General features: G+C 65.1%; 41 protein-coding genes and 1 riboswitch. Of the genes, 27 read left to right on the forward strand and 14 right to left on the reverse strand.

Annotated features, from left to right (window positions below):
- The first annotated feature begins 19 nt into the window (after positions 1-19).
- Positions 20-892, forward strand: a complete 873-nt coding sequence (gene gluQRS / locus Q0743_RS03240) for a tRNA glutamyl-Q(34) synthetase GluQRS (RefSeq protein WP_298240192.1) — start codon at positions 20-22, stop codon at positions 890-892.
- 103 nt (positions 893-995) lie between these two features.
- The gene (locus tag Q0743_RS03245; RefSeq protein WP_298240157.1) at positions 996-2,252 is read left to right on the forward strand and encodes an ATP-binding protein; all 1,257 of its coding nucleotides are present in this window, start codon (positions 996-998) and stop codon (positions 2,250-2,252) included.
- Here the strand turns inward: Q0743_RS03245 and Q0743_RS03250 are convergent.
- Positions 2,179-3,072: a YihY/virulence factor BrkB family protein gene (locus tag Q0743_RS03250; protein ID WP_298240158.1), complete on the reverse strand. Its 894-nt coding sequence runs from the start codon at positions 3,070-3,072 to the stop codon at positions 2,179-2,181. The two genes, Q0743_RS03245 and Q0743_RS03250, sit on opposite strands and share 74 nt — an antisense overlap.
- A 172-nt stretch (positions 3,073-3,244) precedes the next feature.
- Here Q0743_RS03250 and Q0743_RS03255 point away from each other — a divergent pair, with 172 nt between their 5' ends.
- From Q0743_RS03255 to Q0743_RS03280, 6 genes are all read left to right on the forward strand, one after another.
- On the forward strand, positions 3,245-3,439 hold the full coding sequence (locus tag Q0743_RS03255) for a twin transmembrane helix small protein (RefSeq protein ID WP_298240159.1): 195 nt from the start codon (positions 3,245-3,247) through the stop codon (positions 3,437-3,439).
- Positions 3,440-4,012 carry a cob(I)yrinic acid a,c-diamide adenosyltransferase gene (locus tag Q0743_RS03260; RefSeq protein ID WP_298240160.1) on the forward strand — a complete coding sequence of 191 codons (573 nt, stop codon included), beginning with the start codon at positions 3,440-3,442 and terminating at the stop codon, positions 4,010-4,012. It begins immediately after the preceding gene.
- Between the two features lie 140 nt (positions 4,013-4,152).
- A complete protein-coding gene (locus Q0743_RS03265) occupies positions 4,153-4,902 on the forward strand; it encodes an electron transfer flavoprotein subunit beta/FixA family protein (protein ID WP_018646529.1) in 750 nt (249 codons plus the stop codon).
- The gene (locus tag Q0743_RS03270; RefSeq protein WP_298240161.1) at positions 4,902-5,846 is read left to right on the forward strand and encodes an FAD-binding protein; all 945 of its coding nucleotides are present in this window, start codon (positions 4,902-4,904) and stop codon (positions 5,844-5,846) included. The genes Q0743_RS03265 and Q0743_RS03270 overlap by 1 nt, the downstream gene beginning before the upstream one ends.
- Positions 5,847-6,053: 207 nt before the next feature.
- The gene (locus Q0743_RS03275) at positions 6,054-6,935 is read left to right on the forward strand and encodes a 3-hydroxybutyryl-CoA dehydrogenase (protein WP_298240162.1); all 882 of its coding nucleotides are present in this window, start codon (positions 6,054-6,056) and stop codon (positions 6,933-6,935) included.
- Positions 6,936-7,125: 190 nt separating this feature from the next.
- Positions 7,126-7,320, forward strand: coding sequence for a hypothetical protein (locus Q0743_RS03280; RefSeq protein ID WP_008543352.1), 195 nt, complete (start codon positions 7,126-7,128; stop codon positions 7,318-7,320).
- Positions 7,321-7,328: 8 nt separating this feature from the next.
- Here Q0743_RS03280 and Q0743_RS03285 read toward each other — a convergent pair whose 3' ends face one another.
- Positions 7,329-7,994 (reverse strand): TlpA disulfide reductase family protein, encoded by a 666-nt coding sequence (locus Q0743_RS03285; RefSeq protein ID WP_298240193.1) that lies wholly within the window; start codon positions 7,992-7,994, stop codon positions 7,329-7,331.
- Between the two features lie 101 nt (positions 7,995-8,095).
- Between Q0743_RS03285 and argH the strand changes: the two genes are divergently transcribed.
- The 3 genes from argH (at position 8,096) to lysA (ending at position 11,172) form a co-directional block, all read left to right on the forward strand.
- Positions 8,096-9,487 (forward strand): argininosuccinate lyase, encoded by a 1,392-nt coding sequence (argH, locus tag Q0743_RS03290; protein ID WP_298240163.1) that lies wholly within the window; start codon positions 8,096-8,098, stop codon positions 9,485-9,487.
- A 99-nt stretch (positions 9,488-9,586) separates the two neighbouring features.
- A complete protein-coding gene (locus Q0743_RS03295; protein WP_298240164.1) occupies positions 9,587-9,883 on the forward strand; it encodes a lipoprotein in 297 nt (98 codons plus the stop codon).
- Positions 9,884-9,906: 23 nt separating this feature from the next.
- Entirely contained in the window at positions 9,907-11,172 is a 1,266-nt protein-coding gene (lysA, locus tag Q0743_RS03300) for a diaminopimelate decarboxylase (protein ID WP_298240165.1), read from the forward strand.
- A 179-nt stretch (positions 11,173-11,351) separates the two neighbouring features.
- Here the strand turns inward: lysA and Q0743_RS03305 are convergent, their stop codons facing one another.
- Both Q0743_RS03305 and Q0743_RS03310 read right to left on the reverse strand, forming a co-directional pair.
- Positions 11,352-12,260 carry an NAD(P)-dependent oxidoreductase gene (locus Q0743_RS03305; RefSeq protein WP_298240166.1) on the reverse strand — a complete coding sequence of 303 codons (909 nt, stop codon included), beginning with the start codon at positions 12,258-12,260 and terminating at the stop codon, positions 11,352-11,354.
- A 213-nt stretch (positions 12,261-12,473) separates the two neighbouring features.
- Positions 12,474-12,857, reverse strand: a complete 384-nt coding sequence (locus Q0743_RS03310; RefSeq protein ID WP_091891246.1) for a carboxymuconolactone decarboxylase family protein — start codon at positions 12,855-12,857, stop codon at positions 12,474-12,476.
- 178 nt (positions 12,858-13,035) lie between these two features.
- Here Q0743_RS03310 and Q0743_RS03315 point away from each other — a divergent pair, with 178 nt between their 5' ends.
- Entirely contained in the window at positions 13,036-14,988 is a 1,953-nt protein-coding gene (locus Q0743_RS03315; RefSeq protein ID WP_298240167.1) for a TIGR02302 family protein, read from the forward strand.
- Positions 14,976-16,118, forward strand: a complete 1,143-nt coding sequence (locus Q0743_RS03320) for a DUF4175 family protein (RefSeq protein ID WP_298240168.1) — start codon at positions 14,976-14,978, stop codon at positions 16,116-16,118. The genes Q0743_RS03315 and Q0743_RS03320 overlap by 13 nt, the downstream gene beginning before the upstream one ends.
- Positions 16,119-16,291: 173 nt before the next feature.
- On the opposite strand, the gene Q0743_RS03325 is transcribed toward Q0743_RS03320, so the two are convergent.
- The gene (locus Q0743_RS03325; protein ID WP_298240169.1) at positions 16,292-16,666 is read right to left on the reverse strand and encodes a response regulator; all 375 of its coding nucleotides are present in this window, start codon (positions 16,664-16,666) and stop codon (positions 16,292-16,294) included.
- 44 nt (positions 16,667-16,710) lie between these two features.
- Positions 16,711-17,589: an MJ0042-type zinc finger domain-containing protein gene (locus tag Q0743_RS03330; RefSeq protein WP_298240170.1), complete on the reverse strand. Its 879-nt coding sequence runs from the start codon at positions 17,587-17,589 to the stop codon at positions 16,711-16,713.
- A gap of 203 nt (positions 17,590-17,792) precedes the next feature.
- On the opposite strand from Q0743_RS03330, the gene ftsE reads away from it, so the two are divergent.
- The 4 genes from ftsE to Q0743_RS03350 all read left to right on the forward strand — a co-directional run bounded on the left by ftsE (position 17,793) and on the right by Q0743_RS03350 (position 20,999).
- Positions 17,793-18,452 (forward strand): cell division ATP-binding protein FtsE, encoded by a 660-nt coding sequence (gene ftsE / locus Q0743_RS03335; RefSeq protein WP_063694655.1) that lies wholly within the window; start codon positions 17,793-17,795, stop codon positions 18,450-18,452.
- A complete protein-coding gene (locus Q0743_RS03340; RefSeq protein ID WP_298240171.1) occupies positions 18,445-19,413 on the forward strand; it encodes an ABC transporter permease in 969 nt (322 codons plus the stop codon). Before ftsE ends, Q0743_RS03340 begins: the two co-directional genes overlap by 8 nt.
- Before the next feature lie 72 nt (positions 19,414-19,485).
- Positions 19,486-20,190, forward strand: a complete 705-nt coding sequence (locus Q0743_RS03345) for a YdcF family protein (RefSeq protein ID WP_298240172.1) — start codon at positions 19,486-19,488, stop codon at positions 20,188-20,190.
- Positions 20,191-20,225: 35 nt separating this feature from the next.
- Positions 20,226-20,999 carry a 1-acyl-sn-glycerol-3-phosphate acyltransferase gene (locus Q0743_RS03350; protein WP_298240173.1) on the forward strand — a complete coding sequence of 258 codons (774 nt, stop codon included), beginning with the start codon at positions 20,226-20,228 and terminating at the stop codon, positions 20,997-20,999.
- Here Q0743_RS03350 and Q0743_RS03355 read toward each other — a convergent pair.
- Positions 20,996-21,607 carry a gamma-glutamylcyclotransferase gene (locus Q0743_RS03355; protein WP_298240174.1) on the reverse strand — a complete coding sequence of 204 codons (612 nt, stop codon included), beginning with the start codon at positions 21,605-21,607 and terminating at the stop codon, positions 20,996-20,998. The genes Q0743_RS03350 and Q0743_RS03355 overlap by 4 nt on opposite strands.
- Positions 21,608-21,717: 110 nt before the next feature.
- Here Q0743_RS03355 and Q0743_RS03360 point away from each other — a divergent pair, with 110 nt between their 5' ends.
- The 3 genes from Q0743_RS03360 (at position 21,718) to Q0743_RS03370 (ending at position 25,189) form a co-directional block, all read left to right on the forward strand.
- Positions 21,718-22,902 (forward strand): DUF2125 domain-containing protein, encoded by a 1,185-nt coding sequence (locus Q0743_RS03360; RefSeq protein WP_298240175.1) that lies wholly within the window; start codon positions 21,718-21,720, stop codon positions 22,900-22,902.
- Between the two features lie 228 nt (positions 22,903-23,130).
- The gene (locus tag Q0743_RS03365; protein ID WP_298240176.1) at positions 23,131-23,358 is read left to right on the forward strand and encodes a hypothetical protein; all 228 of its coding nucleotides are present in this window, start codon (positions 23,131-23,133) and stop codon (positions 23,356-23,358) included.
- Between the two features lie 265 nt (positions 23,359-23,623).
- A complete protein-coding gene (locus Q0743_RS03370) occupies positions 23,624-25,189 on the forward strand; it encodes a hypothetical protein (protein WP_298240177.1) in 1,566 nt (521 codons plus the stop codon).
- Positions 25,190-25,207: 18 nt separating this feature from the next.
- On the opposite strand, the gene Q0743_RS03375 is transcribed toward Q0743_RS03370, so the two are convergent.
- From Q0743_RS03375 to Q0743_RS03385, 3 genes are read right to left on the reverse strand one after another with little or no spacing between them, the layout of a single operon-like run.
- Positions 25,208-26,146, reverse strand: coding sequence for a prephenate/arogenate dehydrogenase family protein (locus Q0743_RS03375; protein WP_298240178.1), 939 nt, complete (start codon positions 26,144-26,146; stop codon positions 25,208-25,210).
- Positions 26,143-27,240, reverse strand: coding sequence for a histidinol-phosphate transaminase (locus Q0743_RS03380; RefSeq protein WP_298240179.1), 1,098 nt, complete (start codon positions 27,238-27,240; stop codon positions 26,143-26,145). Before Q0743_RS03380 ends, Q0743_RS03375 begins: the two co-directional genes overlap by 4 nt.
- A gap of 36 nt (positions 27,241-27,276) precedes the next feature.
- Positions 27,277-28,125, reverse strand: a complete 849-nt coding sequence (locus Q0743_RS03385) for a chorismate mutase (RefSeq protein ID WP_298240180.1) — start codon at positions 28,123-28,125, stop codon at positions 27,277-27,279.
- Positions 28,126-28,284: 159 nt separating this feature from the next.
- Positions 28,285-28,364: riboswitch (SAM riboswitch) on the forward strand.
- 89 nt (positions 28,365-28,453) lie between these two features.
- Here Q0743_RS03385 and Q0743_RS03390 point away from each other — a divergent pair.
- Positions 28,454-29,659 (forward strand): homoserine O-acetyltransferase, encoded by a 1,206-nt coding sequence (locus tag Q0743_RS03390; protein ID WP_298240181.1) that lies wholly within the window; start codon positions 28,454-28,456, stop codon positions 29,657-29,659.
- Between the two features lie 2 nt (positions 29,660-29,661).
- Positions 29,662-30,324: a methionine biosynthesis protein MetW gene (gene metW, locus Q0743_RS03395; RefSeq protein WP_298240182.1), complete on the forward strand. Its 663-nt coding sequence runs from the start codon at positions 29,662-29,664 to the stop codon at positions 30,322-30,324.
- A 152-nt stretch (positions 30,325-30,476) separates the two neighbouring features.
- On the opposite strand, the gene Q0743_RS03400 is transcribed toward metW, so the two are convergent.
- Positions 30,477-31,340 (reverse strand): alpha/beta hydrolase, encoded by an 864-nt coding sequence (locus tag Q0743_RS03400; RefSeq protein ID WP_298240183.1) that lies wholly within the window; start codon positions 31,338-31,340, stop codon positions 30,477-30,479.
- A gap of 215 nt (positions 31,341-31,555) precedes the next feature.
- Between Q0743_RS03400 and Q0743_RS03405 the strand changes: the two genes are divergently transcribed.
- Positions 31,556-32,242 (forward strand): TIGR02594 family protein, encoded by a 687-nt coding sequence (locus tag Q0743_RS03405; protein ID WP_298240184.1) that lies wholly within the window; start codon positions 31,556-31,558, stop codon positions 32,240-32,242.
- Positions 32,243-32,357: 115 nt separating this feature from the next.
- On the opposite strand, the gene Q0743_RS03410 is transcribed toward Q0743_RS03405, so the two are convergent.
- On the reverse strand, positions 32,358-33,161 hold the full coding sequence (locus Q0743_RS03410) for an MOSC domain-containing protein (RefSeq protein WP_298240185.1): 804 nt from the start codon (positions 33,159-33,161) through the stop codon (positions 32,358-32,360).
- A gap of 239 nt (positions 33,162-33,400) precedes the next feature.
- Between Q0743_RS03410 and clpB the strand changes: the two genes are divergently transcribed.
- The 4 genes from clpB (at position 33,401) to Q0743_RS03430 (ending at position 37,702) form a co-directional block, all read left to right on the forward strand.
- Entirely contained in the window at positions 33,401-36,052 is a 2,652-nt protein-coding gene (gene clpB / locus Q0743_RS03415) for an ATP-dependent chaperone ClpB (RefSeq protein ID WP_298240186.1), read from the forward strand.
- Between the two features lie 338 nt (positions 36,053-36,390).
- A complete protein-coding gene (locus tag Q0743_RS03420; protein WP_298240187.1) occupies positions 36,391-37,245 on the forward strand; it encodes a hypothetical protein in 855 nt (284 codons plus the stop codon).
- Positions 37,246-37,276: 31 nt separating this feature from the next.
- Positions 37,277-37,474 carry a hypothetical protein gene (locus Q0743_RS03425; protein WP_298240188.1) on the forward strand — a complete coding sequence of 66 codons (198 nt, stop codon included), beginning with the start codon at positions 37,277-37,279 and terminating at the stop codon, positions 37,472-37,474.
- Positions 37,475-37,561: 87 nt separating this feature from the next.
- Positions 37,562-37,702: a hypothetical protein gene (locus tag Q0743_RS03430; RefSeq protein WP_298240189.1), complete on the forward strand. Its 141-nt coding sequence runs from the start codon at positions 37,562-37,564 to the stop codon at positions 37,700-37,702.
- A gap of 36 nt (positions 37,703-37,738) precedes the next feature.
- Here the strand turns inward: Q0743_RS03430 and Q0743_RS03435 are convergent, their stop codons facing one another.
- Positions 37,739-39,358, reverse strand: coding sequence for an SMP-30/gluconolactonase/LRE family protein (locus tag Q0743_RS03435; protein ID WP_298240190.1), 1,620 nt, complete (start codon positions 39,356-39,358; stop codon positions 37,739-37,741).
- Positions 39,359-39,510: 152 nt separating this feature from the next.
- A complete protein-coding gene (locus Q0743_RS03440; RefSeq protein WP_298240191.1) occupies positions 39,511-41,574 on the reverse strand; it encodes a M23 family metallopeptidase in 2,064 nt (687 codons plus the stop codon).
- Positions 41,575-42,500 lie beyond the last annotated feature (926 nt).

The following is a 42,500-nucleotide window of genomic DNA, read 5'->3' on the forward strand; positions in this document are numbered from 1 at the left end:
CCATGACGAGATTTGTCAGATGACGCCACCCGTTTTCCGATTCGCCCCCAGCCCGAACGGCCACCTGCATCTCGGCCACGCCTGCTCGGCGCTGCTGAACTTCCAGCGGGCGCGCGAGACCGGCGGGCGAATGCTGCTGCGGATCGAGGACATCGACGCGATGCGCTGCCGGCCGGAGTTCGAGGCGGCGATTTACGAGGATCTCGCCTGGCTCGGGATGAACTGGGAGATTCCGGTACGGCGGCAGTCGGAGCATCTCGCCGATTATCGCGCCGCGCTGGACAAGCTGTCGGCGCTTGGCCTCGTTTATCCCGCCTTTGAAAGCCGCGCCGAGATCGCAAAGCTCGTTGCCGCACGCGAGGCGGACGGCCCGTGGCCGCGCGATCCCGACGGCGCGCCGCTTTATCCCGGCGATGCCAGATCGCGGCCGGCCGACGAGCGTGCGCGCCTGATGGCTTCGGGCACGCCCTACGCGCTGCGGCTCGACATGGCGGCTGCCTGTCAGCAGGCCGCCTGTCTGACGTGGAACGAGCTCGGCGAGGGCCCGGGCGGCGAGTGCGGCATCGTTCCGGCGCGGCCGGAGCTCTGGGGCGACGTGATCCTTGCGCGCAAGGAGACGCCGACCAGCTACCATCTGTCCGTTGTCGTCGACGACGCGCTCCAGGGCGTCAGCGAAATCGTGCGCGGCCAGGATCTGTTTCATGCAACGTCCGTCCATCGGCTGCTCCAGGTCCTACTCGGCCTGCCGGAACCCGCCTATCGCCATCACCGGCTGATTTGCGACGACGAGGGGCGGAAGCTGTCGAAGTCGAGCCAATCGACCGGTCTGCGCGCCTTGCGCGCGGCCGGGATCACGCCGGACGGCATCTGCCAGCTGGTGGGATTAGGTTAAGTTTCTCTGGGGGTTAGCGAAACGTCGCCGTGACTCCGGGTGTTTGCCCGTGCCATGCTCGGCAAACAGCCCGGGGTTCGAAGGGACACTTCGAAGGGGATTCATGGCGGCGAAAAAGCGCCCAGCGCGCACCACGCGGACGTCCAGGCGACCGCCTCGGAAGCGGTCCGGGGCGGCTGGACAGGTGCGCAAGCGCAGCACGAGGACGGTCGCGCCTGACGTGGTCCAGGCGGCGCTCGCCGCCTTTGCCCACGAGGTCCGCACCCCTCTGACCGGCATTCTGGCGATCAGCGACCTGCTCGCGACCTCCGATCTCGGCGAACGGGAACGGCGCTGGGCCGACACCATCAAGGCCGGTGCCGAGCATCTGGCGAGCCTCGCCACGCTGTTCGTGGATGCCGCCAGAACCGGCGGGAAGGGCGGCAGCACGCTGCGGCAGGACCTGTTCGACCTCAGGGCGCTCGCCCGCAGCTCCGGCGATTCGCTTGCGGGGCGCGCTGCGGCCAAGGGGCTCCAGGCCCAGGTCGAGATCTCCGACAAGCTTCCCGGCCTCGTGGTTGGCGATCCCGTCCGCCTGCGCGCCGCGCTCGAGAACCTGATCGACAATGCCGTGAAGTTCACCGAGCAGGGCGGCGTGGCGCTCGTGATCGCACCTGCCAAGGACAAGGATAAGAGCAGAGCCAAGGGCCGGGTCAGCGTGGCCTTCGCGGTGTCCGACAGCGGCATCGGCCTGACCATGGCCGAGATCAAGCGTCTGTTCCGCCCGTTCACGCAGGCCAATGTCACCATCGCCTCGCGCTTCGGCGGCGCCGGCCTGGGGCTCTCCTCGGTCAAGCAACTGGCGCGTGCGATGGGCGGCGACATCACCGTCGCCCCGCGCCGCGGCGGCGGCGCCACCTTCACGCTGACGGTATCGCTGGACGCGGCGGGATCGGGCAAATCCCGCAAGAGAAAGGGTGAAGCCGGACCGGATGCGGTCGCGGCGCTGCGCGTTCTGAGCGTCGAGGACAATCCGTTCGGCCGCGTCGTGTTGAACACGATCCTGACCGAGCTCGGCCATCATGCCGAGTTCATCGGGCGTGGCGAGGACGCCGTCGGCCGGCTGGCGCAGGGCGCGTTCGACGCCGTGCTGATGGACATGGTGCTACCGGGCATTGACGGCGTCGAGGCCATCCGGCGGATCCGCACCATGGAGGCGCCGCTGGCTCGGATCCCGATCATCGGGGTGTCCGGTCGCGGCGAGGATGAGGCCGCCTCGCGCGAGGCCGGCGCCGATGCCTTCCTGGTCAAGCCTGTGTCTCCGCGGGCGCTAGCGACTGCGCTGCTTGAAGCGACACGCCGTGGGGAAGCCGCGACTTGATGATCGCGGCATTGAGCTCGCCGCCGTAAACGAAGATCGCGGCGATGAAATACAGGAACACCAGCGCGATGATCACCGAGGCGAGCCCCGCATACATGGTCACGTAGTTGTTGGCGAAGCGCGCCAGATATTGTCCGAACACGATGCCTGATATCAGCGACGCCACGATGGTGAAGACGATGCCGGGCAGGATCTGGAAGAAGTTGCGCCGTCCCGCCGGGAGCCAGGCGTGGAGGATGATCAGCGCCACCACGAGCGCGCCGATGGTGATGCCGTAGCGCAGCCAGGTGAGGATGCGCTCGTTGGATTCGACGAACAGCGGAATGTGGGCACGCGCGGCCTCGATGATTAGCGGACCGAGCACGATCAGGAACGCCATGGCGAGCGCGGTGAAGGCCGCGACCAGCGTGTAGCCGATCGATTCCAGCCGCAGCCAGTACCAGCGCCGCATCTCCACCACCGCATAGGCACGGTTGAGCGCAACCCGCAGCGCCTCGACGCCGTTGGAGGCGAAATAGACCGACAGCGCTGCGCCGATCGTCAGCACGCCGGTGCGGGTCGTGGTTAAGACGTCATGGACCTCGCCCGAGATCGAATCGGCGACCTGCTTGGGCCAGATCTGCAGCATCAGGCTGGCGGCCTGGTCGGCGAGTTCCTTGGACCCGAAGAAGCCGGCAAGCGAGGTCAGCACGATCAGGAACGGGAACAGCGCCATCAGCGTCGACAGCGCGATGTGGCTGGCGATCGCCCAGCCGTCATCGGCCAGGAACGTGTAGAACGCATCCATCACGACGCAGTAGATGTAGCGGATAGCTTTCACGTGGCACCTATACCGCTGCTGCCACTCCCTCTTCCCGCGCGCGGGGAGAGGTGAAGAGAACGGGTCGCTCTCGCAAATCTGAAATCATCCAACCAGCTTCTGACATTATGGGCTCAAAAGCCAGATCGCCAACGCCATGGCGGACCGGCGCGCACGGTGTTATCACCCTCCAATGGCATCTCTCCTGACGACTTTCATCCTGCCGGTGGCGGCAGGCGCCGTGGCCCTGGTGCTGCTGCTCGGGCTCATCAACATGATGCGCGGCGGCTCGCCCAACACATCGCAAAAGCTGATGCGCTGGCGCGTGCTGCTGCAGTTCGTGGCGATCATCATCGCCATGGTCGCGGTCTGGGCGATGGGGCGCTAGATGGTTACGCTAAATCGCATCTACACCAAGACCGGCGACGACGGCACGACGGCGCTCGGAACCGGCGAGCGCCGGCCGAAATACGATCTGCGCATCGAGGCCTATGGCACCGTCGACGAGACCAACGCCGCGATCGGCGTGGTCAGGCTCCACACCGCGGAGATGCCCGAGCTCGACGCGATGCTCGGCCGCATCCAGAACGATCTGTTCGATCTCGGCGCCGACCTCGCGGTGCCCGAGCGTGAAGGCAAGGCGGAGCGGCTGCGGGTGGTGGCGAGCCAGGTCGAGCGGCTCGAGCGCGACATCGACGCGCTCAACGACAAGCTCCAGCCGCTCACCTCCTTCGTGCTTCCCGGTGGCACGCCGGCCGCAGCCCATCTGCACGTCGCCCGCACGATATGCCGCAGGGCGGAACGGGTGATCGTGGAACTGGCAGCCCGGCCGGGCGAGCCGGTCAGCACCGCTGGCATTCAATATATGAACCGCCTGTCGGACTTCCTGTTCGTGGCCAGCCGAGCCGCCAACGGTAACGGCGTCGGCGACGTGCTCTGGGTTCCCGGCCAGAATCGCTGACCCATCGAGCCCACCCTCGGGGCCCTGCGCATTTCAGAAGGCCAAAATTAGGCCCGCTCGCGCGTTGACCGGGGCAGGTCGGGCCTTTAGGTTCCGCGCCAGTTGATAACCCCCCTCCCAAATTGAGTGAAAGAGGATCGATGAAGGTCTTAGTGCCGGTAAAGCGGGTGGTCGATTACAACGTCAAGGTCCGCGTCAAGGGCGATGGATCGGGCGTTGAACTCGCCAACGTCAAGATGTCGATGAACCCGTTCGACGAAATCGCGGTCGAGGAAGCGCTGCGTCTGAAGGAAGCCGGCAAGGCGACCGAGGTCGTGGTGGTCTCCATCGGACCTGCGCAGGCGTCGGAGACGATCCGCACGGGTCTTGCCATGGGCGCCGATCGCGGCATCCTGGTGAAGGCCGAGGGCACGGTCGAGCCGCTCGCGGTTGCCAAGATCCTGAAGAAGGTCGCCGACGAAGAGCAGCCGGGCCTGATCATTCTCGGCAAGCAGGCGATCGACGACGACAGCAACCAGACCGGCCAGATGCTGGCCGCGCTGCTCGGCTGGTCGCAGGCAACGTTCGCCTCGAAGCTCGAGGTCGAAGGAAGCGACTTCAAGGTGACCCGCGAAGTCGACGGCGGTCTGCAGACCGTCAAGCTGAAGGGACCGGCGATCGTCACCACCGATCTTCGTCTCAACGAGCCGCGCTACGCCTCGCTGCCGAACATCATGAAGGCCAAGAAGAAGCCGATCGCGGAGAAGACCGTCGCCGACTACGGCGTCGACGTCGCCGCGCGCCTCGAGGTTCTCAAGACGACTGAACCGGCGGGCCGCAAGGCCGGCGTCAAGGTCAAGGACGTCGCCGAGCTGGTGTCGAAACTCAAGAACGAAGCCGGGGTGCTCTGATGACGACGCTTCTGATTGCCGAACACGACAATGCGTCGCTCAAGGATGCGACCAACAAGGCCCTGACCGCAGCTAGCGCGCTCGGCGCGGATGTCGACGTGCTGGTCGCCGGCCAGAACGCCAAGGCCGCGGCGGACGCCGCTGCCAAGCTTGCCGGCGTGAAGAAGGTGCTGCTCGCCGACGGCGACCTCTATGCGCACGATCTTGCCGAGCCGCTGGCCGCGCTGATCGTCTCGCTGGCCGGCAGCTATGACGCGATCGTCGCGCCCGCGACCTCGCGCTTCAAGAACGTGATGCCGCGTGTCGCCGCCCTGCTCGACGTCATGCAGGTCTCGGAGATCATCAAGGTGGTCGCCCCCGACACCTATGAGCGCCCGATCTATGCCGGCAACGCGATCCAGACCGTGAAGTCGAAGGACGCCAAGAAGGTCATCACGGTGCGTACCTCCACGTTCGCCGCTGCGGGCGAGGGTGGCAGCGCGGCGGTCGAGACCGTTCAGGCCGCCGCCGATCCGGGCTTGTCGACCTTTGTCGGCGAGGAAGTTGCCAAGAGCGACCGTCCCGAGTTGACGTCGGCCAAGATCATCGTCTCCGGTGGCCGTGCCATGCAGAGCCGCGAGAACTTCGCCAAGTACATCGAGCCGCTCGCCGACAAGCTCGGCGCCGGCGTCGGTGCCTCGCGCGCGGCGGTGGACGCCGGCTATGCGCCCAACGACTGGCAGGTCGGCCAGACCGGCAAGGTCGTGGCGCCCGAGCTCTACGTCGCCGTCGGCATTTCCGGCGCGATCCAGCATCTGGCCGGCATGAAGGACTCCAAGGTGATCGTCGCGATCAACAAGGACGAGGACGCGCCGATCTTCCAGGTCGCCGATTACGGCCTGGTCGCCGACCTCTACCAGGCGGTTCCGGAGCTGACGACCGAACTCGGCAAGCTCGGCAAGTAAAAGACGTCAAAAACACCGGCCGGAGGTATAAACTCCGGCCGGTGTTGCGTTTCTGAGGCGTTTTCTTTGGCGTGGGGCACGCCTTCGAAGCGATCCAATCTAGGTTTCGAGCCAAGGTTCTGATTAAATCGGACTTCCGGTCAAATCAGACCTCCCGGCTCAGGGGATAGCAGGCGCGATATGCGCGCCGTTCCGGTGGATGACATTATGGCGGCAGTGATCAAGAAGGTCGGCGTGATCGGCGCGGGTCAGATGGGCAATGGCATCGCGCATGTCGCGGCCCTCGCCGGCTTCGACGTGGTGCTCAACGACGTCTCGGCCGAGCGCCTCAAGTCGGGCATGGCGACCATCAACGGCAATCTGGCGCGCCAGGTCTCCAAGAAGGCGGTCTCCGAAGACGACAAGGCCAAGGCGATGGCGCGCATCACGCCCGCCGAAAAGCTCGACGATCTCGCCGATTGCGACCTCGTGATCGAGACCGCGGTCGAGAAGGAAGAGGTCAAGCGCAAGATCTTCCACGAGCTCTGCGCGGTGCTGAAGCCGGAGGCGATCGTCGCCTCCGATACGTCCTCGATCTCGATCACGCGCCTTGCCGCCGCCACCGACCGGCCCGAGCGTTTCATCGGCATTCACTTCATGAATCCGGTGCCGCTGATGGAGCTGGTGGAGCTGATCCGCGGCATCGCCACCGACGATTCCACCTTCGAGGCGTCCAAGGAATTCGTCGGCAAGCTCGGCAAGCAGGTCGCGGTCTCCGAGGATTTCCCGGCCTTCATCGTCAACCGCATCCTGCTGCCGATGATCAACGAGGCGATCTACACGCTGTATGAAGGTGTCGGCAATGTCGAGGCGATCGACGCGGCGATGAAGCTCGGCGCCCACCATCCGATGGGCCCGCTGGAGCTTGCCGATTTCATCGGCCTCGATACCTGCCTCTCGATCATGCAGGTGCTGCATGAGGGCCTGGCCGACTCCAAGTACCGTCCGTGCCCGCTGCTGGTGAAATATGTCGAGGCCGGCTGGCTCGGCCGCAAGACCCAGCGCGGCTTCTACGACTATCGCGGCGCCAAGCCGGTTCCGACGCGCTGAGGCGACGGTGCCGTAGGGTGGGCAAAGGCGCACTTGCGCCGTGCCCACCACCTCATCATGGCCGGAAAAATGCGTGGGCACGCTACGCTTTGCCCACCCTACGGCAGTTCCGTCGTGGGTCGACTGTGTGACAATTCATGTCCTGTTAACCCCTCGCGCCTAGGCTGCGGCCAGTACGAGGGTTCGCGTAATGGACATGATGGCAATGGTCAGCACCATGCTGGCCGCTCAGCAAGGCGCGCTGCAGTCGAATATTGCGGCAACGCTGACCAAGCAGAACGCGGATATGGAGAAATCCACCGTCCTGACGCTGCTCGGCGCCGGTCAGCCCTCGCTCGCCAATGTCGGCCCCGGTGTCGGCGGCAACCTCAACGTCACCGCCTGATCTTCCCCTTAAAGTGACGCGGCGGCCTTGCCCGTCGCGGCCCGGATCAGCTTGAGCGCGTCCTCGCTCGCCCATTCCGCCGGTCCCGCAATCGTCGCGATCTCGCAGCCCTGCGGGTCGACCAGCACCGAAGTGGGCATGCCCAAGGCCCGGCCGATGGCCTTAAGATCCTGGAAAACCTTGGCTTTCTGGTCGCTGAAATAGCTCAGCCTGCCAAGATTGGCCTCCTTCAGGAAGTTTTTCGGCTTCTCGGCGTCGCGGGTGTCGATATTGATCGCCACCACCTCGAAATTCGGGCCCGACAGCTTGCCCTGGAGCTCGTCCAGCGCGGGCATTTCCTTGCGGCAGGGCACGCACCAGGTCGCCCACAGGTTCACCAGCAGCGTCTTGCCGCGGAAATCGGACAGCTTCTTCGGCTTGCCGTCGGCGTCCTCGAAGGCGAGGTCGGGCAGCTTCAGGGGCGCGCTCGCCATGGTCAGTGCTGCCAGCTCGCCATGGGCGAGGGGGGCGATTTTCTGGGCCGTCGCCACCGCCGGCTTGCAGGTTGGATCGCCGCCAGGCGACCGGCTGAGGCCCAGCCCGTAGAGTGCGGCGAAGCCGGCCAAGCCGCCGATCGCCACGGTGGCGATGACGAGGGGGACCCGGCGCGTGGCGGAGGGCGTCTTGTCGAGCATATCGTTTGTCATCCGGTCGCAGATATGGCTATCAGGGGCCTCTTAGTACGGCCGGCAGTGGCCGGCAAACGTGCGGCAAATCAAGGCGTGAGCAGGGGATCATGAGCAACAAGATGTGGGGCGGCCGTTTCTCGGAACGCCCCGACGAGATCATGGAAGAGATCAACGTCTCCATCGACGTCGATCGTCACCTCTTCGCCCAGGACATTGCCGCGTCCAAGGCCCACGCTGCGATGCTCGCCAGCCAAGGCATCATCACGGGCTCTGATGCGAAAAATATCGGCAAGGGTCTAGACACGATTTTGTCAGAGATCGGCAAGGGCGGCTTCGAGTTCAAGCGGGCGCTCGAGGACATCCATATGAATGTCGAGAGCCGCCTGTCCGAGCTGATCGGCCCGGCCGCCGGCCGCCTGCACACCGCGCGCTCGCGCAACGACCAGGTTGCGACCGACTTCCGTCTCTACGTCCGCGACATCATCGACGAGACCGATGCCGCGCTCGCGGCGTTCCAACAGGCGCTGGTCGAGCGCGCGCTGGAACACGCGGGCACCGTCATGCCCGGCTTCACGCATCTGCAGACCGCGCAGCCCGTGACCTTCGGCCATCATCTGCTCGCCTATGTCGAGATGGCCGCGCGCGACCGCGGCCGCTTCCAGGACGCGCGCAAGCGGCTGAACGAATCGCCGCTCGGCGCGGCCGCGCTCGCGGGCACCTCGTTCCCGATCGACCGCCACGCCACCGCAAAGGCACTTCTCTTCGACCGTCCGATGGCGAACTCGCTCGATGCGGTCTCCGACCGTGACTTCGTGCTGGAGACGTTGTCGGCGGCGTCCATCTGCGCCGTGCACATGTCGCGCTTTGCCGAGGAGATCGTGATCTGGACCTCGCCGCTGGTCGGGATGATCCGGCTCAGCGACAAGTTCACCACGGGCTCCTCGATCATGCCGCAGAAGCGCAATCCGGACGCCGCCGAGCTCGTGCGCGCCAAGACCGGCCGCGTCATCGGCGCGCTCAACGGCCTGCTGATCGTGATGAAGGGCCTGCCGCTCGCCTATCAAAAGGACATGCAGGAGGACAAGCAGGGCGCGATGGAAGGTTTTGCCGCGCTGTCCCTGGCGATCCGCGCCATGACCGGCATGGTCCGCGATCTCGTGCCCGACGAAGCCAGGATGAAGGCGGCCGCGGGCGAGGGCTATGCCACCGCGACCGACCTTGCCGACTGGCTGGTGCGGACGCTGAAGATGCCGTTCCGCGAGGCCCATCACGTCACCGGTCGCATCGTCGCCAAGGCCGCCGAGGGCGGCATGGCGCTGCACGAGCTGCCGCTGAAGGAGATGCAGGCGATCGAGCCAAAAATCACCAAGGATGTGCTCGGCGTGCTCTCGGTCGAATCGTCGGTGAAGAGCCGCACCAGCTTCGGTGGCACCGCGCCGAAGAACGTGGTGTCCCAGGCCAAGGCCTGGGCGAAGCGGCTGGAAAAAGAGCGGAAATAGGGCTGAGGGCGAAATTTCGCTGATGTTTCATGATCATCCGGCTCTCGCCAGAGCGCGCTTATCTCTGTATGGTGCGGCCCGCGTAGTGAGGATTTCGTCGTGACGTCAAAGTTTCGCCCGGCCGGCTCGGGGTGGGCCATCATTGTCTTGAGCCTGACGGCGCTCGCGCTGGCCGGCTGCGGCCGCAAGGGGCCGCTGGATCTGCCGCCGACGGCCTCCAACGCGCCCACGGCCAACGCTGCAGCTCCAACCGAGTCCGAGAGCGCAGCCCAGAAGACGTCGAGCATGTTCAATCCCACCTCATCAGGTGCGGATGCCGCGCCGGCGGCAGCCAAGGGCAGCAAGAAATCGTTTATTCTCGACCCGCTCCTGGACGAACCTCCCGGCAAGAAATAAGCCGGGACAACCGAGCCTAAGCCATGAACCATTTCGACTATCGCAACGGCGTACTGCACGCCGAGGCGGTGAACCTGTCCGAGCTGGCCGAAACCGTCGGCACGCCATTCTATTGCTATTCGACCGCGACGCTGGAGCGGCACTACCGCGTCTTCACCGAGGCCTTCGCCGGCGAAGAGGTGCTGGTCTGCTACGCCATGAAGGCGAACTCCAACCAGTCGGTGCTGCGCACGCTGGCCAAGTTAGGGGCCGGCGCCGACGTGGTGTCGGGCGGTGAGTTGAAGCGCGCGCTGGCCGCCGGCATTCCGCCGAACAAGATCCTGTTCTCCGGTGTCGGCAAGACCGAAATCGAGCTGCGTGCCGCGCTCGCCGCCGACATCCTCTGCCTCAACGTTGAATCCGAGCCGGAGCTCGAGCTGCTGTCGCGGCTTGCGACCGAGATGGGCAAGACCGCGCGCGTCTCGCTGCGGGTCAATCCGGATGTCGATGCCGGCACCCATGCCAAGATCTCGACCGGCAAGTCCGAGAACAAGTTCGGCATCCCGATCGTGCATGCGCGCGAGGTCTATGCGCGCGCCGCGAAACTCCCGGGCATCGAGGTCACCGGCACCGACGTGCATATCGGCAGCCAGATCACCGATCTCTCCGGCATGGAGACCGCGTTCCGCATCCTCTCCGAATTCGTGCAGACGCTGCGTGCCGACGGCCACAATATCAGCCACGTCGATTTCGGCGGCGGCCTCGGCATTCCCTATGACATGGACCGCGAGGCGCCGCCGGCGCCGGCCGCTTATGCCGCCATGGTCAAGCGCGTCAGCCACAATCTCGGCTGCACGCTGATGTTCGAGCCGGGGCGCATGATCGTCGGCAATGCCGGCATCCTGGTCGCCAAGGTGATCTATGTGAAGCACGGCGACGGCAAGAATTTCGTCATCATCGACGCTGCGATGAACGATCTCATTCGCCCGACGCTCTACGAGGCGCACCACGACATCCTGCCGGTGACGCAGCCTGCCAAGGGCGCCGCCACCATCATGGCTGACGTCGTCGGTCCGGTCTGCGAGACCGGCGACTATCTCGCGCTCGACCGCACGCTGCCGACGCCGAAGCCCGGCGATCTCATCGCCATCATGACCGCGGGTGCCTACGGCGCGGTGCAGGCCGGCACCTACAACACGCGGCCGCTGGTGCCCGAGGTGCTGGTGAAGGACGATCAGTACGCCGTGGTGCGCCCGCGCGTGGAAGTCGAACAGCTCATTGCGATGGATACGCCCGCGCCGTGGCTGTGAGTTGACGACGCCGGTGCAACAACTTCGGTGTCGTCCCTGCGAAAGCAGGGACCCATAACCACAGGACGAAGTTGTCGCGCGAAGCTGGCAACTCCAAGTCTTCGCCAAACCCTGTCCTCTGGCTATGGGTCCCGGGTTCGCGCTACGCGCGCCCCGGGACGACAGCGGAGTGCAAGGCGTTACTTCCCCGCCAATCCGCCTTTCGCTCCACCTACCACGACGCCCGCCTTCTTCTCGATCGGCTTGATCGCAGCGGTGAAATCGGACTCCGCGCCTTCCGCGGCGATCACCGTCTCCCACAGCCGTCCAACCGCGTCGGCGACTTCCATCGACAGGCCGAGCTGCTTCATCTCCTCCAGCGCCAGGCGGACGTCCTTCACCATCAGTCCCGTGGCGAAGCCGAAATCGAAGCTGCGCGGCAGCACCGAGCGCGGAAACTTGTCGCGGCTCGCGGTGTTCATGCCGGAGCCGGCATTGATGACGTCGATCATCACGGCGGGATCGAGCCCGGCCTTGACGCCCATCACCACCGCTTCCGACGTCGCCACGATCGCGGTGGCCGACAGGAAATTGTTGGCGAGCTTCATGGTCTGCGCCGCACCGGGCTTCTCGCCGATGAAGAACACTTTTCCGATCACATCGAGCGCCGGCTTGAGCAGCTCGAACTCGGCCTTCGGCCCTGACACCATCACCGCCAGCGTGCCCTTCTCGGCGCCGCCGACGCCGCCGGAGACGGGGCAGTCGATCTGCACGATGTTGCGCTTGGCGAGGAGGCCGTGAATCTTCACGGCCATGGCCGAGCCGACGGTAGAGAGATCGACGAAGCGCTTGGCGCGCTTGCCCTCGATCACGCCGTTCGCGCCGGTGGCGACCTCGAGCGAGGCCTGCAGCGAAGGCAGGCTCGCCATCACGGTCTCGACCTGGTCGGCGACGTCCTTCGGTGATCTCGCGACCGAGGCACCGAGCGCCGCGAGCTTGCCAGTGACCTCCTTGCGCGTGTCGAACACGACGAGCCTGTGTCCCGCCTCGATCAGCCGCCGCGCCATCGGGAAACCCATGTTTCCGAGGCCGATGAATCCGATGTCCATTGTGTTTCCTTTTGTTTGTCGTTGTTGCGTCATCCTCGCCGTCGTCCCGGACAAGCGCGCCCAAAGCGCACGCCGATCCGGGACCCATAACCCCAGGGAGGAGTTGTTGCGCGACGGTGTAGCCCCGAGTCCCCGTAACCACATCGTCCTGTGGTCATGGGTCCCGGATCAGCGCTTCGCTTGTCCGGGACGATAGCGGAGATCGGCGCGCCCTCACGCCTTGCCGTCGATTTCCGAAAACACCTCGCGCGCGATGCGGAAGCTGTCGACGGCGGCGGGCATGCCGCCATAGATCGCGACCTGCATCAGGATCTCGCGGATCTCCTCGCGGGTGACGCCGTTGGTGAGCGCGCCCTTCAGATGCGCGCGGAATTCGTGCTGGCGGTTGAGGATCGCGATCATGGCGATGTTGAGCATGCTGCGGGTCTTGCGCGGCAGCTCTTCGCGGCCCCACACCGTGCCCCAGCAATATTCGTTCAGCATCTCCTGGAACGGACGGTTGAAATCGTCGACGTTCTTCAGGGCGTTGTTGACATAGGCTTCCCCCAGCACCGCTTTGCGGACTTCCAGGCCCTTGTCGTGCATCTTCTTGTCCATGGCGTTTCCTCTGCTTTCCCTGCATTTCCCTTGGGTGACGCGCGGAAATTACGGGGTTGGGCGGGGCCAGTCACGTCCTCGTGTTATGCGGGAAAAGGGGTGTCTCCCGTACCGGAACGGATGCCTCAGTGCTGCCGTTGTGATAGGCTCCCCTCGACCGGGCAACCTGGAGAGTTGATTGAACGGCGTCACCCCCGACCCGTCAGACCCGACCCGCAACAGTGACGCTCTGTCGCGGCTGAAGCTGGCGCAGGCCCTCGACCGGGCCATTTATGCCATCGCGTGGGAGCGTGCCTGGCCGCATCTGGCGCGGCTGCTGACCGTCGTCGGGCTGTTCCTGGTGGTGTCCTGGGCCGGCCTCTGGCTGGCGCTGCCGTTCCTGGCCCGTGCCGTCGGCCTCGTCATTTTCGCCGGCATTGCGATCGCCGCCCTGCTGCCCCTGATTCGTTTCCGCTGGCCACGCCGCGAGGAGGCGCTCAGCCGGCTCGACCGTGGCTCCGGCATCCGTCACCGCCCGGCCACCACGCTGACGGACACGCTGTCCTCGCAGGATCCGGTCGCACAGGCGCTGTGGCAGGCGCAGCGCGAGCGCACGCTGGCCTCGCTCAAGCGCATCCGCGCCGGTTTGCCGCATCCGCGGCTGGCGCTGCATGATCCCTGGGCGCTGCGCGCGCTGGTCATGGTGATGCTGGTTGCGACCTTCTTCGCCGCCGGCGACGAGCGCGCGATACGGCTGGGTGCGGCCTTCGACTGGAACGGCGTGCTGGCGCCGGCCAATGTTCGCGTCGATGCCTGGGTGACCCCGCCGCTCTATACCGGCAAGCCGCCGATCATCCTGTCGGCGGCCAACAAGGAGGCCGCCGCGCTGCCGACCGCCGGGCCGCTTGCCGTTCCCGCCGGCTCGACCCTGATCGTGCGCTCCTCCGGCAGCGCTCTCGACGTCGTCGTCTCCAGCGGCCTCAAGGAGGTTGCCCCCACCGAGGCCGCGCCCAAAGGCACCAACGAGAAGCATTTCACCATCACCGCCGACGGCACCGCGCATGTCCGCGCGCCCTCCGGCCAGCCGCAATGGGCGTTTGCGGCAACCCCGGACCGTGCACCGACGATCTCGCTTGCCAAGGATCCCGAGCGCCAGGCGCGCGGCGGCCTTCAGCTATCTTACAAGATCGAGGACGATTACGGCGTGACCGGCGCGGAGGCGCAGATCGCCCTGCGCGCGGACGACGGCAAGGACGGCGCCAAGGAGTCCGACGGCAAGAATTCCGATACCAAGACCGCGGCGCGGCCGCTGTTCGAGCCGCCGAAATTCCCGCTGGTGCTGCCGAACGCGCGCACCCGCAACGGCGTCGGCCAGACGGTCAAGGACCTCAGTGAGGATCCCTATGCCGGCGCCGATGTTACGCTGACCCTCACCGCCAAGGACGAGGCCGGCAACGAGGCCAGGAGCGAGCCCTTCAACATGCGTCTGCCCGAGCGTCTGTTCACCAACTCGCTCGCGCGCGCGTTGATCGAGCAGCGCCGTATCCTCGCGCTCGACGCCAACAAGAATTCGGACGTCTACACCGCGCTCGACGCGTTGATGATCGCACCCGAATTGTTCACGCCGGATGCCGGCTGCTATCTCGGCCTCCGGAGCCTTGCGACCCAGCTCGAAGCCGCCCGCACCGACGATGCGCTGCGCAATGTAGTGGCGAGCATGTGGGCCTTCGCGACCACCATCGAGGACGACGGCGTCGCGGGCAGCGTCAACGCCGCGCTGCGCGCGGCGCAGGATGCGCTGAAGGCCGCGCTCGACCGCGGCGCCAGCGAGGACGAGCTGAGGGTGCTGACGCAGAAGCTGCGCGAGGCCATGGCCGGCAAGGTGCGCGATCTCGCCCGGCGCGCCGAGCAGAATCCGCTCGGACCGCGGCAGCCGTTCCCGGCCGAGGTGCAGCTCATCCTCGACAAGGCGATCGAGCTGCGACAGAAGACCCAGAACGCGACGGCTGAGCAGCTCGCAGATCTCGCGCAGCAGCAGGACGCGTTGCGCGAGCAGCTGCAGGCCTATCGGAAGTCGGCGAACAACCGGGCCAACAAGGCGGGGGACGACAAGACCAACCAGTTTACGCGGGACCGGAAATGCGGAAGCTAGCGCGCGTGCCAGTCTTGAAGGCGATGTCGATCGCCTGCCTCGCTCTGCTGCTCGGCGGCATCTCGCCGGCGGTTGCCCAGCTGGATCAGGATCCCGACGCGCTGCTCGACAGCGCCGAAAAGGCGATGCAGGAGTCCGGCGACAGCCTCAGGCAGAAGGAATCCGGCAAGAGCCTCGGCAACCAGTCCGACGCCATCCAGAAGCTCGAGGAATACAAGCGGGCGACGGAACGAAGTCAGTCCTCCAGCCGCGACCGCAACGTCATCACCCAGCGCGATCTCGACGACTTGCTGAAGCAGATCGAGAAAGCCGCGCGCGAAGGCAATAAGGAGGCGGCCCAGCGCTTGCTGGAGCAGCTCGCGCAGATCATGGAAAATCTCCAGATGGCGCAGCCCGGGCAATCCGGCGAGAGCGAGATGGAGCAGGCGCTGAACGAGCTCAGCGACATGATCCGCAAGCAGCAGCAATTGCGCGACAAGACCTTCAAGCAGGGCCAGGACTCCCGGCGTGACCGCTCGCGCGGCAAGCAGGGCGACCAGTCGATGTCGGACCTGCAGCAGGATCAGCAGTCGCTGCGCGACCGGCTGAAGAAGCTGCAGGACGAGCTCGCCAAGCGCGGCCTCGCACAGAAGGGACAAAAGGGCCAGAAGGGGCAGCAGGGTCAGAAGGGCCAGCAGGGCGACCCGGGCCAGAGCGGCGATCAGGACGGCGACCAAGGCGATGACGACGGCAGCCTCGACGCGGCCGATGGCGCTATGGGCGATGCCGGCTCGAAGCTCGGCGAAGGCAATGCCGACGGCGCCGTGGACTCGCAGGGCAAGGCCCTCGATGCCATGCGTAAGGGCGCGCAGAAGATGGCCGAGGCGATGCAGCAGGGCGATGGCGACGGGCAGGGCGATGGTCCCGGCAATCGCGCCGGCCGTCAGCAGAGCGGCGGCAATCAGACCGATCCGCTGGGCCGTCCGCTTCACGGCCGCGATCTCAGCGACGATTACTCCGTCAAGATTCCCGGCGAGATCGACGCCCAGCGCGTCCGCCGCATCCTCGAAGAGCTCCGCCGCCGCCTCGGCGACAGCTCGCGCCCGCAGATCGAGCTCGATTACATCGAGCGGCTGCTGAAGGATTTTTGAGCGTCACGCACGGTGTCATCGCCCGGCCAGTGCGCAATTGCGCACTAGGACCGGGCGATCCAGTATTCCAGAAGCCGGCGTTGAAGTGCTTGCTCCTGCCACATCCGCCGCGGCGTACTGGATTCCACGCCTTCGCGGGGAATGACAGCGGTATGTGTGGCTGACGTCGCCCGCTAAGCCTTCTTCGCCGCCAGCGCGTCCGCCACGGCGGTGCGGATGTCGGCGACCGAGAACGGCTTCGTCACGACGTCGTGCACCAGCGCATTGAGGTTCGAGGCACGCTCGCGCTGGTCGGCGAAGCCGGTCATCAAGAGGATGGTCAGGTCGGGGAAATCGCGCGCGGCGGAGAGCGCGAGCGCGATGCCGTCCATGACAGGCATCTGGATGTCGGTGAGCAGCAGGTCGAAGGCGCCGTCCTCGCGGGTCAGGATCTCCAGCGCTTCGGCGCCGTCTTGCGCGGTGACGGTCTGGTGGCCGTCCATGGCGATGGCGCGCGCCACCAGCTGGCGCATCGAATCCTCGTCGTCGGCGATCAGGATTTTCGGCATCAGATCAACCCTTGGGACGAACCTTCCCGGACCCTGCAAGCTGATTATACGCTGCCGCCGGCAATGTCGCGCCGGTTGAAGAAGCGAACGTCGATATTGCGGCCCTCCGGCGGCGGCGAGGCGAGACGGGAGCGGAAGAAGGCGCGCTCGCCGGGCCGCAGCACGGTCTGCTCCAGCACCGAGTTCCAGGCGTAGATCTCCGCGCCTTGCGCGTCGCGCACGGCGAAACGCAGCCGCGGGATGTCGAGCGGCTTCTTGCCTTCGCCGACGATCACGCCCTCGATCACCAGCACCTGCTTACCGTCGACGGTCTCGCTGGACAGCTTGACGTCCTTGAAGGCGAGGCCCCGCAGGTTCACCTCAAGCCCGACCATCTTGTAGAACGCCGCCGTCTGCGGCAGCAGCCGCACCATGTCGCCGCGCCAGATCACCAGCGCCAGCACCAGCGCGCCCATGGCGGCGCAGGCGGTCGGCAGGCCGAAATAGGACTTTTTGGGGGGCGTAGCGGCGACCGGCCGGCTGACCCGTGCGCCGCGACGGCTGAACAGGCCGCGGAACCAGGACTGGTGCTGGGCGCCGACGACCTCCTCCTCGGCCGCCCGGGCCGCTGCTGACCATTCGTCCTCGGTCTCCTTGGCCTCTTCATCGGGCCAGTCGCTGGCGATCGAGGGGCTGTCGACGACGGGCGCATCAGTGGCGCTCTCATCCTTGGCATAGGAGTTCCACTGCTCGGCGAGATCGGACTGGTCGTCGGCCTGGCTGGCGGCCGCCATGGCCGGGACGGACGCCTCCTCGATGGCATCCTCGGCATGGGCGATCCAGGTTTCCTTGCAACGGGAACAGCGGACCGCCCGCCCGTTCGCCCCAAGGCTCGCAAGCTTGATGGCGTAGGATGTCATACAATGGGGGCAGACGATATGCATGGACGAGCCTTGATGCATGAACCGGGACTTGAACGAGGTCTTGACCATGACCCGCCGGGAAGGACGGGACGGCCAGGATGCTGCCAAATATGCTACAGGCCGACCGTTAACGAACCGGAAACCATAACGGCGGCAAAACCCGTTGATCGCGCATGGCGGAGCGCAAGCGTGCGACCCGCGCCCCCTCTCGAACGGAGCTGAACTTGGTTCGGTTCGAAAATGTCGGATTGCGTTACGGTCTGGGGCCGGAGATCCTGCGCGACCTCAGCTTCCAGATCCCGGCGCATTCGTTCCAGTTCCTCACCGGCCCGTCGGGTGCCGGAAAAACCTCGCTGCTGCGCCTGTTGTTCCTGTCGCACCGGCCGACGCGGGGCCTCGTCAATCTGTTCGGCCACGACATCTCGCAACTCGGCAAGGACGAGATCGCCGATTTGCGCAAGCGCATCGGCATCGTGCTCCAGGACTTCCGCCTGCTCGACCATATGACGACCTATGAGAACGTCGCGCTGCCGTTCCGCGTCATGGGGCGCAGCGAGTCGAGCTATCGCAAGGAGGTGATCGATCTGCTGCGCTGGGTCGGGCTTGGCGAGCGCATGGACGCGCTGCCGCCGATCCTGTCGGGCGGCGAGAAGCAGCGCGCCGCGATCGCGCGCGCCGTGATCTCGCGGCCGCAACTGCTGCTCGCGGACGAGCCGACCGGCAGCGTCGATCCGACGCTCGGACGCCGCCTGCTGCGGCTCTTCATCGAGCTCAACAAATCCGGCACCGCCGTCATCATCGCGACCCACGACATCGGCCTGATGGACCAGTACGAGGCACGGCGGCTGGTGCTGCACCAGGGACGGCTGCACGTCTATGAATAGGACCGACGAGCGCGGCGTGCTGGTCGATCTCGGACAAGAGCGTCCGCAGCTTCCGGCCAAGGCGCGCAACATGTCGCCGATCGTGCCGCGCGCATCGATCCACGGCCGCGCGCTGGTCGCCGTCGTCGCCATCATGACCTTCCTGGCGTCGATGACCACCGGCACGGTGCTCCTGGTCAGTGCCTCGGCCGCGGAATGGCAGTCGGACGTCGCGAGCGAAATCACCATTCAGGTCCGCCCGCAAACGGGGCGCGATCTCGACCGCGATACCGCGGCCGTGACCGAGGCGATGCGCGCCCAGGCCGGAATCGTCGAGGTCAAGCCGTTCAGCAGGGAGGAGAGCGGCAAGCTGCTCGAGCCCTGGCTCGGCACCGGCCTGTCGATGGACGATCTGCCGGTGCCGCGCATGATCATCGCGCGCGTGCAGCCCGGCACGCCGCTCGATCTCGTCGCCTTGCGCGCACGGGTGACCGAGGTCGCACCAAGCGCCAGCGTCGATGATCACCGCGCCTGGATCGAGCGGATGCGCTCGATGACCAGCGCCACCGTGCTTGCCGGCCTCGGCATCCTTGCGCTCGTCATCGTCGCCACCATCATCTCGGTGTCGTTCGCGACCCGCGGCGCCATGGCGGCGAACCGTCCGATCGTGGAGGTGCTGCATTTCGTCGGTGCCGGCGACCGCTACATCGCCAATCACTTCCTGCGGCATTTCCTTCGGCTGGGCCTGGAGGGCGGCGTGATCGGCGGCGGCGTCGCCATGCTGGTGTTCGGCTTCTCCGAGTCGATCGCCGGCTGGTTCTCCGGCACCCCCGTCGGAGACCAGTTCGCCGCGCTGCTCGGCACCTTCTCACTGCGGCCATCCGGCTACATCGTGCTTGCGGTCCAGGCCGTGCTGATCGGCGCGATCACCGCAGTGGCCTCGCGCCAGACGCTGTTTGCGACGTTGAATGACGTCGACTAGGCCTGATAAACCGGACTCCACTTCGCCTCAAAACGTCATAAAATCGCTTAGGGAAGGGATGACCGACATCACATGACCTCGCCGACCGACGATCGATCGCCGAAACTGCCGCGCGGCTGGCTGCGCGCGACAATCGTGTCGACGATTGCGCTCGCCTTCGTCGGCGCTGCGGCGGGCTTCGTCGCGTTCCTGTCGCAATTGCGCGGCGCGGAGATCGCGCCAGGCCGCAAGGCCGACGGCATCGTGGTGCTGACCGGCGGCTCCTCGCGCGTGTCGGACGCGATGGAGCTGCTTGCGGCCGGCTACGGCAAACGGCTGTTGATTTCCGGGGTGCATCCGACGTCGACGGCGAACGACATCTCCCGGACGTTGCCGGAGAACCAGTCCTTCATGACCTGTTGCGTCGATCTCGATCGCACCGCGCTCTCGACCCGCGGCAACGCGGCGGAGGCGCGGCGCTGGGCCGAGGGCCGCCGGTTCAAGTCGCTGATCGTGGTCACCTCGAATTACCACATGCCGCGCGCGCTGGTGGAATTCTCGCATGCGATGCCGCAGACGACGCTGATCCCGTTCGCGGTGGTCGGCGACAAATGGCGCGAGGAGCCGTGGTGGACCTCGGCCTCCACCCTGCGGCTCCTGTTGTCGGAATATGTCAAGTACATCGCGGCCGAGCTCAGGGTGCGACTGGAGGATTTCGGGATTGACCTTTCGCCCGAGATGTCGGAGCAGCCTGCAGGTCAGCAGCCGAGGCGGCCCGCCACCGCCCAGGCCAACTAACAGGCCAATTGATCGGCAAACCAATCGGATCGTCGATGTTCCCAGTTTTCCTGCGCTCGCTCGTGTTCAACGTGCTGTTCTACGCCGTGCTGGTGGGCCTCGCGATCGTGGCGCTGCCGACCTTCGCATTGCCGCCGCGCGCGATGCTGACGGTCGCGGAATGGTGGGCCAAGGCGACGCTGGTCCTGATGCGCGTGGTCTGCAACATCAAGGTGGAATTCCGCGGCGTCGAGAACATCCCGACCGGACCATTGGTGATTGTCGCAAAACACCAGTCGTTCTGGGAGACGTTCGTGCTGCCGGGCTTCTTCAACCGCCCGATATTCATCCTCAAGCGCCAGCTGATGCAGATCCCGGTGTTCGGTCAGTTCCTGGTCAAGACCGGGATGATCGCGATCGATCGCAATGCCGGCGTGAAGGCTTTGCTCGACATGACGCGGCGGGCGCGCGAGGCGGTCCGCAGCGGCAAGCAGCTCGTCATCTTCCCGGAAGGCACGCGCCGCGCGCCGGGCGCTCCGCCCGACTACAAGACCGGCTTTGCGCAGATCTATTCGTCCTGTGGCGTGCCTTGCCTGCCGATTGCGCTCAACTCCGGCCTGTTCTGGCCGCGCCGCACCTTCATGCGTTATCCCGGCACGCTGGTGGTCGAGTTCCTCCCGCCGTTGCCGCCGGGCCTGCCGAAGGACGAGTTTCTCTCCCGCGTGCAGACGGCGATCGAAGAGGCGACCGGCCGTCTCGTCGAAGCCGGCCGCAAGGAGCAGGAGCAGTTGATCGGCTCGGCGCCCAGCTATGCCCCGACGGGCGGTTAGCGGTTTTCGCGGTCTTCGACGGGCGGCGGCGCGTGCAGGGAATGCCCATCACTATGCAGCATGGTCGCAAGCTGATGCAACTGCGTGTCGCGAAAGCCTTCGGCTTCGATTGCCTTCACCGTCGCGGTGACGTAGTCGCGGTTGGCGCCCGACTGGCCGTGGCCCTGGACGACATGGCGGTGCTGCTCGGCGAGCGAGAGCCGGCCGGCATATTGCACATGGCCGCGGTCGACGACATAGGCGAGCGCGGAGACGCGCGCCCGCGCATCGTTCTCCAGCCAGACCGAGCGCATCACCTCGCGATAGACCGAGGTGACCTGCTCGCGCGCGCGCAGGTACGCGACGACGTCTGCGCGGTTCTTCTCGGCAACGCGGAAGGCGATGCCCCGGCAGGCGCCGCCGCGGTCGAGCCCAAGCACCAGGCCCGGCTTTTCCGGCGTGCCGCGATGCACGAAGGAATAGACGCAGAGTGCGCGGTGCTCGCCGACCAGCCGCGCCGGGACGCGCTCCTCGAACGCGAAACCCGGCCGCCACATCAGCGAGCCGTAGCCGAACACCCAGAGGTCGCCCTTGGCGGTGGTGACGGAGGGAAGGGTAATTTCCGACATTTCGGGCACGGCTACCAGAATGGGGGCCTCAAGCGAAGCGAATTCTCCGCCTTTCGTCGCAGGCCCGGCTCGCTTACATTTGCCAAAATCTGGGGTCAAAGGGTCACCGCATGTCCAATATGACCGTTGCCGCAGGCCGTCGCTCCCGTTGGGGCCTTTTCATCGCACCCGTTTTCGTTCTGGTCCTCGCCATCGCGTGGAGCTGCTTCTGGTTCTATGCGGCCTCGCAGGCCGAAGTGGCCGCAGACGCCTGGCGGGCGCAGGAGGCCAAGTCCGGCCGCATCTATGATTGCGCCAAGCGCTCGATTGCCGGCTTCCCGTTCCGCTTCGAAGTCCAGTGCTCCGGCGCTAGCGTCGCCCTGGTCTCGCAGAATGCGAGCAAGACGCCATTCACGGCCAAGCTCGACAACATCCTGGTCGTTGCCCAGGTGTACGATCCCAAGCTCGTCATCGCGGAATTCTCCGCACCCGCGACGCTGATCGACGGCGTCACGCAAAACACCTTCGTGGTGAACTGGAGCAAGGGCCGCAGCAGCGTGGTTGGCCTGCCGGCCGTGCCGGACCGCGCCTCCATCGTGTTCGACGATCCCGCCATCAACAGGCTCGACGGCAGCATGCAGGTGCCGCTCGCGCGGGCCAAGCAGATCGAGCTGCACGGTCGTCTCGCGGAGGGATCGTCGGCCGATCATCCCGTGATCGAAACCGTTGCCCACGTCGCTCAGGGCAGCATCCAGGGCGTTCATCCCTTACTCGCCGAGCCGTTCGAGGCCGATACGCGCGCCAAGATCACCGGCCTGTCGGATCTCACGCCAAAACCCTGGCCGCAGCGCTTCCGCGAAATCCAGGCCGCTGGCGGTCATATCGAGATCGTGCAGTCGCGGATCCAGCAAGGCGAGATGATCGCGGTTGCGGCCGGCACGCTCGGCCTCTCCGCCAACGGCCGCCTCGACGGCGAGTTGCAGATGACGGTGACGGGCCTCGAGCGCGTGATCCCGGCGCTCGGCATCGAGAAGATGCTGGAGGAGGGCGTGCCGCAGGCAACGCTCGATCGCGTCGCCCCCGGCGTGAAGTCGCAGGACCTCACCAATCTGTTCGGTGCGCTCGACCGCGCCGTGCCCGGCCTCGGCAAGGTCATCAAGCAGAACGCCAATGCCGGGCTTGCCGCCGGCATCAACTCGATCGGCACCGAGAGCACGCTGGAAGGCAAGAAGGCGCGCAGCTTCCCGCTGAAGTTCGTCGACGGCGCCGTGCTGCTCGGCCCGGTCAAGGTCGGCCAGATCCCGCCGCTGTACTGATGGAAGTGCCGTAGCCCGGATGGAGCGAAGTGCAATCCGGGACGGCGTTCGTTGTAACTAAGATCGAACTCCCGGATTACGCTGCGATCCATCCGGGCTCCACGCCTCGTCGTCACGACCCCTTCCCCGGATCGTGATGGCCCAGGCGGGAATGCGTCTCCGCGAGCGCCGCTCTCTCTCCATGTCGGCCGCACGATGATGCGTGCCGCCCAGGCAGGAGAGACCACCATGACCAAGTCCAAGCTGTTCGTTGCCGCCGTCGCCATCTCGGTTGCGTCCGCGACGCCGGCGCTTGCGCAGTGGCAGTGGCAAATGCAGGAGCCGGCTGCCTACGCCTCGATGTATCCGAATGGCGATCGCAGCCTCGCAAGTCCCTCGACGCGGGACACGATGGCGTTCGTTCCCTCACCGAAATCACCGCGTCCCACGGTGATGCGCGCGACCAAGGGCAAATAACCGCCGTCCATCGCTTGCCCGTCGCGTGAGCGGACCCGGCCATGCCCCGGCCGGGCCCAATGCGCACAATCCCGGACGATAGCGACGCGATCGGCCAGGCCGCGCAAATATTCCGAACGAGATCGTCAGGAAAACGTGATGCAGAAGATGCGCTTCGCCGCGAATAACCGCAGCGGGCTTTCAATCATCCCACACCAGGGAAGCACGCAGCTGCCGGAAACGGCACGCGGAAACCAACCTGCTTCCCAACAGGAGGGAGGTTCAAGTGCGGATCATCACATGCGGACTGATGCTGGGCATCGTCGCTGCCTGTTCGGGCGCGGCGCGTGCCGACGACAATGTCGCAACCGAAATCCAGTCGCTGAAAGCCAAGCTGAAAGAACTGCAGCAGCGGGTGGACCGGGAGGCGCGCAAGACGCGCCAGGTTGAAGCGCAGGCGAAGGGAGCTCCGATGCCCGCGACCTACAGGGCGCTCGCCGAACCATGTGCGGCCGGCAAGGTCTGCTACAAGGGCATTACGCTGACATTCGGCGGCTGGGTCGATCTCACCGGCATCTACCGCTCGCGCAATCTCGCCTCCGACACCGGCTCGGTCTACAACTTCATCCCTTATCAGCAGAGCCGCAACTTCAACATTCCGGAAACGCGCTTCTCCGCGCGGCAGAGCCGGTTCTCGGTGCTCGCCGAGGGCAATGCCGGTGCGGACACGCATCTTGCCGGCTACGGCGAGATCGACTTCGAGGGCGCGGCGCAGACGGCGAGCTCGGTTGCAACCAACTCGTTCAACCCGCGCATGCGACAGCTCAGCCTCGAGGTCGATCGCAGCGATCTCGGGCTTCACTTTCTCGCCGGACAATCATGGTCGCTGAACGCGCCGAGCAAGTCGGGTATTGATCCGCGCGGCGTCGATGCGCCCGGCGTGATCGACTTCGAATCCGTTCCGGGATTTTTGGCGGCGCGCCAGCCGGGCTTGCGCGTCTGGCAGGACTTCGGACCCGAGTTCAAGCTGGCTGCATCGGTCGAGAACGCCCAGACCGCGATCTTCGGCGGTAACGTGCCGGCCGTCGGCACGCCCGCAGTCGGCCCGCAAGGCGTGCTCAATCCGAACCTCCAGGTCAATCTGACCGGGCCGGGCGGCAGTTTCTTCAACAGCCTCAACAATGTCAGCCTGAACCAGGTGCCTGACGTCACGGTGAAAGCGGCATGGGATCCGCGGCTCGGCCCTTACAAGCTGCATGTCGAGGCCTGGGCGCTCTATCGCCAGCTGTTCGATCGCTTCAACGATGCCAATCACACCTATGACACCGGGAGCTTTGGTGGCCACGTCTATGCCGAGCTGATTCCGAAGACGCTCGATCTGCAGCTCTATGGCTCGCACGGCGTGCTCGGACGCTTCACGGCAACCCCGTTCCCCGACGCCGCGGTGGCGCAGGACGGGACGCTGCTGCCGCTGACCATCACGGCGGCTACCGTCGGCCTGATCTGGCACGCGACGCCGAGCCTCGATGTCTACAGCTACGCGGGTCTGGAGAAGGCCAAGGCGAATTTCGCCAATGTCGGCACGGTGCCGTTCGGCTACGGCAATCCGCTCTACAACAACACCGGCTGCGGCATCGAGAATTCGCCTGCCGCGAGTTGCAACGGTAACACCAGGGAGGTTCGTCAGATCACCGCCGGGATCTACGACACCATCTACCAGGGCAATTACGGCACGCTCAAAGCCGGCGTGCAGTATTCCTACACGCAGCGGTTTGCATTCGCAGGTGTCGGCGGTGCGCCGAGGACGGATGACAACGTCGTTATGACGCAGATTCGCTATTATCCGTTTTGACGCGAACGGCCGTCGGCGCTACGGCTTCTTGCCGAGCTGGCCATGCTGGCGGCCGAAATCGGCGGCCGCCGAGTCCTGGCCGATCTCGACGATACCGCGACGGATGGCGCGGGTGCGGGTGAAATGGTCGAACAGCGCTTCGCCGTCGCCGCGGCGGATCGCGCGGGTGAGCTTTGCCAGATCCTCGGTGAAGGTGCCGAGCATCTCCAGCACGGCCTCCTTGTTGGCGAGGAAGACGTCGCGCCACATCGTCGGGTCGGAGGCCGCGATACGGGTGAAATCGCGGAAGCCGCCGGCGGAGAACTTGATGACTTCCGATTCCGTCACCTGCGCCAACTCGTCGGCGGTGCCAACGATGGTGTAGGCGATCAGATGCGGCAGATGGCTGGTGATCGCGAGCACGAGATCATGATGATCCGGCGTCATCACCTCAACCTTGGCTCCCATCGCCGCCCAGAACGCGCGCAAGCGATCGGTCGCCGCGGCCTCGACGCCTTCCGGCGGAGTGAGGATGCACCAGCGATTGATGAAGAGTTCGGCGAAACCGGAATCGGGGCCCGAATGCTCGGTGCCCGCGACCGGGTGCGCCGGCACGAAGTGAATGTCTTTCGGCAGATGCGGCGCCATGTCCCTGACGATCGCGCCCTTCACCGAGCCGACGTCGGAGACAACAGCGCCGGGCTTCAGATGCGGCGCGATCTCCTGCGCCACCGGCCCGCAGGCGCCGACGGGAATGCAGAGGATGACGAGATCGGCATCCTTCACCGCTTCCGCATTGGTCGCCACGACCTGGTCGACGATGCCGAGCTCCATCACCCGCGCCCGCGTCTTCTCCGAGCGTGCGGTGGTGACGATCTCGCCGGCCAGCCCCTGAAGCTTCGCAGCGCGCGCGATCGAGCCGCCGATCAGGCCGAAGCCGATCAGCGCGACGCGCTGGAAATGCACCTGCGCACTCATTTGCCGGCCAAGAAGTCGCGCAGGCCGTCGACGGCGAGGCGGTTGGCCTCCTCGGTGCCGATGGTCATGCGCAGAGAATGCGGCAGGCCGTAGTTCTTCAGGCCGCGCAGCACGAGGCCGCGCTTGGTCAGGAAGGCGTCGGCATCGTCGGCGGTCTTGCCCTTGTCAGTCGGGAAGTGGATCAGCACGAAATTGGCGACGCTCGGCGTTACCCTCAGCCCGAGCCTGCCGATCTCCTCGGTCAGCCAGTTGCGCCAGGTCTCGGTGAACTGCTTCGACATCGCCTGGTGCGCGGTGTCCTCGATCGCGGCAACGGCCGCGTACATCGCCGGGGTCGATACGTTGAAGGGACCGCGAATGCGGTTGACCGCGTCGATGATGTGCTCGGGGCCGAACATCCAGCCGATGCGCAGCGCGGCAAGGCCGTGGATCTTGGAAAAGGTGTGCGTCACCACCGTGTTCTCGGTGGTGGCGACCAGCTCGATTCCCATTTCATAGTCGTTACGAGAAACGTAGTCGCAATAGGCGGCGTCCAGCACCAGCAGCACGTGCGAGGGCAGGCCGGCGCGCAGGCGCTTGACCTCGTCGAACGGCACATAGGTCCCGGTCGGGTTGTTCGGGTTGGCGAGCCAGACCAGCTTGGTCTTCGGCGTCACCGCCTTGAGGATGGCATCGACGTTGCAGGTGAGGTTGGTCTCCTGCGCGACGACGTTCTTGGCGCCGACCGCCATGGTTGCGATCGGATAGACCAGGAAGCCGTGCGTGGTGGAGATCGCCTCGTCGCCGTGGCTGAGATAGGTGTGGGCGAGCAGATTGAGGATCTCGTCCGAGCCGGCGCCGCAGATGATGCGATTGGGATCGAGCCCGAAGGAGCGGCCGATCGCCTCGCGCAGCACGCGCGAGGTCCCTTCCGGATAGTCTTCCAGGTGGTCCGCCACATGCTTGAACGCCTCGATCGCCTTGGGCGAGGGCCCGAACGGCGTCTCGTTGGCCGAGAGCTTGAACACCTTGCGGCCCGGCTCCGCCACCGGACTCTTGCCGGGCGTGTAAGGCGCAATATCGAGAATGCCGGGATTCGGCACGGGGCGGGACATCTTCAACTCCGAAAGTGGCTTTAAGCGGTACGCGATTTACGATTTTGGCCCGGTCGGGGGCACCGTATAGCGCGTTGCGTGGCTGCCGACGAGGGCCGTGGAGCGTACCGAGGCCCCCGCCTCGATCAGGGCAGCCCTGATTTTATCGATGCTGGTCGCGCTCGTGACCGAGACCAGCAATGCGGCGCCGTCGAAGGCGGTGTCGGGTACCGCCACGATCTCGGCGAGCGGCGACAGCGCGCGCGCGACCTCGGCGTTCCACCCGGACACGCGCACGCTGAAGGTCTCGACCTCGGTCACCAGGGCGCTGTCGGCGACGCGCGAGATCGCGAACACCGGCAGTGCGGCCGGATGGTCGGCACGCTCGATGAAGGGCATCCGGGCGATGATCTTCGGCGCGCCCCGCGCTTCCAGCTCCAGCCACCACGGCGTGCGGCTCGAGGTGGCCGAGACCATTGCCAAATCGCCCTTGGATTTCGCCACCGCCTCGACTGCGGCCTGCGCGCTGAAATGCGCGACGTAAGGGACCGTGAAGCCGAAATGGAAGCGCACGGAATCGCGCATCGCCGCCTCGCTGGCCGAGATGTCGGCATGCACGGAGAACGGCGCCTGCACGTAAGTGAAGGTCGAGATGATGACGCGCCAGATGCTCTCCACCGTGTCGAGCGGCAGGATGCCGCGATGACGCTGCACGAGCTCGCGCATCATCGAGGCCTCGCGCGCAGGGCGAAATGCCGAGCCGACCTCCTGGGTCTGCTTCACCTGGATCAGGCGGTCGATGATGTCGCCACGCTGCATCAGCAGGCGATGCATGCCCTCGTCGATCGCATCGATCTCCTTGCGCAGTTCCTGCAGCGATGGTGGCGCGGGCGGACGTTGGGACATGGCTTGGACTGTTGATGGTTCCGATGGGGGATGTCCTGATTAGGCAGTCAGGGCCGCGAAAGCAAAGAGAAATGACGTCCTTTTCGGTCCGCGCGACACAGGCGAATTGGGCCGATCCGGGCCGCGACTTGACGAAAACCGCCCAAGACGGTAGCTTTTGCGCCGTTCCGTGGTCATTTGAGCCGGCCGGCTTGCAGCCACGTTAAAAAACTCGCTAAACAGGCCGGGGACGCTTCCGATCCCGGCCGAACCTATCGTTCAGGCCGGGTTTTTCATGGCCTGATGCAAGTGGCGATCACGCGTTTGATCGCAAACGAGGTCGATGGTCATGGATGGCGTCAAGTCGATACCTAGCCCTGCGATCAGCGCTGACGAGCGGTCGCATGAGGTGGATCATCCGAGCTCGCAGGTCGCGCATTTCGGCACCGAGCAGCCGCTGCGGCTGGATTGCGGCGTCGATCTCACCCCGTTCCAGATCGCCTACCAGACCTACGGCGAGCTCAACGCCGATCGCTCCAACGCGGTCCTGATCTGCCATGCGCTGACCGGCGACCAGCATGTCGCCAATGTGCATCCCGTCACCGGCAAGCCGGGCTGGTGGGAAACCCTGGTCGGCCCCGGCCGTCCCATCGATCCCAAGCACTACTTCATCATCTGCTCCAATGTGATCGGCGGCTGCATGGGCTCGACGGGCCCGGCGTCGATCAACCCCGCCACTGGCAAGGTCTGGGGCCTGGATTTCCCTGTAATCACCATCCCCGACATGGTGCGCGCGCAGGCCATGCTGATCGACCGGCTCGGCATCGACACGCTGTTCGCGGTGGTCGGCGGCTCGATGGGCGGCATGCAGGTGCTGCAATGGACCGCGGCCTATCCTACGCGCGTGTTCTCCGCGCTGGCGATTGCCTGCGCGACGCGGCATTCGGCGCAGAACATCGCCTTCCACGAGCTCGGCCGCCAGGCCGTGATGGCCGATCCGGATTGGCACGGCGGCGGCTATGCCGATCAGGGCATCCATCCACATCGCGGGCTCGCGGTGGCGCGGATGGCGGCGCACATCACCTATCTCTCGGATGCGGCGCTGCATCGCAAGTTCGGACGCCGCATGCAGGACCGCGAGCTGCCGACCTTCTCGTTCGATGCCGACTTCCAGGTCGAGTCCTATCTGCGCTACCAGGGCTCCTCTTTCGTCGAGCGCTTCGACGCCAATTCCTATCTCTATCTGACGCGCGCGATGGACTATTTCGACATCGCCGCCGACCATGACGGTGTGCTGGCGAAAGCGTTCGCCGATATCAAGACCCGCTTCTGCGTGGTCTCCTTCACCAGCGACTGGCTGTTCCCCACCTCGGAATCGCGTGCGCTGGTGCATGCGCTGAACGCCTCGAGCGCGCGGGTGTCGTTCGCCGAGATCGAGACCGATCGTGGCCACGACGCCTTCCTGCTCGACGTGCCCGAATTCTTCGACATCTCGCGCGCCTTCCTGCAATCGGCAGGTAAGGCACGCGGGCTCACCGGCAAGAAGGACGGCTAACGATGTCTGTGCAGGAAGTGCTGCCGTTGAATGGCGCAACGACGAAGGCGTCCGATCAATATCGCGCCGACCATGTCCTCGTCGCCGACATGGTCAAGCCCGGCTCGAAGGTGCTCGACGTCGGCTGCGGCGAGGGCGATCTGCTCCAGCTGCTGGAGACCCGCGGCATCGACGGCCGCGGCATCGAGCTGTCGCGCGAGGGCGTCAACCGCTGCGTGGCCAAGGGCCTTGCGGTGGTGCAGGGCGATGCCGACACCGACCTCGTCAATTATCCCGACGATGCCTTCGACTACGTGATCCTGTCGCAGACGCTGCAGGCGACGCGACAGCCGCGGGTGGTGCTGGAAAATTTGCTCCGCATCGGCCGCCGCGCCATCGTCTCGTTCCCGAATTTCGGCTTCTGGAAGATGCGGCTGCAGCTGCTGATCGGCGGCCACATGCCGCGCACCGAGAACCTGCCGGCGACCTGGTACGACACCGCCAACATCCATTTCTGCACCATCAAGGATTTCGTGCAGCTCTGCGACGAGATCAACGTCAAGATGGAGCGCTCGGTCGCGCTCGACCTCTACGGCCGCCCGGTGCCGCTCAACCTGCCGTGGTGGGTGTGGAACATGTTCGGCGAGCAGGGCGTGTTTTTGCTCAGCCGGGGTGGGGGAAAGTAGCGGCCTCCGCGCTCTTTAAGATGAGAAGCCGAGACCTATCCTCGTCATTGCGAGCGTAGCGAAGCAATCCAGCGTCTTTCCGCGGCGGCAGTCTGGATTGCTTCGTCGCAAGAGCTCCTCGCAATGACGGCGCGTGCGGGGGCGCCTTCGTCCTAATGCGCCGCCAGCGACCTGGAATCCCGCACCGGCCATCGCCCTGCTTCCACCAGCGTGACGAACCGCTCCACGCTTTCGTTGAACAGCGCGGGCTCTTCGAGATTGAGCACGTGGCCGGACTTTGGAAACATCGCGAGCCCCGCCGCGGGCAGATGCTTCTTCAGAAACAGGCTTGCGCCCACGCACGGATCGTCCTCGTCGCCGCAGATGATCAGTGCCGGCGTCATCGCCTTCGCGATCGCATCGGTCATTGCATAGATCGAGGGGCGGCCGCCCTGGAAGCCGCGCATCGTGCGCGCCGAGCCCTTTGAATCATGGCGCGCCAGAGCGGCGTAGAAATCGGCGTGGCCGCGCGGATCCTTCACCAGAAAGGGAATCCGGCTCGGCGCCTCCCGCGTGACTTTCGCGACCTCGGCCGAGCCCAGCGTCTCGAACTGCTCGGCATTGGCGCGGCACTGCTTGCGCCAGGCCTCCAAATTCTCGAGCTCCGAACCCGAGCCGACACCGGCCAGCGTCATCGACAGCGCGCGCTGCGGCGCGTTCAGTCCGATCTGCAGCGACGAATAGGCGCCCATCGACAGGCCTACGAGATGCGCGCGCTCGATCTTGAGATGATCGAGCACGGCAAGCGCGTCGGTGTAGAAATGTTCGTAGGTGTAGACCTCGCCTTCCGGCACGTCCGACGGCGTGTAGCCGCGCGCCGAATAGGTGATGCAGCGGTGGCCGCGCGAGAAGTAGCGCATCTGCGGCTCCCAATTGGTGTAGTCGGCCGCGAACTCGTGCAGAAAAATGATCGGCGTTCCCTGGCCCGCCTCTTCGAAATAGATGCGGACGTCGTCCCTGGTGGTGGCGTGGGGCATTAACCGTTTCCCTCTCTTCAAGCCGCCCTTGCAGAATTGCAGTTAATGCTGATGTCCGCAATGCGGCAGCATTGGACCAGTGTCGGCACAAAATCATCACAGCCATTCGCAGGCGGCCGCGTCTTTTTCTCGCCACATCCGGCGGCTTAACGGCCCGACGGATGTCGGCCCAGCACGGGTCGGCGGAAAGTGGGGGTGTCAACGAAGGATGAAGAATGGTTGAGTTGTTTGCGTCTCGCCTGTCGCGTTGTGTTGTTGCGCTGGCGATCTTCTCGGCGGCGGTTGCCGCGTTCGTTTCTCCGGCCTCAGCGCGGCCGCATCATCGTCATAGCGCAGAGCGGCACGCTTCCGTGCACCATGCCAGACATCATCATTACCGCCATCATGCCCGCAGCTCGCGCTTCGAGCGCAGCGCAGAGCAGTTGCAGGCGAGCGGCTTTGCCGGCACGCAGGCCAGCTACGATCCGAACGCCAATGGCGGCATGCCGAGCAAGGCTAGGGTTAACATCGCGATGGCCGGTAGCGAAGCGACCGCAAGCGGCGGTTTCGGTGGCGGTTCGGGCCTCGTGTCCGAGGCGCGCCGCTATATCGGCGGCAATCCCACGGGACGCGGCAGCCTGTGGTGCGCGCGCTTCATGAACATGGTGCTGCAGCACACCGGCCATCAGGGTACGGGATCGGACATGGCGAACTCGTTCGCGCATTACGGCACCCGCGTCTCCGGTCCGCAGGTCGGCGCCATCGCGGTGATGTCGCGCGGCCGCCGCGGCGGTCATGTCGGCATCATCACGGGCATCGACGCGCAGGGCAATCCGATCATGATCTCCGGCAACAACGGCAACCGCGTCCGCGAGGCGCCGGTCTCGCGCGGCCGGATCTATGCGTATGTGATGCCGAATTAAGCCTCGTCATTGCGAGGAGCTCTTGCGACGAAGCAATCCAGACTGTTTCCGCAGATGCATTCCTGGATTGCTTCGCTGCGCTCGCAATGACGGAGCGTGTTGAGCCGGTGTCGGCTCACACCAATCTCGGCTGTTCAACCGCGACGGCGTCACCCACTCCGATGTCGCCGTCGGCGATGACTTCGCCATAGATGCCGCAGTCCATGTGGCCGAGATGACGCGAGAGCGTCGGCGGGATCTCGAGATCGCGCTTGGCCGTCACCGGGTCGACATTGGTGGCGGGGCAGCGGACGATGCGCTTGATCACCTTCAGCCGCGCCTGCCCGATCGCGAGCGTCTGGCCGACAAGGTCGAGCTCCGACCAGGCCGGCCAGCCCTTCACGTAGAGATTGGCGCGAAAGCGAAGGGGATGCACCGCGATGCCACCCAGCATGGTCTCGATGGCGCGGACGCTGTTCAGGTTGATGATGGAGACCACCTTGCGGGCGACGTCGGAGAAACTATGGTCGCGGCCCGACAAGAGCTTGGGCGGTCCCTTCAGCTCGGGCTGAAAATTCTCGGTGAAATAGCGCTCGATGGTGGCGCGCCCGGCTGCAGTCTCGAGGTCCCCGCTGGCGACGATCTCGCCGCCCCTGCGGATGGTCAGGATATTGCTGGCATCGTCGAAGCGGCTGTCGAGCTCGGCCAGCCGCTCATTGCGCGCGAGCATCAGGAACTGGATTTTCGGCTTCCACTCGGGCTGCTCGGGATCGAAGCCGCTCGGGCCGTTCTCGATGGCGTAGCGGCGGTCGGCGGGAAGGGTCTGGCCCGTCCGTAAGGGGACGCGGCGCAGAGGCTCCGGCGTCAGGCCCTTGATCGGGTAGCGGTAGAGGCCGGTGATCTCGGCGGTCTGGCTGGCTGGCTTTGCGGCAGGGGTCATGCCGTTACTTAAGGGATTCGACCCGGACCCGCCAAGCCGGCGGATCGGCGCACGAAATTGTGAAGGCGCCTCTTTCGCATCCGCAACCTGCTTCCCACATCTGCCTCAGGCCGGCGGCAACGTCGGTAAGGACGGCCGTTACCGGTTGAGAAACGTCAATGCGGTAAGCGGAAAACCCAATGAAGATGCCGCTTGGGGTGCCTTAGAGGGCCCCGAGGGCAGGCCGAGGGACAGAAAAGATGAATATCGACAAATACACCGAACGCTCCAGGGGCTTCATCCAGTCCGCGCAGTCGCTCGCGATGCGCGAGGGGCACCAGCAGTTCTCCACCCTGCATGTGCTGAAGGTTCTGCTGGACGACAATGAGGGGTTGGCTTCCGGCCTGATCGACCGCGCCGGCGGCAATTCCCGCGCTATTCTGAAGGCGACCGAGGACGCTCTCGGCAAGGTGCCGAAGGTCAGTGGCGGCGGCGCCGGCCAGATCTATCTGGCGCCCGAGCTCGCCCGCACCTTCGACGCGGCTGAGAAGGCCGGCGAGAAGGCCGGAGACAGCTTCGTCACCGTCGAGCGGCTTTTGCTCGGTCTCACGCTGGAGAAGACCAGCGAGGCGGGCACGATCCTCAACAAGGGCGGCGTGACGCCGCAAAACCTCAATGCGGCGATCGAGGCGCTGCGCAAGGGCCGCACCGCGGACTCGGCGACTGCCGAGAACGCCTACGACGCGCTGAAGAAATATGCCCGCGACCTGACCCAGGCCGCGCGCGACGGCAAGCTCGACCCGGTCATCGGCCGCGACGAGGAAATCCGCCGCACGATCCAGGTGCTGTCGCGCCGGACCAAGAACAATCCCGTCCTGATCGGCGAGCCCGGCGTCGGCAAGACCGCCATCGCCGAAGGCCTCGCGCTGCGCATCGTCAACGGCGACGTGCCCGAGAGCCTGAAGGACAAGAAGCTGCTGTCGCTCGACCTCGGCGCGCTGATTGCGGGTGCAAAGTATCGCGGCGAGTTCGAGGAACGGCTGAAGGCCGTGCTTCAGGAAGTGACCGGGAGCGAGGGCACCTTCATCCTGTTCATCGACGAGATGCACACGCTGATCGGCGCCGGCAAGGGCGACGGCGCCATGGACGCCTCCAACCTGCTCAAGCCGGCGCTCGCCCGCGGCGAGCTGCACTGCATCGGCGCGACCACGCTCGACGAGTACCAGAAGCACGTCGAGAAGGACGCCGCGCTGGCGCGGCGCTTCCAGCCGATCTTCGTCAGCGAGCCCTCGGTCGAGGACACCATCTCGATCCTGCGCGGCCTGAAGGACAAGTACGAGCAGCACCATGGCGTGCGGATCACCGATTCCGCGCTGGTGGCGGCGACGACGCTGTCCAACCGCTACATCACCGACCGCTTCCTGCCCGACAAGGCGATCGACCTGATGGACGAGGCCGCGGCGCGGCTGAAGATGCAGGTCGATTCCAAGCCCGAAGAGCTGGACTCGCTCGACCGTGAAATCATCCGGCTCAAGATCGAGCAGGAAGCCCTGAAGAAGGAAAGCGATCTCGGCTCCAAGTCCCGGCTCCAGACCCTGGAAAAGGACCTTGCCGAGCTCGAGGAGAAGTCGGCGGCGCTGACGGCGCGCTGGAGCGCGGAGAAGAACAAGCTCTCCGATGCCCAGAAGCTGAAGGCCGAGCTCGACGGCTTGCGGGTCGAGCTGGCCAATGCGCAGCGGCGCGGCGAATTCCAGAAGGCGGGCGAGCTGGCCTATGGCCGGATCCCGCAGCTCGAGAAGCAGCTGGCAGACATCGAGGCCAAGGACGACACCAAGCAGAGCTCCGGCGAGATGGTGGAGGAGGCGGTCACCGCCAACCACATCGCGCAGGTGGTCTCGCGCTGGACCGGCGTGCCTGTCGACAAGATGCTGGAAGGCGAGAAGGAAAAGCTCCTGAAGATGGAGGAGCAGCTCGGTAACCGCGTCGTCGGCCAGGCCGAGGCCGTGCGCGCGGTCGCAACCGCCGTGCGCCGCTCCCGCGCGGGCCTGCAGGACCCGCACCGTCCCACCGGGTCGTTCATGTTCCTGGGCCCGACCGGCGTCGGCAAGACCGAGCTGACGAAAGCTTTGGCGGAGTACCTGTTCAACGACGAGACCGCAATGGTCCGCCTCGACATGTCCGAGTACATGGAGAAGCACTCGGTCTCGCGGCTGATCGGCGCGCCTCCGGGCTATGTCGGCTATGACGAGGGCGGCGCGCTCACCGAGGCGGTGCGGCGCCGGCCTTATCAAGTCGTGCTGTTCGACGAGATCGAGAAGGCGCACCCTGACGTCTTCAACGTCCTGTTGCAGGTGCTCGACGACGGCCGCCTGACCGACGGCCAGGGCCGCACCGTCGACTTCCGCAACACGCTGATCATCATGACCTCGAACCTCGGTTCGGAATTCCTGGTGAACCAGCCGGAGGGCGAGGACACCTCGGCCGTGCGCGATCAGGTGATGGGAATGGTGCGCGGGCACTTCCGCCCCGAATTCCTCAACCGCGTCGACGAGATCATCCTGTTCCACCGCTTGCAGCGCAGCGAGATGGGCCGGATCGTCGAGATCCAGTTCGCGCGGCTGCAGAAGCTGCTGACCGATCGCAAGATCGTGCTGACGCTCGACGCCGCAGCTCGCGACTGGCTGGCTGCCAAGGGCTGGGACCCCGCCTACGGCGCAAGGCCGCTGAAGCGCGTGATTCAGCGCCACCTCCAGGACCCGCTCGCCGAGATGATCCTGGCCGGCGACGTCAGGGATGGCGATGCCGTCGCGATCTCGTCCGAAGGCAACGTCCTGACCTTCAACGGCAAGGCGCCGCAGACCGCCGAGATCACCCAGTTCGAGGCGCCGGCGGCGAAGCGGAAGCTGAACTGAACGCGGCAGGTCGAAGCCTGAAACAAAGATTGCCCCGGAGAGATCAGTCTTTCCGGGGCGATTTTTTCGGGCCGTTGGCAAGTTGAGTGCACAGGCCGAAGCCGTGATGTTCGATGCCTGCAAGCACTTCGGTGCAGCCTTACCGAGATATGCACGCTATCTACAATTTTGGTGCGCTGCACGCAGAAAGAGTGTTGTGCAAATGAAACACGGCAAGCGCTTTAGCGCTTCGGCTGTACGAATCTTCTTGAACAACCCGTCACATCGTCGCCACAATCCCTAACGGGGAGTTAAGGGGGCGTGGCATGCGTAGCGTGGGGGCGTTGCGTCGACGTGGAATGGCGTTTCTCGCCTTCGCGTTGCTCGGATCGGCGTTATCGGGCTGTACCACGATAGAAGGAGGCCCCCCGCGCTTGTTTACTGTAGCGGAGGAGGCAGATGTTGCGCGCGCTCGACTGACAGCTGCCGAGGATGCGTATTATCGAGCAACAGCGAGCAAGTGGTCGCGAAACGAAATCGTTGCGGCACGGATGCGTGAAATCGATTCGTACTATTTCGCGTTTGAGGCCTCACTAATTCGAGAACGCCAGGAGTCAGGTTTTGTCAGCTCGATCGTCAGCCTTGCGCTTACGGGTGCTATTCCGCTTGTCGGTTCGCTAGGTACAAAAAGTGCGCTCGGCGCGGCGTCGACTTTCGTACAGGGTGGCACCAAGGCTTTCAGCGACGAAGTTCTGTTCCAAAAAACCGTCCAGGTGTTGGCGACGCAAATGCGGTCCCACCGCGCCCTTGTCGCCTCCCAAATTGTCGATCGGATGCGAAAGCTCGATATCGATGCCTATCCGTTGTCGATGGCGCTGGGAGATCTTGATGAGTATTACGCGGCCGGAACAATCGCCGGAGCCTTGATCGAGATTCAAAAAACCGTTTCCGCGCAGTCAGCCGAGGCTGAGACAACCAAGGCCGTGTTGATGGTGCAGGGCGGCACCTTCGATTCCACGGACGCAACGATGAAACTCGTAAAGAAATATCTTGCTCCCGGTCCAAAGCACGCCGCCCGCGTGGCGCTTCTGAAAAAGTGCCTCGTGCCCCGCGGCTTTCTCGCGGCTCCTAGCACCTACGCTTTTAGTCCATCTTCCGGGCGAGCAAGGGCGATCATGATGGATTGCGCGCAGCAAGCCGGGGATCCGATGTAAATATTTTACGCATGTATTGAGGAGACGGCAGATGCCCCAGAGTGCAACAACGATAGATTATTTGGATCCAGATCCAGCAAAAAATAAGACTGACCTGAAATCAGATATTCAGGACTTTATCGCGCTGCCGGAAGCTAGGAAGATTGACATCATTAAGATTGGTGCCAGCGGCTATAGAGCGGTTCTTGTTTCGGACAACCCGCCCTTGTCGCAAAACTCCGACGTCTAATTCTCGGATCAAGCTTGCACGAGTTGGCTAGCGCTGCTGCGTCAAAGTGCATTTTGGCAAGCCAAATGCCCAGCACAGGAAAACACCATGGCGGAGACAAAGAATCTCACGACGGAAGAAGCTCAAGAGAAATGTTTTGAAGCTCTTGATAAGGAGAAGACCACCATGATTACCTTGGAGAGGGAGGATGACGGTATCAAGTGGACGATAACTATCCTGCCCGATTAGGGCCTGTCCCATCGTCGATTCCTGAACGCGCGAGACTTACTTCTTCACCACCTTGTAGATCGCGTTCTCCACGTCCGACGAGAAATAGATCACGCCGCTCGCTCCGATCCCGACGCCCGTCGGTATGTTCGTCGGCAGACCACCCGGCGTGCCCGGCAGCCCAATCGGGAGATTGGCCGCGATCTCGGTGACCGTGCCGTTGTCCGGCGCAATCGCGATCAACCGTTTGGCGCCGACTTCCGCCACGACCAGCATGCCGTCGCTGCCGCGCGCAATGCCCTCGGGCATTTTCAGCTCCTTGGCGATGATCGTCTTCTCGCCGTTGGCGTCGATCCGGGACACGGTGCCCGCAAAAGCCTCGGTGAGATAGACCTCGTCGGTCTTGCCACGGACCAGCCCGACCGGGCCCTCGAGGCCGCCGATCAGCGTGGTGCGGTCCTTGCCGTGCTCGCCGCTCACCTTGACCAGCGACTTGGTGCCGAGCTCGGCCACCAGAATGCTGCCGTCCGCGAGCACGATCGCATCATGTGGCGCCTTGAAGCCGTGCAGCATGTCGCGCGTTGCGCCGGTCTTGCCGTCGATCACCTGCACCGTGCCGGTGAACCAGCTCGACAGCACCACGTCGTTGCCCCGCGCGGTCGCGCTCATCGGATATTCGAGCGTCGTGCCCGCGGCGTGCATGCGCGCCTTCTCTGTGACTTCGCCCGTCGCGCCGTCCACGGTGCGATAGGCGAATACGTCGGCGATATGGATCGTATCCTTGCCGTTCTCGCTAGTGACGCCGATGCCGCCCGGCAGCGCGAGCTTGCCGATGATGACTTGCCTGGCCTGACCGGTCGCGGGATCGACCTCCTGGATGCCGTTGTCGGCCATGTTGGAGACGTAGATGCGGTCCTTGTCGTCGATGGCGAGATTGTCCAGCGACGGCTTCAATTGCGCGACAGTAGTCTTGCCGCCCGTTTTGACATCGACGCGGACGAGCTGGCCGAGCGCGGTGTCGACCACGAAGAGATTGCCCTTGGAATCGAAGTTCACCGCGGCCGGGACCTTGAAGCCGTCGGCGACGACGGTGAGCTCGGCCTTGTCGACGTCGACCTTTGCGACCTGGCCCTTGAACCAGAGCGGACCGTAGAGCTTGTCGTCGGGACCGAACTCGAAGCCGTTGAGGCCGCCCATCTTCTCCATGATCTGGCGGGGCGGTTTGACGCCTTCGACGTCGATCTCATAGAGCGTGTCGCCGAGGAAGACGGTGGTGGCGTAGAGCCGGCCGTCCTTGCGGAAGGCGAGCGAATTGATTCCGGGAAGGCCGGATGCAAGCTTCTTGATCGGGCCATCGCCCTTGCGCGCATAGAGATCGCCGGTGAGGAATCCTGTCCAGGCCATGGTGCCGTCTGGCGCGAACGCGATGTCGTCGGCCATGCCCACGGGAGAGGGGATTGCAACCTTGGCGGTACCGCCCGAGATGTTCACCTCGTAGAGCGCAGCGCCGGCGACGCTGCCGGCGAACAGATGGCCGGCCTTGTCGATGCCGAGCCCGTGCACGCCATGGAAGGCCGAGCCGGGAACGAGCTTCGTCACCTCCCAGTTGTCGGCAAATGCGCTCGTGGTGGCCAAAAGCGCAGCGACAAAGGCCGCGCAGGCGAGCCTGTTCTTCATGGCGAGACCTCCCGTTTTTTGGAAAGTATTCGCTCCTCAGACCGCTTTGGCAAACGAAACTTCTCGTCGTGATGCTGGCAGGCAGCTTCACGCGAACAACGATGAATTCGGATTGTGTTTGGCGATGTCCGGCCGGTCCTGGCCGGTTGCTATCAGCGGTTGCTGACCTGCAGCGGCCCGCCGGTCGCGTCCGACATCCGGGCGATGGCGCCGCCGCGGCCGCTCATCATGCTTTCGAGCCGGTCGCGCTCCTTCTCGAAGCTTGCGAGCATCGGGCCTTCGAGCGAGCGGCCGCGCGGCAGCTTCACGCGCATCGGGTCGACGAAGCGGCCGTTGACGAGGATCTCGTAGTGGACGTGGGGGCCGGTCGACTGGCCGGTCGAGCCGACGAAGCCGATCACCTGGCCCTGACGCACCTTCTTGCCCGCCTCCATGCCCTTGGCAAAGGCCGACATGTGGCCGTAGGCGGTCTCGTAGCCGTTGGAATGCTTGATGCGGATGTACTTGCCGTAGCCGCCTTCGGGGCCGACCTTCTCGATCACGCCGTTGCCGGAAGCGAAGATCGGCGTGCCGTAGGCGGTGGCCCAGTCGACGCCGGTGTGCATCTTCACATAGCCGAGGATCGGATGGCGGCGGCCGCCGAAGCCCGAGCGCATGATGGCGTTGTTGACGGGCTTCCTGACCAGGAACTTCTTTGCGCTCTTGCCGGTCTCGTCATAGTAGTCGACGACGCCGTCGTCGGGGCTCTGGTAACGATAGTATTTCTTGGTCTCGCCGCCGACGGTGAGGGAGGCGAACAGCACGTCGTTCTTTTCGCTCGACGTCACGCCCTCGTCTTCGCCGGCATAGAACACGTCGAAGGAATCGCCCGGCTGCACCTTGCGCTGGAAATCGACGTCGTAGGAGTAGATCTTGATCATGTCCTCGATGACAGGCATCGGCACCTTGTTGCGCATCGCGGTCTCGTAGATGCTCTGGTACAGCCGCACGCCGGAGCCGTCATCGTCGTCATCGTCGTCGCTGCTCGCGTTGGCTGCGGCGTCGGCGACGGTGTTCATGCTGGAGACGTCGACCGCGACGTATTTGCCGAGATCGGACAGCGCCGCGATCGCCTCGACCATGGTCTCGTTGGCGACGACGACGCGGTAAGGCTGGAGGCGGGCGCCGGGATTGGCGGGCGCCATCAGGATGCGGAGCTTCTCGCCTTCCTTCAGGCCGCCGTCGCGGCCGCGGGGCCCGAGCGTCGCGGTGATCGCCTTGATCTCGTCGGCATTCGCGCCGAGATCGCGCAGCACCGAGGCGACGCTGTCGCCCTTCTTGACCAGATGGACGCGTTCGCCATTGGGATTGCCGCCGGTGATCTGCTCCTTGGTCTTGGGCAGCAGCGTCACGTTTTCCGGCACCACGCGCGTCTCGAAGCCGGCATAGGGATCGGACGGCGAGGCCTCGGGCGCGTAGGCGGTTCTGATGTCGGAGGGGCCGGTCGCGCCGGAAATGTCGGCGGCGGCATTGGCGAGCGAGGCGTAGCGCACCCCGCCATTGCCGCGCCAATTGGCGGCGTCGCGCACCCGCATCAGGATGTCGTCGAGTGCCACCACGGCGGAAATCTTGGCCTTCGGCAGCACGGCCGACAGGTCCTTGGTGACGAAGGAGACTTCCGCATCGGGCTCGACGGCTTCCGGATTGTTCGGGTCTTCCGATGCCGTCTTCGGATCGGAGCCGACATCGGTGAGTAGGCGCTGGGCGTTGAACGGCGGAATCTTCGCCGACAGATCGCTCGTCGTCATCGACAGATTGCCGGCGATCCGCACGAAGGGACGCACCCGCATCACGTCGCGGTTGCCGACGCGGGCGACGGTGGAGACGCGCACGATGTTGCGGGAGGCCGTGGATTCGCTCGGCGGCGGCAGGCGGTCGCTCTTGTGCAGCGTGGCGGCGCGGTCGGCGGCGCCGAATGCACCGCGCAGCGCGCCCTCGACCCGCTCCGGCACCTTGGCGAAGGTCATTTCGCCGTCGAGCGATGCGAAAACGGCGCCGCCGATCAGGGCTGCGCCGCAGAGTCCGGTCAAGATTGTCCCGCTGAACCACTGCACAGAGACGCGGCGGCGGTCGATGACGGCAGCTTCCGAACCATCGACGGACAGCGGCGGCTCGTGGCCGAGATCGATGATCCCGGTCTCACGCCCGTAAGCGCCGCGTGACGTCCTGTGGTTCACTCAAGTCCCCCAATCAACGACCCAAGAAGCCCGGTCCGAACCTTCCCCTCGTCGCCCTCTTGAAGGGGCATCGCCGGAAAAAGGCAAGCCGCACAGGCGTCCGCGCTCAGGAGGCCCCCGACGGGGACCGGCCGAAATTACGAACAGCTGGACGGAAAAAGCTCTCTCGATGTCTCTCGAATGTCCGGGGAAGGCCGCGTCATCTGCAAGATCGCCTTCCTCTGACCCCATGAAAACCGCTGGCAGCCCCCACTGGCGTCCCCGCGATTCAAGCTTGTCTCTTATCAGAACGCCGCGGGATTGTGGCTCAAGTACGGCGCCTAATATGGAAAAAGTTTCCTGAACGGGTGGCCTTAACGGGCCCCGTCTGACTACGGGCTGAGCCCGGCCCGAGCGGGCACAAGCCCCATCAGGCTTGGAAGGGCGCGTTGGGTCCGAAGTGGATCGATTGGGGAAGGGCCTCGCCCGCCCCTGGGGTGGGGGGTGCCGGGAAAGGCGCCAGGAGAGGGTGCCCGGAGGGGCTCTGAAGCCCCCTCCGGAGCTCGCCGGTGAGCAAACTTTTTTTCAGATTTTTTGCCGAGTCAGGCCGGTCGTCGCATTCCATGGTTCGCTAATTCATTGGAATCGCTTGAATTTTTGTGGCGATCCAATGTACGACGATTTGTTGACGATTGGCGTTGACAGCCCGGAAGGTGGGGCCTATAACCCCAACCACTGAGCGCGGCGCCGCCGGGTCACTGACCAAGGCGAGCGAACGCGCCACTGATGCTCCTCACCTTGTTGAGTGACACAACAGCCGACACAAGTCGGTTGGAGTTCATCCATCGTCGGTAAGGGTGTCGGAACCCTTCCTCTCAGGAAGGTTGGGGCCTCTCCGGTCCCGGGCTGTTTGACAAGTGAAGATGAAGAAAGAGAAACGTGGACGG

The organism is uncultured Bradyrhizobium sp. (assembly GCF_936943645.1).
Lineage (GTDB): Bacteria > Pseudomonadota > Alphaproteobacteria > Rhizobiales > Xanthobacteraceae > Bradyrhizobium.

What these genes read in the sequence shown, in the direction of transcription:
- gluQRS (WP_298240192.1), top strand. Translation starts at nt 20, where the DNA reads ATGACGCCACCCGTTTTCCGATTCGCCCCCAGCCCGAACGGCCACCTG.
- Q0743_RS03245 (WP_298240157.1), top strand. Translation starts at nt 996, where the DNA reads ATGGCGGCGAAAAAGCGCCCAGCGCGCACCACGCGGACGTCCAGGCGA.
- Q0743_RS03255 (WP_298240159.1), top strand. Translation starts at nt 3,245, where the DNA reads ATGGCATCTCTCCTGACGACTTTCATCCTGCCGGTGGCGGCAGGCGCC.
- Q0743_RS03260 (WP_298240160.1), top strand. Translation starts at nt 3,440, where the DNA reads ATGGTTACGCTAAATCGCATCTACACCAAGACCGGCGACGACGGCACG.
- Q0743_RS03265 (WP_018646529.1), top strand. Translation starts at nt 4,153, where the DNA reads ATGAAGGTCTTAGTGCCGGTAAAGCGGGTGGTCGATTACAACGTCAAG.
- Q0743_RS03270 (WP_298240161.1), top strand. Translation starts at nt 4,902, where the DNA reads ATGACGACGCTTCTGATTGCCGAACACGACAATGCGTCGCTCAAGGAT.
- Q0743_RS03275 (WP_298240162.1), top strand. Translation starts at nt 6,054, where the DNA reads ATGGCGGCAGTGATCAAGAAGGTCGGCGTGATCGGCGCGGGTCAGATG.
- Q0743_RS03280 (WP_008543352.1), top strand. Translation starts at nt 7,126, where the DNA reads ATGGACATGATGGCAATGGTCAGCACCATGCTGGCCGCTCAGCAAGGC.
- Q0743_RS03285 (WP_298240193.1), bottom strand. Translation starts at nt 7,994, where the DNA reads ATGCTCGACAAGACGCCCTCCGCCACGCGCCGGGTCCCCCTCGTCATC.
- argH (WP_298240163.1), top strand. Translation starts at nt 8,096, where the DNA reads ATGAGCAACAAGATGTGGGGCGGCCGTTTCTCGGAACGCCCCGACGAG.
- lysA (WP_298240165.1), top strand. Translation starts at nt 9,907, where the DNA reads ATGAACCATTTCGACTATCGCAACGGCGTACTGCACGCCGAGGCGGTG.
- Q0743_RS03305 (WP_298240166.1), bottom strand. Translation starts at nt 12,260, where the DNA reads ATGGACATCGGATTCATCGGCCTCGGAAACATGGGTTTCCCGATGGCG.
- Q0743_RS03310 (WP_091891246.1), bottom strand. Translation starts at nt 12,857, where the DNA reads ATGGACAAGAAGATGCACGACAAGGGCCTGGAAGTCCGCAAAGCGGTG.
- Q0743_RS03320 (WP_298240168.1), top strand. Translation starts at nt 14,976, where the DNA reads ATGCGGAAGCTAGCGCGCGTGCCAGTCTTGAAGGCGATGTCGATCGCC.
- Q0743_RS03325 (WP_298240169.1), bottom strand. Translation starts at nt 16,666, where the DNA reads ATGCCGAAAATCCTGATCGCCGACGACGAGGATTCGATGCGCCAGCTG.
- Q0743_RS03330 (WP_298240170.1), bottom strand. Translation starts at nt 17,589, where the DNA reads ATGCATATCGTCTGCCCCCATTGTATGACATCCTACGCCATCAAGCTT.
- Q0743_RS03340 (WP_298240171.1), top strand. Translation starts at nt 18,445, where the DNA reads ATGAATAGGACCGACGAGCGCGGCGTGCTGGTCGATCTCGGACAAGAG.
- Q0743_RS03345 (WP_298240172.1), top strand. Translation starts at nt 19,486, where the DNA reads ATGACCTCGCCGACCGACGATCGATCGCCGAAACTGCCGCGCGGCTGG.
- Q0743_RS03350 (WP_298240173.1), top strand. Translation starts at nt 20,226, where the DNA reads ATGTTCCCAGTTTTCCTGCGCTCGCTCGTGTTCAACGTGCTGTTCTAC.
- Q0743_RS03355 (WP_298240174.1), bottom strand. Translation starts at nt 21,607, where the DNA reads ATGTCGGAAATTACCCTTCCCTCCGTCACCACCGCCAAGGGCGACCTC.
- Q0743_RS03360 (WP_298240175.1), top strand. Translation starts at nt 21,718, where the DNA reads ATGTCCAATATGACCGTTGCCGCAGGCCGTCGCTCCCGTTGGGGCCTT.
- Q0743_RS03365 (WP_298240176.1), top strand. Translation starts at nt 23,131, where the DNA reads ATGACCAAGTCCAAGCTGTTCGTTGCCGCCGTCGCCATCTCGGTTGCG.
- Q0743_RS03375 (WP_298240178.1), bottom strand. Translation starts at nt 26,146, where the DNA reads ATGAGTGCGCAGGTGCATTTCCAGCGCGTCGCGCTGATCGGCTTCGGC.
- Q0743_RS03380 (WP_298240179.1), bottom strand. Translation starts at nt 27,240, where the DNA reads ATGTCCCGCCCCGTGCCGAATCCCGGCATTCTCGATATTGCGCCTTAC.
- Q0743_RS03385 (WP_298240180.1), bottom strand. Translation starts at nt 28,125, where the DNA reads ATGTCCCAACGTCCGCCCGCGCCACCATCGCTGCAGGAACTGCGCAAG.
- Q0743_RS03390 (WP_298240181.1), top strand. Translation starts at nt 28,454, where the DNA reads ATGGATGGCGTCAAGTCGATACCTAGCCCTGCGATCAGCGCTGACGAG.
- metW (WP_298240182.1), top strand. Translation starts at nt 29,662, where the DNA reads ATGTCTGTGCAGGAAGTGCTGCCGTTGAATGGCGCAACGACGAAGGCG.
- Q0743_RS03400 (WP_298240183.1), bottom strand. Translation starts at nt 31,340, where the DNA reads ATGCCCCACGCCACCACCAGGGACGACGTCCGCATCTATTTCGAAGAG.
- Q0743_RS03405 (WP_298240184.1), top strand. Translation starts at nt 31,556, where the DNA reads ATGGTTGAGTTGTTTGCGTCTCGCCTGTCGCGTTGTGTTGTTGCGCTG.
- Q0743_RS03410 (WP_298240185.1), bottom strand. Translation starts at nt 33,161, where the DNA reads ATGACCCCTGCCGCAAAGCCAGCCAGCCAGACCGCCGAGATCACCGGC.
- clpB (WP_298240186.1), top strand. Translation starts at nt 33,401, where the DNA reads ATGAATATCGACAAATACACCGAACGCTCCAGGGGCTTCATCCAGTCC.
- Q0743_RS03420 (WP_298240187.1), top strand. Translation starts at nt 36,391, where the DNA reads ATGGCGTTTCTCGCCTTCGCGTTGCTCGGATCGGCGTTATCGGGCTGT.
- Q0743_RS03425 (WP_298240188.1), top strand. Translation starts at nt 37,277, where the DNA reads ATGCCCCAGAGTGCAACAACGATAGATTATTTGGATCCAGATCCAGCA.
- Q0743_RS03430 (WP_298240189.1), top strand. Translation starts at nt 37,562, where the DNA reads ATGGCGGAGACAAAGAATCTCACGACGGAAGAAGCTCAAGAGAAATGT.
- Q0743_RS03435 (WP_298240190.1), bottom strand. Translation starts at nt 39,358, where the DNA reads ATGAAGAACAGGCTCGCCTGCGCGGCCTTTGTCGCTGCGCTTTTGGCC.